We start from the raw sequence: 55548 nt of genomic DNA, 5'->3' as shown, positions 1-55548 counted from the left end.
TGAAATGGCCGGCGCCCCGGCGCTGCAGTTCTTCCCCTGGCCGGACGTGGATGGCTGGGGCGAATCGAAACTGGCCCAGGCCGATAAAGGCAGCAATCTCGGAATGCTGCGCGCCCGCTATGACTATTACTGCGACAAGGTGGTGAAGGGGTTCTACCGCGACCACTTTCTGCGTTTCGATCGTCAGATTGTGCTGGTTGATTGCCTGCAACCGCTCAACAGCGGTCCCCAGGCCTTTAACGATATGCGTCTGGCGCTGACGCAACTGATGCAGAGTTTCCACTACGGCCAGCGTACCCTGTTCCGGCGTATGTTCTCGCCGGTTATCGATAAGCTGCTGTTTGCCGCCACCAAGGCGGACCATGTGACGCTCGATCAGCATCCGCATATGGTGTCGCTGCTTCAGCAACTGGTGCAGGACGCCTGGCAGAATGCTGCCTTTGAAGGGATTGAGATGGACTGCCTGGGGCTGGCCTCGGTACAGGCTACCCAGAGTGGCTTAGTGGAGTTGGATGGCGAGAAGATCCCGGCGCTGCGCGGTCATCGCCTGAGCGATGGAGAGCCGCTGACGGTCTACCCCGGCGAGGTACCGGAGCGTCTGCCCGGCGCCGCATTCTGGGAACAGCAGGGCTTTCGTTTTGAACAGTTTCGCCCTCAGGTGATGGATGTGGACAGCCCGCTGCCCCATATTCGCCTTGATGCGGCGCTGGAATTTTTAATAGGAGACAAGCTGCGATGAATGATTCTCTGAAACCGCGCCGGGATTTCGCACAACCGCTGGCGGAAGAGACCCCGGAAGCGCTACGGGAAAATCGCACCTTCAGCGAGCCGGAAGCGGAAAAATTTATGCCTGCCCTGAATGAGCAGGAGGAGGCAGCGGAAGAGGGTCAGCCCGAGGTGGCGGTGGAAGCCGCGCTGCGTCCGCGCCGCAGCCTGTGGCGCCGCATGGTTGGGCTGGGTATTGGCCTGTTTGTCGTAAGCACGGTCGCTCAGGGCGTGCAGTGGGCATGGCAAGCCTGGCAGAGCCAGGACTGGGTGGCGCTGGGCGGTTGTGCCGCCGGGGGGCTGATTATCGCTGCCGGTATCGGTTCGGTGGCGGGGGAATGGCGGCGTCTGTGGCGTTTGCGCCAAAGGGCCGAGGCGCGCGACGAGGCCAGGGAGTTGCTGGCCAGCCACGCTTCCGGCAAGGGTCGCGCTTTCTGCGAGAATCTGGCGCAACAGGCCGGTCTGGATCAGAGCCATCCGGCGCTGCAACGCTGGCATGCCGCCATTCACGAAACCCAGAACGATCGCGAAGTAGTAGCGCTCTATGCCCGTATCGTACAGCCGGTGCTTGACGCCCAGGCGCGGCGCGCTATCAGCCGCTCTGCCGCCGAATCGACCCTGATGATCGCCGTCAGCCCGCTGGCGCTGGTGGATATGGCGTTTATCGCCTGGCGTAACCTGCGACTGATCAATCGCATAGCCGCGCTGTACGGTATTGAGCTGGGCTACTACAGTCGCATTCGTCTGTTCCGCCTGGTGTTGCTGAACATTGCCTTTGCCGGGGCCAGTGAACTGGTGCGTGAAGTGGGCATGGACTGGATGTCCCAGGATCTGGCGGCTCGCCTGTCTGCCCGTGCCGCCCAGGGAATTGGCGCCGGTCTGCTGACCGCAAGGTTGGGCATTAAGGCTATGGAGCTGTGCCGTCCGCTGCCGTGGATGGATGACGATAAGCCACGGTTGGGTGACTTCCGTCGTGAACTGCTGGGGCAGCTTAAAGAGACCATGCAGAAAGGAAAGGGTAAAAGCGCCGATAACCGCTGACTTTACACCAGAACGCCCGGCTTTGCGTCGGGCTGTCAATTTTTGTTGACAGATCCCTTCTGGGGAGGCCCCTTCTGGGGTATGATTCCGATATCCAATCATTGCTTTCGTGTGAGCGTCATTCCCATGCGTCTGGAAGTTATCTGTCAGGACCGTCTTGGCCTGACCCGCGAACTGCTCGATCTGCTGGTGCTACGCAGTATCGATCTGCGCGGTATCGAAATCGATCCTGTCGGCAAGATCTACCTCAATTTCGCCTCCCTGGATTTCACCTCCTTCAGTAGCCTGATGGCGGAGATTCGCCGTATTGCTGGCGTGACGGACGTGCGTACCGTTCCCTGGATGCCCAGCGAGCGTGAACATCGCGCCCTGAGCGCGGTGCTGGAGTCGCTGCCGGAGCCGGTACTGTCGCTGGATCTCAAAGGACGCATTGAACAGGCGAATCCGGCCAGCTGCGCGCTGTTTGGACAGGGCGTGGATAAACTGATTAATCACAGCGCCTCTACGCTGTTTGACGGTTTTAACTTCCCGCGCTGGCTGGAAGGAGAGCCCCACGAGTCCCATAACCGCCATGTGGCGATCAATGGCCAGAACTTCCTGATGGAGCTGACACCGGTCTATCTCGATGGCGAAGAGGGCGATAACCTGCTGGTGGGGGCGGTCGTGATGTTGCGCTCCACGGCGCGGATGGGGCGCCAGCTACAGGCGCTGGACGATGTGGATCTCGAAGCATTCAGCCAGATAGTGGCGGTGAGCCCCAGGATGCGCGGCGTAGTGGAGCAGGCGCGTAAAATGGCGACCCTGAGCGCGCCGTTGTTGATTACCGGCGATACCGGTACCGGTAAGGATCTGCTGGCGCACGCCTGCCATCTGGCAAGCCCCAGAGCACGCAAGCCGTGGCTGGCGCTGAGCTGCGCCTCTATTCCGGAAGATGCGGTGGAAAGCGAGCTTTATGGCGACGGCGCCACCGGCAAAAAGGGCTTTTTCGAGCAGGCCAACGGCGGCTCGGTACTGCTGGACGAAATCGGCGAAATGTCGCCGCGCATGCAGGTTAAACTGCTGCGCTTCCTGAATGACGGCACCTTCCGGCGGGTGGGGGAAGATCATGAAGTGCACGTGGACGTGCGGGTGATCTGCGCGACTCAGAAAAACCTGGTGGAGCTGGTGCAGAAGGGATTGTTCCGTGAGGATCTCTACTATCGCCTTAACGTACTGACCCTGAACCTGCCCGCGTTGCGCGATCGTCCTCAGGATATTATGCCGCTGACTGAAATGTTCGTGGCGCGCCTGGCGGATGAACAGGGGCTGGCGCGGCCGCGGCTCTCTCCGGAACTGGCGGGCGTACTGACCCGCTATGGCTGGCCTGGTAACGTGCGTCAGTTGAAAAATGCCATCTATCGGGCGCTGACTCAGCTACAGGGCTATGAACTGCGCCCCCAGGATATCGCGCTGCCGGATTTCGATGCCGCCGCGTTACCCGTAGGGGACGAAGCGCTGGACGGCTCGCTGGACGACATCACCCGACGTTTCGAACGCTCGGTACTGGTGCAGCTTTATCGCTCCTATCCCAGTACTCGCAAGCTGGCAAAACGGCTGGGGGTTTCTCATACCGCCATCGCCAACAAGCTGCGCGACTACGGCCTGGGCCAGCGCCGCGGCGAAGAGTAAGTACAAAAAAACCGGCCCCTGGGGGGCCGGTCTGCTATTCAGACGCTTGTCTGTTACAGCGCTTTCAGCGCGCTGTCGTAATCCGGCTCTTCGGTGATTTCGTTCACCAGCTGGCTGTAAATCACTTCATCATTTTCGTTCAGAACCACGACCGCACGTGCGGTCAGTCCTTTCATCGGACCTTCGGCAATCGCCACGCCGTAGTTTTCCAGGAAGGCAGGATCGCGCAGGGTGGACAGCGTTACCACATTATCCAGACCTTCAGCACCGCAGAAGCGCGCCTGAGCGAAAGGCAGGTCGGCAGAGATGCACAGGACCACAGCATTATCCAACTGGCCCGCACGCTGGTTGAACTCACGGACCGAAGCGGCGCAAACGCCGGTATCGATGCTCGGGAAAATATTCAGCACTTTGCGCTTACCGGCAAACTGCGACAGAGAAACGTCGGAAAGATCTTTCGCTACCAGGGAGAAAGGCTGTGCCTTACTGCCGGTCTTTGGGAATTCCCCATTTACGGCAACCGGAGCGCCCTTGAAATGAACAGTTTGGGACATAATTATCTTCCTGTTTACATATGTTTAACTAGCACTCTAGTGTATGACAACATTACCTTAATGAACATAGAAATATGAGACGGGGGCACAAAAGTGCACGCCCGCTATACTCCGGATAGCCTAACAGACAGGAATAACCCTAATGAGATCCGTCAGGATGTACCGTGAAGTGTGGCCGCTGCGTACGCCACTGTTTACCGCCCGCGGCAGCCGCAACGAGGCTGAAGTGGTGGTGGTGGAAATGGAAGAAGACGGCTGGCGCGGTGTGGGGGAGTGCGCGCCCTGGCGGCGTTTTGGCGAAAGTGTGCCATCGGTGATGGCGCAAATTGCCAGTATTCTGCCCCATTTGGAACGTAGGATGACCCGGGAGCAGCTGCAGCAGACTCTGCCGCCAGGCGCTGCCCGTAACGCCGTGGACTGCGCCTTCTGGGATCTGGATGCCCGCCGCGCCGGACAGAGCCTGGCGGAATATGTGGGCGTGCAACTGGATTCAGCGGTGGAGAATGCCAGCACGCTGCAACCCGATGAACCACCCCATATGGCCGCTGCCGCCCGGGCGCGCTATAACCGGGGCGCCCGGCTGTTCCGGATTCGTCTGGACGACAGGCTAATCAGCGAACGGCTGGTGGCGATCCGAGAAGCGGTGCCGGAGGCCACGCTGATGGTCGATGCCAGCGAAACCTGGCACAGTGACGGCCTGGCGGCTCGCTGTCAGTTACTGGCGGATCTTGGCGTCGCGTTGCTGGAACAGCCGCTGTCGGCCCGCGATGATGCCGCTCTGGAGAATTTTATCCATCCATTGCCAATCTGCGCCGATGAAAGCTGCCATACCCGCAGCAGCCTGAAGGCGCTGGCGGGGCGTTACGAAGCAATTAATCTCAAACTCGACAAATGCGGTGGGTTGACCGAAGGGCTGGCCCTGGCTGCGGCCGCCAGGGAGCAGGGCTTCGAACTGGTGCTGGGCGGCGCCAGCTGTACTTCGCGAGCCGTGTCGGCGGCTCTGCCGCTGGCACCACAGGCGCGCTATGTGGATCTGGAAGGACCGGACTGGCTGGCGGTGGATGTAGAGCCGGGGCTGCGCTATGAAGGCGGGCGTATTTTGCTGGACTAGCGCGAGCCGTCTCGCAAATCATTAATAACAGTGGTGGATAAAATGGTGGCGCATCAGTCGGCTGAATAAAATAACGGCGGGTGCTTAAGGCTGTCTGCCTTAAGCATTGGTGGAAGGCAGGCAGAGAAAAGCCCCAGGTGACGTTTATTATCAACCTGAGGCTAGTCCGCATGCTCGACACATGCAGGTTAGCTTCTTACAGACCACCCGGTCAAGGAGTAGCCGACGATGAAACAGCAGAAGGCGATACTTGTCGCTCTGATCGTTATCTGCATCACAGCGTTTATGGTGGTGCTGGCGATGAGGAAAGATCTTTGTGGAGTCCGCATCCGAAGCGGTCACACGGAGATTTCTGTTTTCACTGCCTGCATAGCTCTTAAGTAAGGTAACCCGGCGGGGAGCGTTCCCCGCCGTATCATGCGTTCGCGCAGCGCTTTAAGCACCCGTCTTTTATTCTGCGTTTTCGGTCCAGCACAGCAGGCGCAGCAACGGCTCCAGGTAGCGCTCGCTGGCTTCGTCGGCAGAAATAGCTGGCAGCTCCGCCGTAATGCATGGCAGGCCGAGATCGCCGCACCAGCTGCCGAAGGAACCGGGCGTTTCGTATCCGACGCTGGCGACCAGCGGCAGCCCGAAGGCCTCAGCCATCCATTCGCTGAGCGTACCGGTATGGGGGTCCTCAATACAGCTTAGCGGATCGTGAAATGAGACGACCCAGGCGGGATGCAACTGGTGGATAAGTGCACACAGCGCCAGGGTTTCCGGTTCACTGGCGGGCGTTTCGCCGGTGGAAAGTACCACGTCGCGTCTGTCGGCCAGGCTGTTCCAGCGGTAATGAGTCTCACCCTGGCGCCAGTTGGCTGCCGGAAAATTGCGGTTGATATCAACGCCGCGGGCGTTGGCGCGCAGCCCCAGCTGGCAGCCGTCCGGATTCACAGCCAGTACCACATGATGGCGGCGCAGCGGCGGCGCCAGAGTGCGCAGCGCACAGGAAAGGCTGACCATAGCGGCGTTTTCATCGCCGTGGGTACCGGCGATAATCAGCCCGCTGTCGGCATCGGCGCGCGGGGCGGGGAACCACAGCAGCGGCGCGCCGAGTACCGACTCGCCGTAGCGTTCGATGCCCGGGGGCAGGGGGCCGCGCTGTGAACGGGGCAGACGTGTACTCATAGGGCTTTCCTTTTCCTGTTCCTGATTTCATTAAAGCAGCCGGTGATGAAAAAGCCACCGTTTACGTTCAGCGTAGAGCGGCGCTGCCCCTTCAGCGCGCAACAATTGACTGAGTTAATTGATTTTTTGCGTCTGGTCTGCTGTTATCGGCAACATCACGTTTGTCTTAAGGGCCGTTAATGAAAAACGTACTTCGCTATTCCTGTTGCGCGCTGCTGCTGGCCGGCGCATTTCCTTCCGCGTATGCGGCGGATGTACCTGCCGGGGTGACGCTCGATACCCGCCAGGAGCTGGTTCGTCATCTGAAGGATGAACCCGCTTCGCTGGATCCGGCTAAGGCCGTTGGGCTGCCGGAAATTCAGGTCATTCGCGATCTGTTTGAAGGGCTGGTCAATCAGGATGAGAAGGGGCAGCCGGTACCGGGTGTTGCCAGCAAATGGCAGAGCAACGATAACCGGGTCTGGACCTTTACGCTGCGTAACGACGCCCGCTGGTCCGATGGAACGCCGGTAACGGCACAGGATTTTGTGTACAGCTGGCGCCGACTGGTGGATCCGCAAACCACGTCGCCTTTCGCCTGGTTCGCCGGTCTGGCGGGTATTCTGAACGCCCGCGACATCGCCGACGGGAAAGTGGCACCCGATAAACTGGGAGTCAGCGCGGTGAATGCCCACCAGCTTCGGGTACAGCTCGATCGCCCGGTGCCGTATTTCCCTGCGCTTGCCGCCAGTTTTGCGTTATATCCCGTGAAGCAGGCCAATATTGAGCGCTTTGGCAAGGCCTGGACTCAGCCGGGAAATCTGGTCAGTAACGGCGCCTTTGTGCTACGCACGCGGGTAGTGAATGAAAAGCTGGAGCTGGGCCGCAATCGTCAGTACTGGGATAACACGAAAACGGTGCTCAATAAGGTGACCTTCCTGCCCATCAATCAGGAGTCCGCGGTGACCAAGCGTTATCTGGCGGGGGATATCGATATCACCGAATCCTTCCCCAAACAGCTCTACCGCAAGCTGATGAAGGAGATTCCGGGGCAGATTTACACGCCGCCCCAGCTTGGCACCTACTACTACGCGTTTAATACTGAAAAAGGGCCAACGGCCGATGTCCGGGTGCGTCAGGCGCTCAGTATGACTATCGATCGACGTATCATCGCTGACAAGGTGCTGGGAACCGGTGAAAAACCGGCGTGGCGCTTTACGCCGGATGTAACGGCAGGCTTTACGCCGGAGCCATCGCCGCTGGAGGGAACCCCTCAACCGGAGCTGAATGCGCAGGCGAAAACGCTGCTTCAGGCGGCAGGCTATGGTCCCGGACGGCCGCTGAATCTGACGCTTCTGTATAACACCTCGGAAAACCACCAGAAGATCGCCATTGCCGTGGCCTCAATGTGGAAGAAGAATCTGGGCGTTCAGGTAAAACTGCAAAATCAGGAGTGGAAAACCTATATCGACAGCCGCAACAGCGGTAATTTCGACGTAGTACGCGCGTCCTGGGTGGGGGACTATAACGAGCCTTCCAGCTTCCTGACGCTGCTGACTTCAGGCCATAGCGGCAATATCGCCCGTTTTCACGATCCCCGTTACGATAAGGTGCTGAACCAGGCAAGCCTCGAAGTGGACGGCGAACGACGCAATCGCGACTATAACGCGGCAGAGAAGATCCTACAGGCTCAGGCGCCCATCGCGCCGATCTATCAGTACACCAACGGACGATTGATTAAACCCTGGGTAAAGGGTTACCCGATTAATAACCCGGAAGATGTTGCCTACAGCCGCACTATCTATATTGAAAAACACTAACGCTTTAGCGCGCTGGCCTTTTACTGCTGGCGCGAATTTGCAGGGTGGATGGCAGCTCGATAATCTGCTGCTGTCCATTGCCCGCCAGCCGTTCCAGAAGGGTTTTACCGGCCAGGGTTCCCGCTTCTTTCCAGGGGAACTCGACGGAGGTTAACGCCGGTGAGCAGACGGCGGCGAGAGTACCGCCGCTAAGGCTTGCCAGTGCCAGCCCATCGGGCACTTTCAGACCTGCGTTATGGCAGGCCATAATGCAGCCGCAGGCAATCTCGTCCGAAGTACAAATCAGCGCATCCAGTTCCGGCCAGGTAATACGAATATCCCCCAGCAGGCTGAATCCCGTCGTGATCCCGGACGGAAGGTGAGGCGTGACCACGCGGTGCGGCGAGTGGCTAATCGACAGCATGGCACTGTTCCAGCCCCCCAGAATCTGGCGAAACATCACATTATTCGAGGCGGTGCAGAGCAGCCCCAGATTTTTATATCCCTCCTGTGCCAGTGAATTCACCAGCTTTTTGATGGCGGCGGCGTAGTCGACACCAATGCTGACGCAGGCGGCCTCGTGGTTAATGGCGCCAATCTCAACAACCGGAATCCCGGCGTTAGCCAGCATTTGTGAACAGCTATCGATGTTGTCGATATTAAACTGGACAATGGCGGCCGGATTGTAAGCCAGCATCTGCTGAAAAGCTTTTTCTTCGCTCTGTCCCCCCTGGCCGGACTCAATAAACATCATGGTATAGCCCTGACGCGACAGCACCTCTTGCAGGGTTTCGGAAGCGGCGATAAATCCCGGCACTGAGAAAGAGGGCACAACGCCCATAACAAGGCTGGAATCGGCGGAAGCCAGACTGCGCGCCTGCAGATTGGGGACATAGCCCAGTTCATTCACTGCTGTCTCAATACGTGTACGCAGTTCTGGATTCACTTTTTCGGGCATCCGTAGCGCACGGGATACGGTCATGGTACTGACGCCAACCAGCTTCGCGACCTCTGCCAGTGTGATCTTGCCGGTGTTCTTTCTGCGTTTTTCTTTTGAGCCGTCGTCCGTTGGTAACGTCTGCACGGATGCCCTCCTGTTAGTTATTTCTGGGGCTCTATTGTAAATGATGTTCTCTCGTTTGAGCATTGTAAAACCGCAAATCGTTGAACATGCTGATCAATGATGTTAGCGATAACAAAATTTTTAACATTATCTTATGTTAGCGCTAACTTTGCGATGCAGATCACGGTAAGCAGCGAATTTATTCCTCTATAGTAGGCCCACTTAAATACAGCGCGAGGCAGTTATGCTTACGACCTGGTTGCCCGAAGAAAATATTCAATTCGTTGATGCCGTCAATGACTGGAAGCAGGCAATAAATTTATCTGCGGCTCCCTTATTAAAAAGCAGAGCGATTACTGAACAATATCTGGAAGCCATTTTAAAAAGTCATCAGGAGCTGGGGCCGTATTATGTTCTGGCTCCGGGGTTGGCGATGCCGCATGCCCGGCCGGAACAGGGGGTAATAAAAAATGGATTGTCGCTGCTGCATATAAAAGAGGGTGTATCCTTTGATGCGCGCGAAAATGATCCAATTTATGTTGTTATTATGCTATGTGCACTGTCGGGTGATGAACACATTCGCATGATTAGCGCACTGGCAGAGGTTTTCAGCGATGAAATGCGTCTGGAAGGACTTCTGAAAGCAGAGACAATGCATGACATTCAATGTGTTATAACCAACCGGTGAGGTAAGGAATGAAAAAGATTCTGATTGTTTGCGGTAATGGTCTGGGCAGTAGTTTTATTGTGGAAATGAATGTTAAAAAAATTATCGGCGAGCTGAATAAACAGGCTGATGTTTCTCATACCGATCTGACTTCGGCAAAAAGTGAAACCGCAGATATTATCCTGAGTGCGCAAGATATTGCTGAGCAGTTATCTGGCCATTCAGCCCGGGTATTTGGCTTAAGCAATCTTCTGGATAATAACAAAATTAAAGAGATCCTTGCCGAAAACCTGTAATTAATAGTGTTTGGCCCCACGGAGTCATTCTATGCTGCAATTTATTATTCATGATGTGCTTGGCACACCAGCAATACTCGTCGGCTTATTTTCGCTAATTGGTCTGTTGCTGCAGAAAAAAGCATTTTCAGATGTAGTTTCCGGCACGCTGAAAACCATTATGGGGTTTGTTATTTTAACCTCTGGTGCGGCGATTATCGCCACCACCCTGGCAACATTTAGCCAGCTATTTGAGCATTCGTTCCATATTCAGGGGGTAGTGCCGAATACCGATGCGATGGCGGCGCTGGCCCAGAAGAACTACGGCACGGCTACGGCGATGATAATGGTGCTCGGGATGCTGTTTAATATTGTCCTGGCCCGTATTACTCCGTTGAAATATATCTTCCTGACCGGTCATCACACGCTGTATATGGCGGCGATGCTGGCGGTTATCCTCTCTGTCGGCGGTCTTTCACTGCCGTGGGTGGTGACCATAGGGGCTCTCATTCTTGGTGTGATGATGGTGGTTTCGCCAGCGATCCTGCAACCCTTCACCCGTAAAATTACCGGCACCGACGATCTGGCGCTTGGGCATTTTGGCTCTACCGGTTATCTGCTGTCGGCGCTGGTAGGTAAAGCCGTTGGTAAGGGAAGCCCGTCGATTGAAGAGTTGAAGGTGCCCAAGTCGCTGAATTTCTTGCGGGACTCTTCGGTGGCTATTTCGCTGACCATGATGATTTTGTTCCTGGTACTGGTCGTTGTGGCAGGCAAAGAATTCGTGGAAAGCAGCGTCAGCGAAGGTCAGAACTTCATCGTGTTCGCTATTATCCAGTCGCTAACCTTTGCTGCCGGAGTATGGATCATTCTTGCCGGGGTACGCATGGTCATCGCCGAAATTGTTCCTGCCTTTAAAGGTATTGCCGACAAGCTGGTAAAAGATGCCAAACCGGCGCTGGACTGTCCGACGGTATTTCCCTTCGCGCCGAACGCCGTCATTGTCGGCTTCCTGGCCAGTTTCGCGGCCGGTCTGGTCAGCATGTTCCTGTGCCCGCTGTTTGGTCTGAGTGTGATTGTTCCCGGCCTGGTGCCGCACTTTTTCTGCGGCGCGACGGCAGGGGTTTACGGCAACATTTGCGGCGGACGGCGCGGTGCGGTGACTGGCGCCTTCGCCCAGGGGCTATTGATCTCTTTCCTGCCAGCTATTCTGCTACCGCTGATGGGAGACCTGGGATTTGCATCCACAACCTTCGGCGATGCTGACTTTGGTGTGGTCGGTATCGTACTTGGACATATTGTGGCCTGGTTTAATTAATCGTTTTAGTGGAGGTGAGTATGGCGGCTAAATTTTCGCCCTCGTTAATGTGTATGGATTTAACGCAATTCCGGGAACAAATTACGGCAATGAACAGCCGGGCAGATTTTTATCATGTTGACATCATGGACGGCAATTACGTCAGAAACATTACACTGTCGCCGTTCTTTATTGAGAACCTGCGCAAAATAACCGAAGTCCCCATTGATGTTCACCTGATGGTCAATCATCCGGAGGATATTATTCCGCTGTGCCTCGACGCAGGGGCGGACATTATCAGCTTCCATCCGGAAACGGCGAATAACAAGATCTTCCGCCTGCTCAACCAGATTAAAGATGCGGGTCGTCGCTGCGGCGTGGTGCTGAATCCTGCCACGCCAGCTCAGGCGATTCGCGAGTATGCACATCTGCTGGATAAAGTCACGGTGATGTCGGTTGATCCGGGCTATGTCGGACAGAAATTTATTCCAGAATCACTTAGTAAAATCAGTCAGTTGATTGAAATGCGTGAAAAAAATGGCTGGCATTATTTGACGGAAATCGACGGCTCGTGTAATGAAAAAACCTTCAACGTTATTGCGCGGTCCGGCGTTGATGTCTTTATCGTTGGCACCTCCGGGTTGTTCTCACTGGCGGAAAACGTCAGCGAGGCCTGGGATAAAATGGTCGCAAATTATCAGCGTGAAACGGCGGCATAACTTTTAATGCGCTCACTGTGAATTAAGATATTTCTTGGCAATGTTACTGTTATTAGTGACTTTCCGAACAGAGCAAGTCCTGATACGGTTATCCTTCAGTACCGCCGTTGTATGTTTACTGCGCAAGTGGCGTAATAAAACTACATAGAAATCAATCTGGACCTTTTGTCGATTGGCGATATCCCGCACCTGTGCTAACTTTCTATTTGCGGGGTTTCAAATCTTAAGCTCCGCCAGAATGTAAATATGAAACGATAAGTGAGGAAACAGTGGGTATTCTTTCCTGGATTATTTTCGGTTTGATCGCAGGTATTCTGGCCAAGTGGATTATGCCAGGCAAGGACGGCGGTGGTTTCATTATGACCGTGGTGCTTGGTGTTATCGGTGCCGTCGTGGGCGGTTGGATCAGTACTCTGTTCGGCTTCGGTAAGGTTGATGGCTTTAATATCGGCAGCTTTGTGGTGGCGGTAATCGGTGCGCTGGTCGTGCTGTTTATCTACCGCAAAATGCGCAGCTAATCTGACTTAGCGGCCTGGAAAAACCCGCTACGGCGGGTTTTTCTTTGCCTGATGGCTGGCTAAAAAGTGTGCGGCTCGTGATATAATAGACCCTTGATTCTCGCGTATGGAGGATGTTATGGCTTCAGGTTGGGCCGCCGACGGTGCGGTACAGGATCAAATCGACAGCACGGTACAGGATGCGGTCGAAAGAGCGCGTAGCGAGCTTCCGGCAGGAGAAAGTCTGCATTTTTGTGAAGAGTGTGACGAACCCATTCCCGAGGCGCGACGCAAGGCGATTCCCGGCGTGCGCCTGTGTGTGCTTTGTCAGCAGAAGGCGGATAAGCAGCGCGCCGCCTGGTCCGGATACAACCGGTGTGGCTCAAAAGACAGCCAGCTCCGGTAGCTTCTGCCAGACAAGTCAATCGTCCGCCTGTGCGGGCGATTTTTTTGCCTGCGTCATCATGGGGTTGCTTAACAAGCTGGTCGGTCTAGACTGAAACCGTTCGATTATTTTTTGTGATGAGGATTGGATGTGGATGTCATAAAGGGAGAGCAGCTGGATGTCCCGGATGCGGTATTTGCACTGCGCCTGGACGGTAAGGGGGGCGTTAGCGACATCGCTAACGATACGGTTTTCGACAGCGAACATCCCTGCTGGCTGCACCTGGACTATACCCGTAGTGAAAGTCAGAACTGGCTTGCCACCACGGCACTGCTGCCGGACACCGTGCGCGACGCGCTGGCGGGCGACAGCACCCGGCCCCGGGTCTCCCGTCTGGGTGAGGGAACCTTTATTACGCTGCGCTGTATTAACGGCAGTACCGACGAACGCCCGGATCAGCTGGTAGCATTGCGGGTATATATCGATGAACGTCTGATCGTCTCTACCCGGCGACGTAAGGTTCTGGCGCTGGACGATGTGATTAGCGACCTGAATCAGGGAACCGGGCCGACCAACAGCGGCGGCTGGCTGGTTGAGGTCTGTGATGCGTTGACCGATCACGCCACGGAGTTTATCGACCATCTGCACGATAAAATCATGGACCTCGAGGATCAGTTGCTGGACCAGGAGGTGCCGCCGCGCGGAGTGTTGGCGCTGATCCGCAAGCAGCTTATTGTGATGCGGCGCTATATGGCGCCCCAGCGCAATGTCTATACCCGGCTTGTCAGCGAGCGTCTGAACTGGATGGATGACGATAACCGGCGCCGGATGCAGGATATCGCCGACCGCCTCGGGCGCGGTCTGGATGAGATAGACGCCTGTATCGCCCGAACCGCGGTGATGGCCGACGAAATAGCCCAACTGATGCAGGAATCACTGGCGCGCCGTACTTATACCATGTCGGTCATGGCGATGGTTTTCCTGCCCACCACCTTTCTGACCGGGCTGTTCGGCGTTAATCTGGGTGGCATTCCCGGCGGCTCGTGGCACTTTGGTTTTGGACTGTTTTGCGTGATGCTACTGGTGCTTATCGGGGGTGTTATCTGGTGGTTGCGACGAGGTAACTGGCTGTAAAAATAAGGAATTAATTTGCTGGCTAACCACAAAAGGGGAGTAAACCTGATCGAGGTCAATAAACCTGGTGCCGGATCGCGGCACTATCTCTCTCGCAGGTGAATGCAACGTCAAGCGATGGGCGTTGCGCTCCATATTGTCTTACTTCCTTTTTTGAATTACTGCATAGCACAATTGATTCGTACGACGCCGACTAAATTAGTCGGCTTTTTTTTTTGTCTGCGATAAGGTGCGGGAAGCCCCCCCGAAACCGGGGAGGCGAGGGCGGTTACTTAATTTCCACTACGTCCAGGCGCTGCAAAGGCTGCTCTGCTTCATCATCCGCCTGCCAGCCCACCGGCTGCTGAGGCAGTTCTTCGCGATCGAACGCCAGATCGCCACCGTCCACCACTTCACTACCGTGAGTGATACCGGCAAAGTCAAACAGCGCGCTGTCGCACAGGTGTGAAGGCACCACATTCTGCATGGCGCTGAACATGGTTTCGATACGTCCCGGATAGCGTTTATCCCAGTCGCGCAGCATCTCGGCGATAACCTGACGCTGCAGGTTAGGCTGAGAGCCACACAGGTTGCAGGGGATGATCGGGAAGCCTTTGGCTTGCGAGAAGCGCTCGATATCCTTTTCGCGGCAGTAGGCCAGCGGGCGGATAACGATATGTTTACCATCATCGCTCATCAGCTTGGGCGGCATTCCCTTCATCTTGCCGCCATAGAACATGTTCAGAAACAGGGTCTGCAGAATATCGTCGCGATGATGACCCAGCGCGATTTTGGTGGCTCCCAGTTCGCTGGCGGTACGGTACAGAATACCGCGGCGCAGACGTGAGCAGAGCGAACAGGTGGTTTTTCCTTCCGGAATCTTCTCTTTGACGATGCCGTAGGTATTCTCTTCCACGATCTTATACTCAACCCCGATACTTTCCAGATACTCCGGCAGGATATGTTCGGGGAAGCCCGGCTGTTTCTGATCGAGATTCACCGCGATCAGGCTGAAGTTGACCGGGGCGCTCTGCTGCAAATTGCGCAGGATCTCCAGCATGGTGTAGCTGTCCTTGCCGCCGGAGAGGCACACCATAATGCGGTCGCCTTCCTCAATCATATTAAAGTCGGCGATCGCCTCGCCCACGTTGCGGCGCAGGCGTTTCTGGAGCTTGTTGAGGTTGTATTGTTCTTTCTTGTTAACTTGCTGAATTTCTTGCATTTTTATCGTTCTCAAAAACCAAAAGGGGCATATAAGGGGCAAAAATTTTTTAGATGGCCAGCCTGGCGTTCAGCATATCCACCTGAGCGCCGTTCATTTCCTCTATCCACGTAGCATAGATCTCATACACCATCTGCGCGTTCTCATGCCCCATCTGGTTCGCTATGAATGATGGGTTAGCGCCAGCCGACAGCAGCCAGCAGGCGAACGTGTGGCGAGTATGGTACGGATTACGGCGACGAATTCCAGCACGTTTTACTGCGGCATTCCACCGACTGCCAATGCTCGATAATGAGTAGTACGGTTTTTGCTCGCCATTTTTCATCCTGGGCATAAAAACGAACCTGACTTTTTGTTGTTCTGTATTGCCATATTCGCGGTGATGAAAGGTGATTTGAGCCTTCGGTTTAATGCGGTGCAGGGGTGGGCCAACCTCCAGAAAATGCTGGGGGCCATTGGCCGCAGTAAGATGATGAACGGCGGCGATGGCTCGATGGCGACAGCGGTCGCGCTGGCGTTCTCAGTTATGGACGGTAAAGAGTTAGCGGAACTCCAGCGTATGGTTCTGGAAAGCACCGTTGTAAAAGCGGATGGCGCGATGCCGTTTAAGCTGCTGGACCAGGCCGAAACCCATTTCAATACCTGGCGGGCACACCTCCCGCAGTTGCTGGTGGAGGGGGCGCTGTATCAGTTTGAGGATTTTTTTACTGGTATCCGCGCCACGCTGGGAAGTTTGTTTCCGGGGATGGGGGCAGTGCTGGAATTTCTGAACAAGGCGCGGGAGGCGGTGGGGGAAGTCCCGTTATCCGGGATGGGGATGGAGACGGAACCGGCACAGACTGGCTCATCTGGACACCCGTCGTCCGACGATTCGCCACGTTCACCGAACTGAAAACCGTCTACACGCTGAGTGATTTACTGGCTCTGCATGACGCGGTCGACGAGATACTCCCGGTGAAACGCTGGCCGTGACGATCGGCCCTCGTGAAAAGGCCCGCTTCCAGGAAACCGATATCGACATACAGATTATCGAAGAGGGAGCCAGTGCGTGAACTATACCGATTTACTGATTAGTCAGTACGCCACGCGGCCGCGCGCCAGGGCAACGATACAGGCACTTGAAGATGACATGAAGCGCTCCAGAGATGGGACGCTTTCCGTTGCTGGGATGCTGAATATAGAGACTGCCACGGGTGTTAGTCTGGATGTGATCGGGAAAATCGTTGGGCAGAGCCGGGTGCTGACCGGTGCGGTGGCCAGGGAGTTGCATTCCTCGACAAAAGCCCCACTGATGGATTTCAGCGCAGCGGAACGGGAGGATCACCATGGTACCGGCACGGCGACGCGATAGCTTCTAACGCAACGCTAACCGACTCCGAATTCGGGGTTGTAATCAAAGCGCGCTGTATTAAAAACTTCTCACGCTGCACGCTGGATAGTGTTGAAAACGCATGTGAACAACTATTTGGTAGTGGTCTTTATATAAAAGCGCTCATTGATGTGGCGAATCTTGGTGATAGTGTAAATGTCATTGTTGGTGCGGCTCAGGGGTCAACGATATTTGGTGATCAGATGCTGACTGCCAGTGGCGGTGGCTCAGGCTCATCGTATGCTGCCAGCTCTCCCGCTGCGGGCGCATTTTCTGCCGGGACTTTTGGCGGTGGTGCGACTATGGGAGCGGGAGTGACCACCGGACTGGCCTCCGTGCTGGGTATGAATGGGGGTTACGCCTTTGCGGTCTCAGACCGGTGTCTTATTCCGGGGAACGGCGGTGATACGCCTTTTGGGCGAGGGGGGATGTTCAGAGGGAAGCTGGATGAAGCGGGTGTTGATGGAACGGGGTTTGGTAGCGGCGGCAGCGGCTCAGGAAAGACCCTGAATTCAGAAACCGGTTTTCCCGGCGGTAAGGGTGCGCCGGGGATGGTGATTATCTATGAATATTCGTGAGGCATGATATGCAATACGCAGTAGTGATTGATGGTGTGGTGGATAACCTGATTATGGCTCCGGAGGGATTCAGCATTGACGGCGCGGATCTGGTGGCGCTGGATGAAGATGCGCGCGTCCGGAGCGGGGATGTTTATCAGGATGGTGAATTCCGGGCTGTGGAGACAGAATAATCCGAAGAGGGGGGCGTGACAGTCGGAGCTGACGACAGGATGATGCCTGTGTTGGTCCATGGATTGCTCCATCAGTGCCTTTTTTAGTATATTCAGTAAGAAAGATGAACATAGTTTCCGCCAGCCTTCGGGCTGGCTTTTTTATGCCCGTCAGCCGGAACGAAGTGGCCCGCAGTATCGCAGGCCGTTTTGATGCTGGTCACCAGTAGAGCCCGGAACATTAGTATCTCGAACACCCTGAGCATCCATAAACAGCCTTCTAACAGCCAGGTTTTTCTGAGGATTACTTTGCTTCGTTTTGTGCTGCTTCTTGTCTGAACTCATCAATCGTGTCACGCATGTTGCTTAGACATTCTGCGGCTGGAGTTCCGGCCTTTTCCAGCGCCGGTTCTGCCTTCGCGAAATACTCCTCAATCTTCATCTGATTCGCATGTGTGATTATAGGTATACCGCATACCATTGATGTTCCGAAGCGCTGCTTTAAGGGATCTGCGCTCTTGTCTAGTGAGTTGGTTGCGTTAATTACAGATACTGGATCTTTAATCAACGCGATGCTAAGCGCTGTCGTCAGTTCTTCTGTATGCTCAGCGTCGAGGGTATCACCAATGATGTCAATTTTCCCCGGAAATGCCTGGAGCGCTTTATTATCAGCCCGTTCTATCAGTTGAATATAAACTTTCCATTCGCTTGAAGATGCCACGCAGGAGGATGAGATAATGCAGGCGGTCAGCAAAATAGTTCGCCAAATCATCTTACTACCTCAAGTGTCCTGTCTGTTGATTGGATGATTTTTGTGCGGATAGCTGGCCCGAGTATTATGCAACCTTCAGAGGCGAATCCAGGTGCTTTCGGCGGTTTCCTCTCTCCATGGATACGAAACAAAGAGCGCCCATAACTTTCGCCAGATGTCTGCGTTAAAATTATGGTGAATGGCCCCTTTGAACTGGTATGCCCGCCAATACGCCAGGTACCGCGAGGAATTGGCCCCATCCCCTTAACGTGCTGCCGGTCTGGATTGTTTTTGTTAGTCAGATTCCCCGAATAACCTTTACCGATTAACTTACCGTTGTGCCACAACTCGCCGGTACTCTGGTGGTATATCCATGCCATGTGTTGTTCTCCTATGCCGCGCTGCGCTCTTTCCAGGAATCAGAGTGAATGATATTGCCGTCCTTGTAGGTCCAGGTGATTTTTTCATACATCATTTCGAGCACCTCAAGATGATCATGACGTTCGTAGTCAGGGTCTTTAATATCATCCATAAATGGTACGACACATGTAATGCGGGCATTCTCAAGAAGTACGTTAAAGTATTCTTCTTCCTGTCCGGCGTAATTAATGCGATAGAATTTAAGTTCGGCAGACTTTAAGCGCTTTCCGGAACTAACGAATTGATAAAGGTACGGACTGGAAGAATCCAGCGCTTTGGTCAGGATAAAGGGCGCATGTTCGCGAGTGGCCGTTATCTTACCAGACAAGTTATCTGTTGGGAGAGATACGCAGTGAGCCAGTGCTGTTATCTCTATGCTTCCTTCGCGATCCTGTACATCAACAGAGCCTTTGATATCGGCGCCGCCGTCATCCTTAAGCCACATATAAATTGGTATTGCCATATCCAGATCCTTCTATTTCCATGTTATTTGTGTGATTTTAAAGTACACAAATTGATGACCGATTAGCAAGGGAAGTGAATGAGTGAGTATGGAATGGTGGTGATGCCGCGTATCGATATTAACGCTCACGCTCCGAGCAATTATTAGTCTGGTTGCCCCTGGTGTGTCGGGGGCAAAAATGGGGGCAAAAGGGGCATAAAAATAGGAAGTCAGCGTGGATTGGCGTAGCAGGTGAAGTGACGTATTTGATTGATTTTAAATAAAAATAAAAGGTTTTCAGTCAGTTAAAAAAATGACTGCTTTACATTGAGGTTGTATTGTTCTTTCTTGCTAATCTGTTGGTTATCTTGCATTTATCTGTATCTCAAAACATCGAAAAAGGGCGGCTCAGTAGGGTGAGTGTAGCGCCAGGACGGCTTCTGCGCCCCACACCCGGCGTCGCTGCTCTCTGGCCGCGATACGCGCCCGGCATCCTGCGGACGGCGTAAAAAAGGTTAGCCCCATGGGCAAATGCGTGATGCGTATGGTACGGATTACGGCGCTGAATGCCAGCGTTTTACGGACGCATTTGCCTGCCTGTGGGTTGGAAGGAGAAGGTCAGTCATAACATAGATCAAACCCTTCTATGATTTCCCTTCCACCAGGTGCTGTACCGTTTAACACTTGCCCTGGTTCAGATAATAACAATCAAAGGTGATGGGGATGGCACTGGCACGTTCGTTGCGGATGCGCGACTTAGTCATTATGGGATTACTGTTTATTGGTCCGGCGGCGCCGGTGGGGCTATTTGGCACGCTGGATGCCACCAGCGGCGGGGTGGTGCCGCTGGTGTATGTGGTGGCGACCGTGGTGATGGGCTTTACCGCATGGTCTTATGCGCTGATGTCGCGGGCGGTGCCCAACGCCGGGGCGGTTTATGCCTATACCCGGGAAGGGATTAACCCCCGGGTGGGTTTTATCGCTGGCTGGATTATTCTGCTGGATTATCTGTTTATTCCGGCGGTGGCTTATCTGTTTAGCGGTATTTCATTAAATGCGCTGGTGCCCTCGGTGCCGGTCTGGGCCTGGACGCTGCTGGCCGTGGTAGCGACCACGGCTCTGAACCTGACCGGGCTACATAAGACCAGAAAAGTGACCATGACGGTGCTGATTGCCGAAGTGATTGTGCTGGCGCTGATTCTGGCCGGTGGACTGTGGGTGCTGTGGCAGCAGGGATTTAACCGACCGCTGCTGGCGCCTTTTATCGGGATCGATGGGGTAAACAGCAGTGCCGTTTTGACCGGGGTATCCGTGGCGGTGCTCTCTTATCTGGGGTTCGATGCTATTTCAACTTTTGCCGAAGAAAACCAGGGTTCCCGCAATCAGCCCGGGCGGGCGACTATGTGGTGTCTGATCCTGGCAGGGGTGCTGTTTGTGGCCCAGACCTGGCTGGGGGCGCTGCTTAGCCCCTGGGACAGTCAGACGCTCCAGCAGCAGCCCGAGCTTCAGGGCAAGGCATATTATGTGATTGTCGGCGACGCTATTTCCCCATGGCTGGGCGATGCACTGGCCTTTGTGAAGGCGCTGGGCGCTGCTTTCTCTGCAATGGTGGGGCAGGCGGCAGCGGGGCGGTTGTTGTTCAGCATGGGGCGCGCGGGTGCCCTGCCTGGCTCCCTGAGTCAAATTGGCAAGCGTAGCGGGTTACCGGTGACCGCGCTGCTGGCCGCTGCTGCGGTCAACAGCGTACTGGCGGTGATCGCCGCCAGCGTCGATAATGGGCTGTCTCATCTGGTCTCTTTTGTGGATGTGGGGGCGATTTGCGGCTTTATTCTGCTGCACTGCTCGGTGATCGGCCTGTTTCTGGTGAAACAGCGCCAGCGTAGTCTGCGCTCGCTGCTGGCTTGCGGGCTGATGCCGCTCTTTGGGATCGCGGTGCTGGTGCCGGTTCTGTTCCATATTCACGCCCCGGCGCTGGTGGCCGGGGCGCTCTGGTTAGTAGTGGGGCTGGTGGTACTGTGGCGCCGCCAGGGGCACGCTACAGCCGCTTTTTAAGGTAATAAACCGACTGGCCGTCGCCGGGAAAGTCTTCCAGGGTCATCTGCAACTCATAGCCCAGCTTCTCGTAGAAGGGGCGGGCCTGAAAGCTGAAGGTATCCACCAGCGCAAACCGGCAGCCCTGTTCCCGTGCGCTCTGTTCGGCGGCCTGCATTAGCTGGCTGCCTGCGCCGCTACCGCGCAGAGCCTCATTAACCCACAAAAAATGGATGGAAAGCCAGTTACCCTTACGTGAAGCGATAAGCCCTGCCTGCGCCCGACCGGCATCGTCATGCATAAATACGCTTAAATCGCCCCAGTTGCTGCGGTCGATAAATTGCGAATTGTAGCTGCTCAGCCCTTCGTAAAGCGCTTCCCTGTCTCGTTCATTAATGGCATTGCTTACCGTTATCTTCATGCTGTGCTCCGTTGGTGGCTGTGCTAAAGCATTTGTAACACAGCCCGGAGGGATAAAACTATCCCCCCGGCACAGGCGTCATTTAGCGTAGCGGTTCGCGGGTGTTAACGCCGTTCACCAGCCGGGTGATACCCAACGGATTTGCGTCTTTCAGGGCATCCGGCAGCAGCGCCTGGGGATAGTCCTGATAGCAGATCGGGCGCAGGAAGCGGTCGATAGCGAGGGTTCCGACAGAAGTACCACGCGCGTCCGAGGTGGCAGGCCAGGGGCCACCGTGCACCATGGCATCACACACCTCCACACCGGTAGGATAGCCGTTAAGCAACAGGCGACCGGCTTTCTCTTCCAGCAGGCTCACCAGCGCCTGACAGTCGCGCAAATCGTCCGGCTCGGCAATTAGCGTTGCGGTGAGCTGGCCATGCATTCCCTGTAGCGCCTGATGTAACCCCTGGGCGCTACTGGCCTCCACCGCCACGGTAGCCGGGCCGAACACCTCTTCCTGTAACAGCTCATCGCCGTTAGCCAGCAGTGCGGCATCAGCCTTAAACAGCCATGGGGATGCCTGATTATCATCGCGCGCTTCACCGGCAAGCGTTTCAATCTGTGGATGCTGGCTCAGTCGGTTCAACCCCTGGCGATAGTGTTGCAGGATCCCGGCATTCAGCATCACCTGCGCCGGGCGGCTGGCTATTTCATCGCGCAGCGCCGCCAGGAATTCGGTGTATTCCGGGCCTGCCACGCCGACAATCAGTCCCGGATTGGTACAGAACTGGCCGCAGCCCAGCACCACGGAATCCGCCAGCTCCCGGGCTATCTGCGGGCCGCGGCGGCGCAGGGCTTCTGGCAGCAGGACGATAGGGTTGATGCTGCTCATTTCGGCAAAAACCGGGATCGGCTGTGGTCGGCTGGCCGCCATATCGAAAATGGCCCGACCGCCGCGCAGCGAACCGGTAAAGCCCACCGCCTGAATTGCCGGATGCCTGACCAGCACTTCGCCGATGGTGGTGCCGTATATCATGCTGAATACGCCTTCAGGCATACCGGTCTGGCGGGCGGCGCGGACGATGGCGTCGGCAACGTATTCCGCTGTTGCCATATGACCGGTGTGGGCCTTAAACACCACCGGACAGCCCGCCGCCAGCGCGGCGGCGGTATCGCCCCCGGCGGTAGAGAACGCCAGCGGGAAGTTGCTGGCGCCAAAGACGGCTACCGGCCCCACGCCGAGCCGCGCCTGGCGCAGATCGGAGCGCGGTAACGGCTGTCGGTCCGGCAATGCCGTATCGATACGCGCGCCAAGATAGTCGCCGCGCCGCAGTACGGTGGCAAACAGCCGCATCTGGCCGCTGGTGCGGCCCCGTTCGCCGCGCAGCCGGGCTACGGGAAGGGCGGTCTCCCGACTGGCAAGCGTCAGAAACTCATCGTCCAGGGCATCCAGCTCGTCGGCGATGGCTTCCAGAAAACGGGCCCGCTGTTCCGGCGCCAGACGACTGTAGGCGGTAAACGCGTTGCGGGCCGCTTCACAGGCCGTGGCGGCTTCCTGTTCGGTGGCCTGATAAAAACGCCACGGCAGCGCTTCGCCGCTGGTCGCGTCCAGGCTTTCCAGCACCGTATCGCCCTGGGCGCTGCGTTCTGAGCCAATAAAGTTGTAACCGGTAATCTTCATGACGGAATACTCATCTTTTAGTGTGAATGTCGGGGTAAGTTGTCGTCATTAACGACCCGCAGATAAAGGGTGGCAGGTTCCAGGCAGCCACCGGTGGAAAGCTGGCCGACCATGCTGCGGTAAATTTCCTGCCACGGCGTCTGGGACGGCGGAAGCGAAGGCTTCCAGGCCGCCCGGCGGCGTTCCATTTCGGCATCGTCAATCAATAGGTCGACCCGGCGCTGGTTAAGGTCCACCCGCAGACGGTCGTTGGTCTCCAACAGCGCCAGCCCGCCACCGACGGCGGCTTCCGGCGACATATTGAGGATCGACGGGCTGGCGGAGGTGCCGCTCTGGCGCCCGTCCCCCAGGCAGGGCAGCGAGGTTACGCCCTGTTTCAGCAGGTTGGTCGGCGGGGCCATATTGACCACCTCGGCGCTGCCGGGGTAGCCGACAGTACCAGCGCCGCGAATCACCAGAATCGATCGGGCGTCGATAGCCAGTTCGGGATCGTTAATCCGGGCGTGATAATCCTCCGGTCCGTCGAACACAATGGCCCGGGCTTCGAAGCAGTTTTCCTCTCCGGGTTCGCTGAGCCACGTCTTACGGAATTCGTCACCCACCACCGACATCTTCATGATGGCGCTGTCGAAGAAGTTACCGCTCAGGACGATAAATCCGGCCCGGTGTTTGAGCGGATTTTCCCAGTCGTGAATCACGTCCGGGTTGTGGTTGCCGGACTCCCGGGCTATCTCGCCAATGGCCTGACCGCTCACGGTCAGGCAGGATTCGTTAATGCGTCCGACTTTCTGCAATTCGTGCAGAACCGCCGGAACCCCTCCGGCCCGGTGAAAGCCTTCTCCCAGGTAACGCCCGGCGGGCATACAGTCCACCAGCAGCGGCACCGCTTCGCCCACCCGCTGCCAGTCATCCAGGCTCAGTTCAATGCCGGCATGGCGGGCGATGGCGATCAGGTGCGGCGGACAGTTGCTGGACGCTCCCAGCGCCGATGCCACGGTAATGGCGTTTTCGAACGCCGCTTTGGTCAGAATCTTCGAAGGACGCAGATCGTCCAACACCATCTGGCAGATGCGTTTACCGGTGCGATAAGCCATTTGCCCGCGTTCGCGATAGGGGGCCGGAATACTGGCACAGCCCGGCAGCGACATACCCAGCGCTTCGGCCAGCGCGTTCATCGAAAGCGCAGTGCCCATGGTGTTGCAGTGGCCGATGGAAGGCGAAGAGGCGGTGGTCAGCTCCATAAAGCCTTCGTAGTCAATCTCACCGGTAGCCAGCAGGTTACGGGCGTGCCAGATAACGGTGCCGGAGCCAATCAGCTCCCCCTTATAGTGGCCGTCGAGCATCGGTCCGCCGGAAAGCACAATAGCGGGTAGATCGGTGGTGGCGGCGGCCATCAGGCAGGCGGGAGTGGTCTTATCGCAGCCGGTGGTCAGCACCACGCCATCCAGCGGATAGCCGTGCAGGATCTCCACCAGCCCAAGATAGGCCAGGTTGCGATCCAGCGCCGCCGTAGGGCGACGGCTCTGTTCGGCGATAGGGTGAACCGGGAATTCCATTGGGATGCCACCGGCATCGCGAATACCGGCCTTTACCCGCTCCGCCAGCGCCTGATGGTGGCGGTTACAGGGGGTCAGATCGCTGCCGGTCTGGGCGATGCCAATAATCGGGCGCCCGGACTGTAGCTCTTCGCGGGTCAGTCCATAATTCATATAGCGTTCGACGTAGAGCGCCGTCATATCGGCATGGTCAGGGTCGTCGAACCAGCGCTGGCTGCGCAGTGTGGGTACCGGTTTATCCTTCATGTTTATTCTCTCTTATTAGTATGGCGCCTGGGGCGCGATGGCGGGGCGGCTGGCCGACGGCATCCTGAAGCAGCGTCAGATCGCGGCCACGGGTTTCTACGGAAAGCCAGCTACCGGCAAGCGTAATGCCCCCCAGAACAATAGTGTATGCGGCCAGCACCCAGGGGGCGCCGTCGGCCAGTCCTGTGAGCCAGATCCCGAGTAGCGGCGCGAGTCCCCCAGAAAGCAGGGCGCCGACTTCGCGGGAAAGGGCCACGCCGGAGTAGCGATAGCGGTTGCCGAACAGCTCGGTGAAGTGGGCACACTGGGCGCCGAGCATACTGTTAGCGCCGATAGCGAAACCACCGACAATCGCCAGGGTGATAAGCCAGGGATTGCCGCTGGCGATCATCATCCAGGCCGGGAAGGCCCAGAGCATGCAGAACAGCGCACCGGCGCGATAGACCCGCAATCGGCCCACTCTGTCCGAAAGCGCGCCGAACAGCGGGGTGGTGATCACGCTCGCTACGCTTGCCAGCAGCACGGCATTGGTGCCGATCTGCGCAAAGGCGGCACTTTGTTGGGCCTGGGTGGCGGCGTAGCCGGTCAGAAAGGCGATAGAGACCGTGGCATAGAGGGTGGAGCTGCCGGTTTCCGCCATGCGCATCAGGATGGTCGCGGCCAGCGGGCGTCGCGCATCGCGCAGCACGGCCCGCATGGGTGCTTTAACCACCTGCTGCTGAGTTTCCAGGGTCTTAAACACCGGGCTCTCTTTCAACCTTAAGCGCACCCAGATGGCGACGGCAATCAGCACCACGCTCAGCAGGAACGGAATACGCCAGCCCCAGTTCAGGATCTGCTGTTCGGTCAGCAGCAACTGCATCACCCGAAAGGTGATAGTCGCCAGCGCCAGCCCGGAAAAGACCCCGATAAACGGCAGCGCCGCATACCAGCCGCGGCGTTTTGGGGGGGCCAGCTCTGCCATCAGGGTGGCAGCGCCAGACTGTTCGGCACCGGCGCCAAAGCCCTGAAGCAGCCGCAGGGCAACCAGCAGCACGGCGCCCAGTGGCCCGGCGGGCAGCAGGCCAATAAGCGTAGTGGCAACGCCCATCAGCCCGATGGTGATCAGCAATACCAGCTTACGACCCTTGCGATCCCCGAGCGATCCGAAAAACAGTCCGCCGAAGGGCCGCGCCAGAAACCCGGCGCCGTAGGTGGCGAAACTGGCCAGCAGGGCCCCGGTGACCCCCAGTGAGGGGAAGAAAATATGGCCGAAGACCAGCGCCGAAGCCAGTCCATAAATCGCGAAATCGTAATACTCCAGCGCACTGCCGACGGCGCCGGTAAAGATCGCCCGCCGCAACTGACGCGGATCGGGCGAAGTGGAATGATTCTGTACACGCATAGCATGCTCCTCCATTGGGATTGCCGTTACAGCGTGAATTCAGGATGGCGGGCATTACAGCAGGCGGCGCCGGCTCAGGTTGTCAAACAGCGCGCGCAGACCGAAGGTCCAGGGCGGTGCTTGATCGCTGGTGGTGACCCGATTGCGCAGGGCGCCCAGCATCGGGGTGCTAATGGTGACGGTATCACCAGGGCGGTGGGTAAAACCGGCGCCGGGGCGATCCCGGTCCTGGGTGGGGGCGAACAGCGTCCCCAGGAACAGTGCGAAGCCGTCGGGATACTGGTGACTGGCGTTCAGGGTCTGGCTGACCAGATCTTCAGGATCGCGGCTGATGGCGCTCATGGCGCTCAGGCCGTGCATCCGAAAGCCTTCATCACCCTCAACCCTGAGTTCTACCTCGCAGTTGCGTAGATTCTCCAGGGTAAAGCTTGCGTCGAACAGGCGAATAAAGGGGCCGATAGCGCAGGAGGCGTTATTGTCCTTGGCTTTGCTCAGCAGCAGGGCGCTGCGACCTTCGAAATCGCGCAGGTTGACGTCGTTGCCAAGGGTCGCGCCCTGAATCTGGCCGCGGCTGTTAACCAGCAGTACCACTTCCGGCTCCGGGTTATTCCAACTGGAGTGGGGATGAATGCCGATGGAGGCGCCACTGCCGACGCTGGCCAGTACCGGCGCCTTGGTAAAGATCTCGGCGTCCGGGCCAATACCGACTTCCAGATACTGGGACCACAGGCCGCGTTCGATCAGTAGCTGCTTCAGGGCGGCGGCCCGTTCGGAGCCGGGTTTTACCGCCCGCAAGTCCGGGCCGGTCAGATCGTAGATGCGGGCCCGCAGGCCGCTGGCCAGTTCGCCATCACCGGCGGCCTGCTCTTCGATCACCCGCTCCAGCATGCTGTCGACGAAGGTGACGCCGGCGGCCTTAATCACCTGGAGATCGACAGGGGAAAGCAGATAAGGGCGTTCGGGGTCCGGCGTGTCGCCGCTATTGTCCAGTAGCTCACAAAGTGAGCTGATACGGCGTCCCTTTGTCTGGCGTATCACATCCCCGGGGCTTTCCAGTTCCAGAAGTCCGGCGACGGTGGCAGCCTGTTGCGAAATATCGAAGACGTCGTCGCCGCGAATCACCACCGGTGAAGGACCGGGGCAGGCGCCGGGAACCCAGGCGCGGCCAATCAGGCAGCCGCGGGTTCCGTCTTCGGGCAGGGTGTTTGCAGGGTTCAGAGCGATGGTCATGGGAGTTTCTCCTCATTGTTGTTATCGCCACGTTATGCGGCGCGGGGAATAAACTCCAATGGCATTCATTCAGTTATCGATAACCAGTCGTTATCGGTCTTTAAAGGGCGCACTATGTCTGAAATCTCGTTTACCAGCTTTTGTCACTGGCTGAAGTTCCGCCATCTGTTGCTGATCGATACTCTTGGGCGCACCGGGAATATGCATCTGGCGGCAGAGCAGATGAGCCTGAGCCAGCCCGCGCTCAGTAAAATGCTCAGGGAGATCGAAAACCAGTTCGGCTTTCCTCTGTTCGAACGCCTGCCACGTAGCATGCCCCCCACGGCGCTGGGCAGTGAGGTGGTGCGTTACGCGCAGATTGCGCTTAACGATGCCCGGGGATTTGTGGCGCGTATCGACAGCCTGCGGGCTGGCGGCCACGGCCATCTGCGGGTGGGGGGAATCTTTGCCGCCACGGCGGTGGCGCTGCCCCAGGCTATCGTCAGAATTAAAAAACGCTGGCCGCTGCTGTCGCTGGAGGTGGTGGAACAGACCAGCGACCATCTGATGGAAATGTTAAAGGCCCGAACTCTGGATCTGGCTATCGGTCGCTTTACCGAACCCCAGCAACTACAGCTGTTCGACTTCCGTCCGATGGGGCCGGAACCGTTCTGCCTGGTGGTGAATTGCCGCCATCCGCTGGCCGGGCAGACTCAGCGCTACAGCCTGGGGGAACTGCTGGCCTGGCCGTGGATCCTCTACCCCCAGGGAACGCCAATTCGTCGTCAGATGGAAGAGGCCTTTGCCGCAGCCGGGGTCGCCACGCCGCACAACACCGTTGAAACTATCTCAATGCAGACCTTCCTGCAGGTGCTGCAGGGCGGGCCGATGATCGGCATGCTGCCGGAAGCCATGGCCGCCGCCCACCTGAACGGCGGGCTGCTGAGCGTGCTGAATACCGATCTGCGGCTGGCGCCTCAGGAATATGGCGTACTGACAAGGCGCGGTGAACCGCTCACGGAGATCGCCCGGGAGTTTATGGGGCTGCTGCTGGAGCCAGAGAAAGAGGCGGAAGGCGTGCTGGCGGAAAAGTAAAACCCCGCGGAAAGCGGGGTTGGAAGGAGTTACTCGCTGGTTTTACTCGTCTGCTTACCGGCCAGCATCGCCAGGAAGTCGTAGTGGCGTTGCAGGTCGCTGGCGGCTTCCTGCCAGAGCTGTTCCGCCACTTCCGGCTGGCTGACGTTCAGGCGCCGGAAGCGCTGCTCGTTAAGCAGGGTTTCGGCCAGCGCGTCTGACGGCGGGCGGGAATCCAGCGAGAGCGGCAGTTTTCCCTGGTCGGCGCGGCGTGGATCAAAGCGATAGAGCGGCCAGAAGCCGGTGGCGGTCAACTGGCGCATCTGATCGTGGCTCAGGGCCAGATCGTAGCCGTGCTCCACGCAGGGGCTGTAGGCGATGACCAGCGACGGGCCATCGTAGGCTTCGGCCTCCTGTAGCGCTTTCACGGCCTGGTTAAGCTGGGCGCCCAGCGCTATCTGCGCAACGTAGACGTGACCGTACATCATCACATTCACCCCCAGATCCTTACGCGCCTTCCGCTTGCCCTGTTCGGCAAACTTCATTACCGCACCCAACGGGGTCGCCTTAGAAGCCTGACCGCCGGTGTTGGCGTAGCACTGGGTATCCAGTACCAGCACGTTGACGTTTTCGCTCAGACTCAGCACGTGATCCAGGCCGCCGTAGCCAATATCATAGGCCCAGCCGTCGCCGCCGATAAGCCAGATGGATTTTGCCACCAGGGCATCGGCATCGGTCGCCAGTTGGCGCGCCAGCGGGGAGTCGATGTCCGCCAGCGCCTGGCGCAGGGCGGCTATCTGCTCGCGGCGCTCGGGAATTTCAGCCTCAGCGTTCAGCTGTTCCACCAGTTGCGCGGGAAGCCGATCCGCCAGTTGGGTCAACAGGCGCCGGACCCGATCCGCATGTTGATTGGCGGTCAGGCGGAAGCCCAGCCCGAACTCGGCGTTATCTTCGAACAGCGAGTTAGCCCAGGCCGGGCCACGGCCGTGTTCATCGGTGGTCCAGGGGGTAGAGGGCAGGTTGCCGCCGTAAATTGACGAACAGCCGGTCGCGTTAGCCACCATCATCCGATCGCCGTAAAGCTGGGTCAGCAGCTTGATGTAGGGCGTCTCACCACAGCCAGAGCAGGCGCCGGAGTATTCAAACAGCGGGGTGATTAACTGGGAGGTGCGGATATCAATACGTTCCAGCTTGCTACGGTCGATTTCCGGCAGACTGAGGAAGAAGTCGTAGTTGGCCTTTTCTTCCTCGACGTGATCCAGACGCGACATCATATTGATGGCTTTGATTTCCGGGTTCTGGCGGTCTTTGGCCGGGCACACTTCCACACACAGGTTACAGCCGGTGCAGTCTTCCGGCGCCACCTGCAGCACATATTTCTGACCGCGCATATCCCGGGACTTCACATCCAGAGACTGGAGCGAGTCGGGTGCGCTTTCCATTTCTCCGGGCGCTACCACTTTGGCGCGGATAGCGGCATGGGGGCAGGCGGCCACGCAGTGATTACACTGGGTGCAGATATCCGGCTTCCAGATGGGGATCTCGTCGGCAATATTGCGTTTTTCCCAGCGGGTAGTGCCCACCGGCCAGGTGCCGTCCGGCGGTAGAGCGGAAACCGGCAGCGCATCTCCCAGGCCCGCCAGCATGGCGGCGGTAACGGTTTTGACAAAGTCCGGCGCGGCATCGGCCACTACCGGCGGCATATGGTGGCTGTTATCCAGCACTTCACCCAGGGTTACCTGACTCAGGGATTCCCGTGCCAGCGCCAGCGCCTGCCAGTTGCGCTCTACCAGCTCCTGACCTTTGCTGCTGTAGCTCTTCGCGATAGCGCCCTGGAGCTCCTGCAGGGCGCTATCGCCCGGCAGAATGCCGGTCAGGTGGAAGAAGGCCATCTGCATGACGGTATTAATGCGCGCGCCAAGCTGGCATTCGCGGGCGATACGGGTGGCGTTAATGACCCACAGGCGGGCATTCTTCGCGCGCAGTTGCGACTGGACTTCCTGGGGCAGGCGCTCCCACACCTCTTCGGGCTCATAGGGGGTGTTCAGCAGGAACAGACCGCCCGGTTTGAGGTGTTCCACCATGGCATATTTATCGACGAACTGTAGCTGGTGGCAGCCGATAAAGTCGGCCTGGTCCACCAGGTAAGCCGAACGAATGGGATGTTCGCTCACCCGCAGGTGGGAAACCGTCAGGCCACCGGCCTTTTTGGAATCGTAGACAAAGTAGCCCTGGGCGTACCACGGGGTGGCGTTGCCGATAATCTTGATGTTGTTCTTGGTGGCGGAGACGGTGCCGTCGCTGCCCAGACCGTAGAACAGCGCCGACAGGCGGGCGTCCGACGGCAGGTTACTGGCCGTCAGCGGCAGGGAAAGGTGGGTGACATCGTCATAGATGCCCACGGTAAAGCGCGATTTTGGTCGATCGGCTTGCAGTTCGCGGAACACCGCCAACGCACAGTCGGGGCCGAACTCTTTAGAGGAAAGGCCGTAACGCCCGCCAGTGACCTTCGGCAGGGTTTCGCGCTCGCCGCTACTGTACGCTTCCGCCAGCGCGGTCATGATGTCAAGGTGCAGCGGCTCGGCCAGCGCCCCCGGCTCTTTGGTGCGATCCAGCACCGCCAGACTGCGCACGCTCTGGGGCAGGGCCTCCAGCAGGCGTTGGGCAGAGAAGGGACGATACAGGCGCACTTTCAGCACGCCGACCTTTTCGCCGCGCTTAAGCAGTTCGTCCACCACCTCTTCGCAGGTGCCAATGGCCGATCCCATCAGGGCGATAACCCGTTCTGCTTCGGGGTGCCCGTAGTATTCAAACGGGCGATACTGACGCCCGGTAGCGGCGGCAAAGTCATCCATTGCCCGTTCCACATGTTCGCAGACCGCGTTGTACCAGGGGTTGGTGGCTTCCCGGGACTGGAAGTAAGTATCCGGATTGGCTGAGGTGCCGCGAATTACCGGATGTTCCGGGTTAAGGGCCCGGGCCCGATGTTCGTCAATGGCTGACTGGGGCATCAACTGGCGCAGGGTATCGTCCGAAAGCGGAGCGATTTTATTGATTTCGTGTGACGTGCGGAAACCATCGAAGAAGTGAATAAAAGGAATACGGCTGTTGAGCGTCGCCATCTGGGAGATCAGCGCAAAGTCCTGGGCTTCCTGCACGTTGGCGGCGCACAGCATGGCGCAGCCGGTCTGGCGTACTGCCATGACGTCGGAGTGATCGCCAAAAATCGACAGCGCGTGAGTCGCGACGGTACGCGCCGCTACGTGCAGCACAAAGGGTGTCAGCTGACCGGCGAGCTTATACAGCGTCGGGATCATCAGCAGCAGCCCCTGGGATGAGGTAAAGGTGGTGGACAGAGCGCCGGTTTGCAGCGCGCCATGCACCGTGGCGATAGCCCCGGCTTCGGACTGCATCTCGACCACCTGCGGACGATCTCCCCAGACGTTGTTCACGCCGTCCACTGACCAGGCTCCCGCGTGTTCGGCCATGGTGGAACTGGGGGTAATCGGGTAAATCGCGATCACTTCGCTGGTTCGATAGGCCACGGAAGCAACGGCACCATTCCCGTCAGTTGTAATCATAAGCTACCTTCACATTGCGCAAAAAAGGCGATACGGCCTTGCGGCGTATCCGTAACAGGAAATAACAGTTTTCTGTGTATGGGTATGCTTTTTATCTTAGCAGAGGGCAGAAACGACCATTTTCATTTTTGTGTCCCCGGGTCCCGCCTGTACTGCGGGCTGGCCATATTGTGACAATGTCACGTGATAAAAAATGAACGGGATCATAAAAACAGTCAAAAATCTGTTTCAGAACGTGAAATATCAGGGGTTGCCGCTCGACGGCTGCCGCCTGGCTGGCCTATGATTTAACGGTTTTTGTGTCGAAAATTCTTAATTCAGGGGAGATCGCAGATGCGCGCAGGATTTTGGTTGGCAGCCAGCGTTTTATTTTTGACCGCATGCAGTAGCGAGCCGCAGCAGCAGGGGACTGCCGCACACGTTACGCCAGGCATGAAAGCGGCGATGTCCGCGCAGGGTGAAGCGCATTGCGCCATGATTGGCGGTTCGCTTTCCGTCGCACGCCAGCTTGATGGCTCTGCGAAGGGAATGTGTGCGTTGCCGAACGGTAAGCGCTGCAGTGAAGGGGCGTTGGCGTCCGGCAACTGCGGAAGTTACTAAGTTCAGTTAACCCACTCGGCGCGTTTATAGACCAGAGTATGCTGTGGGTTCTTCAGCGTCAGCTTGTCGTTCGCCACGCTGACGTGAGCGCCTGCGGCCAGCATCTGGCCGAACAGATTATCGAGCGCGTTAAGCTGCGGATCGGCGCACATCATCCGGGTTGACGCCAGTTGGGCGGTCAGCACGCCGTTGTTCAGTTCGCCCTGACCGGTGAAGCGGTTGCACATGGCGCCGGAAATATGCATTTTCTCGCCGAAGTCGATCTCCGGCTGGCGTCCGCTTTTGTCTGATAGCGTCAGCGGTTTCCCGTCTACGCTTTCCAGCACGAAACGGTGGTGCTGAAGCTGTTCTGCGCTGGCACCCGCCGAGTTGTTATCGCCCTGTGCGCATCCAACCAGCGCGCTACATGCCACCAGAAGCGTGGCTAATGACTTCTTCATCTCTTCTCCCTGATTGTCGTTAACGCTGCCGGAAGTGTGGCAGCGAGGTATGGCGCCGTCTTTGCGGCATAGTCTGAAAAGCGCGCGACCGTGACCGCGCACGGAACATTAGCCATTACAGCTCGTTGGCGCAGGCTTCCCCTTTGGTTAGCTGATCCAGGTTTTTCAGGGTGGTCTCTGAAATACCGATCAGCGCTTCCGCGGTCAGGAAAGCCTGATGACCGGTGAACAGCACGTTATGGCAGGCGGAAAGGCGACGAAACACATCATCCTGGATAACGTCGTTGGACTTATCCTCAAAGAACAAATCGCGTTCGTTTTCATAGACGTCCATCCCCAGCGAGCCGATTTTCTGGGTTTTCAGCGCTTCGATGGCCGCCTGGGAATCGATGAGTCCGCCGCGGCTGGTATTGATAATCATCACACCGTCTTTCATCTGTGCGAAGGCGTCGGCATTCAGCAGATGGTAGTTTTCCGGGGTCATGGGACAATGCAGGCTGATAACGTCGGACTGGGCCAGCAGGGTGGGCAGATCCACATACTCGGCTCCCAGATCCAGCGCATCCGGATTCGGGTAAGGATCGAACGCCAGCAGGCGCATGCCAAAACCTTTCAGAATACGCAGGGTAGCGGTGCCTATCTTACCGGTGCCGATAATGCCCGCAGTTTTGCCGTGCATGGTAAAACCGGTGAGCCCTTCCAGCGAGAAGTTGGCGTCGCGGGTACGCAGCCAGGCGCGGTGGATGCGGCGGTTCAGGCACATCATCATCCCCACGGCGTGTTCCGCGACCGCTTCCGGCGAGTAAGCGGGAACCCGTACCACCCGTAGCCCCAGCGCTTTGGCGGCGTCGAGATCGACGTTATTGAACCCGGCGCAGCGCAGGGCAATATATTTCACTCCCTGACTTTTTAACTCTTCCAGCACCGGGCGGCTACCGTCATCGTTAACAAACAGACAGACGGCTTCACAGCCGTGGGCCGTTTTGGCCGTTTTCTCAGTCAGGAGAAAGTCAAAAAATTCGAGATCAAAACCATATTCCTGGTTAACATGCTGCAAATATTTTTTGTCATACTGTTTTGTACTGTATACCGCCAGTTTCATAATACTTTCTCCATCAGGTATGGTGCCAGATTATCACCGTTAATATTGTCTGACAATTTTAAAAGAATGCACTACATATCCTGTACATACTCATTAGTTTAGGTCATTGACGCCCCCGGAAGGTACCCAACTTCACCTGGTCGGCTAAACGTGTCAGAATAACGTACTGTTTCGGCCTGAAATCTTGCTTAATCAGGACATTAACGGCCCATGAAGGGTAAATACAAAGCACTCATCGCGCTACTGTTGTTATTGATTTTGCTGCCGCTGACGCTGATGTTAACGGTGGCGCACTGGTTGCCGACTCTGGCGGGCATCTGGCTGCCGCAGGGTACGCGCATTGCCATGACTTCGGGGCCACGCATTAAGCAGGGGGCGCTGATCCTGCCGGATTTGCGCTATCTGGCTGGCGAATGTGAACTGGCGAATCTTAAGTCGGCGGCGCTGCGTCACCCCGGTCGCTGGAGCCTGAAGATTGGCGAGCTGACGCTGAATCCAGACTGTTTTAGCAAAATCCCCACTGACGATACGCCCTCTGAGACGACGCGTACCCTGGCCGAGTGGCAGCAGATGTTGCCCAACTCCAGCGTGGAGATCGCGCGCCTGACGTTGACCTCCGTACCGCAGTATAGCGGTGAGCTAAAGCTGGTGATGACGCCCCGCAGCCAGCAGGTCAGCTTCAGTGGCGATCTGCTTACCCTGAAAGCCGTGCTTAATGGTCGCGACCTTACCGTTAAGCAGTTTGAAGTGCGACCTTTTTCCGGCATGGAGCCCGCCAGGCTGGTGGGCGAGGTGAAACTGGCCCTGATGCCGGACGGCCTGCCGACTCATGGCCACGTGAAGGCGAGCATGACGCTGCCGCAGGAACCGCGCCATGCCACCGCCGAACTGAACTGGGAAAGCAACCGAGGTCAGTTGCTTATCGGCAGCGAAGCGCTGGCGGAACCGCTATTGGATCTACCGTGGGAACTGAGCCGCGAACGCCTGAAAATCAGCGACGGACGCTGGCTCTGGCCCTGGGCCGGTTTTCCGCTCAGCGGCCGCCTGGCGTTACAGGTGGACGACTGGCGGAAGGGACTGGAACAGGCGCAAATCACCGCCCGGGTTAGCGTGCTGACCGAAGGGGATGCCGGTAAGGGCAATGCGGTACTGATCCTGGGGCCGGGGCGGTTAAGCATGACCGAAAGCGATATGCCGCTGCGCCTGACCGGCGAAGCCAAACAGGATCAAATGATCTTCTACGCTATGCTGCCCGGCAAACTGAGCGGCCCGCTGTTAGATCCCGCCCTCCATTTTCAGCCCGGCGCGCTGCTGCGCTCGCGAGGCCGGATAATCGATTCGCTGAATATTGATGAAGTGCGCTGGCCGCTGGCCGGTGTACGGCTGACCCGCAACGGCGTGGATGGGCGGCTCCAGGCCATTCTGCGCGCTCACGAAAATGAAATGGGCAACTTCACCCTACACCTGGACGGCCAGGCCAGCGATTTTCTGCCGGACAAAGGGCTGTGGGTGTGGCGCTACTGGGGCGACGGCCAGTTCACCCCGATGAACGCCCGCTGGGACGTGAAAGGGGAAGGCCAGTGGCGCGACAGTGAGATTCGCCTGGCGGCGTTGTCTACCGGATTCGACCAGTTGCAGTACGGCAGTATGACGGTGCATCAGCCGCGCATGACTCTGGTGAAGCCGGTGGTCTGGCAGCGCAATCCGCAGCATCCTGATTTCAGCGGCGCGCTGGCCCTGCATGCGGGTAGCACGCAGTTCAGCAGCGGCAGCGTGCTGCCGCCGGCGGTACTCAACTTTGAAGTCAAAGGCAAAGAGCCCACCACGTTCCTGTATCGCGGCGATTTAACGGCGGAAGACATTGGTCCGGTTCGGGTGCACGGCCGCTGGGACGGCGAGCGCCTGCGCGGCGAAGCCTGGTGGCCGCGTCAGCCGCTGTCGGTCTTTCAGCCGCTGCTTCCTCCGGACTGGAAACTGGCCCTTAAGTCCGGTGAACTATACGCCCAGGTGGCTTTTTCTGCCGCGGCGGGACAGGGTTTTGAAGCGGGCGGTCACGGCGTGCTGAAGGGCGGTAGCGCCTGGCTGCCGGACAGCAAAATTAACGGCGTCGATTTTGTGCTGCCATTCCGCTACAGCGACGCCACCTGGCATCTGGGTACCCGCGGTCCGGTGCGGCTGCGCATTGAAGAGATAGAAAGCCAGGCGGTGGCCCGCAAGCTGAGCGCCGATCTCCAGGGCTGGTATCCCTGGAGCGAAACCCATCCTTTGTTGCTGAGCGACGTCAGCGTGGAGCTGCTGGGCGGTAGTCTGTTGATGAAACAGCTACGCATGCCGCAGCGCGACCCGGCACTGCTGCGGCTGCACAATATCTCTTCCAGCGAACTGGTCAGCGCCGTGAATCCCAAGCAGTTCGCGCTTTCCGGCCGAATTGAAGGGGCGCTGCCCATCTGGTTTAACCATCCGCAATGGATTGTGAAAGACGGCTGGGTAACGGCCAGCGGTCCGCTGACGCTGCGGCTTGATAAAGATATGGCCGATGCCCTTGCGAACGATAACGTGACGGCGGGCTCAGCCATTAACTGGCTGCGCTATATGGAAATTTCCCGCTCCTGGACCAAAATCAATCTCGATAATCTTGGCGTGCTGACCATGGCTTCGGAGCTGGAGGGCACTGGCCGGGTAAACGGCAAAAGCGGCACTGTGAAGCTGAACTATACCCATCAGGAAAACCTTTTTACGCTGTGGCGCAGCCTGCGCTTTGGCGACAACCTGCAATCCTGGCTGGAGCAGAATATGTCCCTGCCTGATGCGCGCTGCGCCGGGCAAAACTGTAAGGAGCAACAATGAACACATGGGGAGTCGCCCTGCTGGCGCTGACGGTCGTCGGGCTCAGCGGCTGCACGCCGCGTATTGAGGTGGCGGCGCCATCTGAGCCCATCACCATCAATATGAACGTGAAGATCGAACATGAAATTCACGTTAAGGTGGATAAAGACGTGGAAACGCTGCTGAAGAGCCGCAGCGATCTCTTTTAACGGAGCCGACGAAGATGAAACGACTTATCAGCGGACTGGTTCTGTTGTTGGCGAGTGTGAGCGTCAGCGCCCTGACGCTGGATGAAGCGCGCAGCCAGGGGCGAGTGGGCGAAACCCTGGGGGGCTATCTGGCGACCATCAGTGCGGATCCGGAAAGCCAGGTCCTGGTGGACCGTATCAATAAAGAGCGCCAGCAGAGCTACCGCGCGCTGGCAAAAAGCCATAACGTCCCGATTGAAGAAGTGGCGCGGCTGGCCGGGCAGAAGCTGGTCACTCGCGCAGCAGTCGGTGAGTACGTGCGCGGCATTAACGGGCGCTGGATGAAGAAGTAGTCAGCGATGGCGGCGCCGGTATTCGCCGGGGGTTACGCCAAAGCGCTGACGAAATGCCGTGGAAAAGTGGCTGTGATCGGTAAAACCCCAGCGCCAGGCCAGGCTTGCCAGCTTCTCTTCGGCATCTGCATCGCGCAGGGCCTGGGCGCATTTATCCAGGCGCTGGTTGCGGATATAGCGCGATACCACCATTCCCCGCCCGGCAAATAGCCGGTAAAGGCTGCGCACCGACATTCCCGCTTCAGCGGCCAGCCATTCGGGAGAGAGTTCCCCCGAAGCCAGATGCTCCTCAATCAGTCCGGTTACCTGCTGAAAGCGCTGTTCGTGACGCGACGGCAGCGCCTGGTTTTTTCCGAGAACCGGGCGCAGCAGACAGGCCAGCGCACCGAGGGCGGCCTGACTTTCAACGGGCGTCAGGGCGCTATTGCGCAGACTCTCCTGCAACAACTGGTGACCAAGTTTCACTACCGGCAGGTTGTGCGCCAGGCGTCGGGCACAGCACTCCGGCGCCAGCGGCCCGGAAAGCTCCATCATCTGGTGCGGCAGGAGTAATGAGATCTGACGCGAATGGTTGCGCCAGCGGATCAGGCTGGGGCGGGCGGCGTCAATCAGGGTGATATCCCCGGGTCGCAGCAGTGCCCGGCCGTCCGCCTGTTCCATTTCGGCTTCGCCCTCTAACTGAAACACCGCATAAAAGCAGTCATCGCGACTACGGGCCAGTTCCTGGCGACGGCGGCCAATGGCGGCACCGCTGGCGCTGACGGTGCTCAGTTTCATTGTTCCAGGACTGAATTCTTCCAGAGTGCCGTGAAAGGCTTCATTCAGCAATTGTCCGTAAAACGCGCCGCAGGCGCTGTTGATATGCGCCAGCCAGCCTTCGAATCCGTCGTGGTTTTCCACCCGTTGTCTCCCGTTATCTGTGCTGTGGTTCATAGTGCAAGAGCGTCGGCTGTCGCGACAGCCCGGGGTTTCTACTATAGGGAAAAAGTATGGCGTGATGTCCGCTCCGGCGCAGACGGGAAGGCGTAAATGCGTGCTTTGTCACATCCACCAAAGTGATTGTCACGGGCGCACAACCCGGTTTTCGTCGCTGTATGTAGACTGAACAGATCCGACATCTTCTGATAAGGAGAAACTATGTCTGCAACACAGGTTGAGATTCTGGAAAGCGTAAGCCGCTTTCTGCAACGTAGCCACGGTCTCTATATTGACGGCCGCTGGCAGGAATCAACGGCAGCGGGGCGAATGGCGGTATGGAATCCCGCCGACGGCAGGCAGATCGCAAGCGTCGCCGACGCCAGCGCCGACGATGTGAACAGGGCCGTAAACTCTGCCCGTCACGCCTTTGAAAGCCGGATATGGGCCGATATGCTGCCCGCTATACGTGAGCGGGTGTTGTTACGCTTTGCCGACCTGGTGGAACAGCACGCCGAAGAACTGGCCCAACTGGAAACCCTGGAACAGGGCAAATCCATCGCTATTTCCCGGGCCTTTGAACTGGGCTGCACTCTGAACTGGATGCGCTATACCGCCGGTCTGACCACCAAAATCAGCGGTCGTACTCTGGAACTTTCTATTCCGATGCCTGAAGGGGCGCGTTATCAGGCCTGGACCCGCAAAGAGCCGACAGGCGTGGTGGCGGGCATCGTCCCCTGGAATTTCCCGCTGATGATCGGGATGTGGAAGGTGATGCCGGCGCTGGCGGCGGGCTGCGTGATTGTCATTAAGCCTTCGGAAACCACGCCGCTGACCCTGCTGCGGGTGGCGGAGCTGGCGAGCGAGGCCGGAGTGCCGGACGGTGTGTTCAATGTGGTGACCGGCCAGGGAAGCACCTGCGGCGCGGCGCTGGTTAATCATCCAGCCGTGGCGAAGGTGAGCTTTACCGGCTCCACGCAAACCGGTAAGCAGATTGCGCGTAGCGCCGCCGATCGCCTGACCCGCGTGACCCTGGAACTGGGGGGCAAAAATCCGGCGCTGGTGCTGAAAGATGCCGATCCGGTTCTGGTCGTGGAAGGGCTGATGACCGGCAGCTTTCTGAATCAGGGGCAGGTGTGTGCCGCCAGTTCGCGTATCTACATTGAAGCTCCGCTGTTCGATCGCCTGACGGCCGATTTTGAGCAGGCGGTAAAGTCCCTGAAGGTGGGGCCAGGGCTTGATGCCAGTGCGCATATCAACCCGGTGGTGTCGCTGGCGCATCAGCACAAGATAGGTGCTTTTATCGACGAAGCGCGAGCCAGCGGTGCCACGCTATTAAGTGGTGATGCGGGGCCGGGGAATGGCGGTTTCTATGTTGCGCCCACGCTGGTGGTTAATCCCGATGCCGGGCTGCGGCTGGTGCGGGAAGAGGTGTTTGGCCCGGTGATCAACCTGGTTCGGGTGGCGGATGCCGCCGAAGGGCTAAGGCTCGCTAATGACACCGAATATGGGTTGACCGCCAGCGTCTGGACCCAAAACCTGGGGCAGGCGCTGGACTACAGCGCCCGGTTACAGGCCGGTACGGTATGGATCAACAGCCACACCCTGATTGACGCCAATCTGCCGTTTGGCGGTATGAAACAGTCCGGCACCGGTCGCGACTTTGGCCCCGACTGGCTGGATGGCTACTGCGAAGAGAAATCAGTCTGCGTGCGTTATTGAGCGTGACGACGGGCGCATTGCGCCCGCTATTGCTTATTCATCAGGCATTGCAGTTGTGGCCCGGCATTCTCAAGGGCCTTCAGTCCACCTTTGAGCCATATTCCCTTGCCGCTATATTTCAGCCTTGCCGCATGGTCGAACTGATCGTAGTCCACCGGGTAGACCAGTGCGGGAATATTCAGGGTCAGGCAATGCCACATAATACCTGCGCCGCCGTGGTGAATGACCGCGTCGTAGCGCGCCAGCCAGCGGTCATAATCAACCCAGGCCACCCGGTACATATTGCTCTGCCGCTGGTCTGTCGTACCCTGTGGATTGCCATCGGTAAAGTGAAATACCCAGTCTGGTTGCGAATGCGCAAGGCGGGAAACGGCGCGTGCTACGGCCTCTTTATGCCAGTCCAGATGCGTTCCTAAGGTAATGAGTATGTGCCGTTTCCCCTCTTCAAAAGGGGGAGCGTTCTCTTTGACTGGCGGAGTATACAGGGCGGGACCAATGAATGAGACGGCGGCGGGCCAGGTTCGGGGAAATTCGAACGTTTGTTCACTCAGTGCCAGAATCCGGGTGGCGGAGTAGGCGGTTTCACTCCCGTCCTGACGATAAAGACGCTCGATGCCGGTCTGGCGAATGGTGCCGCGGAACAACCAGAACAACGCGTGTTTGAACCAGCGAACTTTTTTGCGATGAATAAGATGCCAGAGTCGCTGCCCCGGGTGACGGGCGGGCGTCAGGCCGCCGCAATAGGCGGGGGCGCCATCGGGGGTTTCCAGTACGCAGGGCGAAGGCAGACTGCTCCACCAGATAACATCAAGCCTCTGGCAGGGGACGCTCACAACAGGCAGGGTGAAGTCGGCGATAGCCAGTTCGGGTTTGCCATGATGTAACCAGAGCTGCTCCAGTTGGTCGGCAAACTGCTTCAGCAGTCCGACAACGTGACGAAACTGTCGGTACAGGCGTACCGGGTGGGATTTCACCGCATATTTCGGATTCGCCACCGCGAGAAGTGGCTCGTCATAGTCTCCGGGAAGCGCTACCCCGGTTAATCCGGCCGCTTCAATGCGTTCGAGTGCGCCCCGGGTGCTGATGATGCGAACCTGATAACGCGAAGCCAGCGCTCTGCCCATCGCCAGAACAGGATGCAGATGACCGGAAAACGGCGGCGCCAGTAAATCAATGCGCGTAATGTTTGGGGGGATAAGAGAGAATAAGCGCTGCACTCAGACCGTCCGGATAAAATTCTGACAGATTTCAGGTAATTCAGGGTGTTCCAGGTAGTTCATGTGACCGCTAGAGATCTGAATATCCGGATCGCGGAACCAGTAGCGGGAAATCAGATCCTGGCGCCCCTGAACCAGTAGATGTCGGCAATTGGGGCGCTTTCGGGCAACGGGTCCGTAGGCCAGAAGCGATACCCGGGACAGAACCGCAGCAGGGAGCTGAAGATTATTAAATAACTCCAGCCCGCAGCTACCGGCAAGGAACAGCGTATGATCCGCCGCTTCCACGATTTTCATGGCTGACTCCTGATAGCGATGGGTGAATTGCGCGCGGCGCGAGCAGAGATAGTCCCAGGAATTATTCAGACTGGCCCACAGTATCCCCGTTGCGGCAAAAGGGGTGACCTCTGCGGCCCAGGGGAAGTTTACCGTTAGCAAACGGCGATCCGGTGCCGTCAGTCGCTCCAGGAAAATGCGCTGGTCGGGGCTCAATGCACAATGACCAGGACGACTTCTTCCGGTGATGAAGGCTATCTGTAAACAGGTTCGGTTCATATTGAGGTAAAGCGATCGTTGCTATGAATGCGATAGCGGCGTGAACGCCAGTAAATAGTCCGATTCACCAGAGCATGCGCCAGGTGTAGTGGCTGTAGCAACGCTGAAATCAGGGAAAGCAGCGGGCGCCCGGGAATGTGTGGTGATATGGCATGCTGAACCCGCCGCAAAGCCAGATAGTGGATGAGTAATACCGCAATCAGCATGGTGAGCTGAGCAGTGCCACCACTGATACCCAGCCACAATATGGCCCACAGCAGCAGCGTCGGCACGCCCTGTAGCAGAGTGATTGCAGCGTTGATAGCGGGTGTTTTTTCACGCATCAGCAGGGTGGCGAACAGAAACCAGCGGTGCATCTGGCGCAGATAACGTTGGCTATCAGGGATACTGGTCTGAACGCAAACCGGGGCTGTGGATTGTTTGAGTCTGGCACCCTGACGGGTTAGCAGAGTCGCCAGTGCGAGATCGTCCGTCAGATAGCGCAGAATAGGGGTAAAGCCCCCCACGCGTTCCAGCAGTGCGGCGTCCAGCAGGTAGCACATTCCATTTATCGACAGCGGTTGAGCAAAGGGCAGCAGCGGCAAATAGGTTAATGCGGCATTGTCGTTGACGAACTGTGCCAGCAGGCGCGAAGGAAAATTCAACTGCGGTTGATACCACGGCAGGGCGGTGACCAGAGTATTTTCACGCAGCGCGCCTGTCATTGTTCTGAGTGAAGCGGCGGGCAGGATAGCATCATCATCCAGTACCAGAAACGTGGCTTTATCGGTCAGTTTTCGGCCCTGTTCCAGTTTAAACAGTTTCGGATTGACCCCTTCGGGCGGCTGGGGAAAGCGATGAATAGCGATATCCATATGCGGGTAGCGCTGTTTCAGATGCCCGGTGACAGACTGCGCCTGCTCATCGTTTTCATCAATCAACCAGAGAAAACTTGCCCCTTCCAGGCCGTAAAGATTCGCCTCCAGAACCGATTCAAGGGCAGGATCGCCGCTCAGTATCGGTTGAAGCACGGCCACCTGCCGGAAATCGCCACCTTCCAGAGAGGGGGGATTGGTGCGCAGGACATACAGCGCCATAACGACTTTAAATATCAGAATAGTCAGCCAGATAAGAACGATCGGCATCATAAATTATTTACCCGATAGTATTGTATAAAGCGCGCCAGCAGGGGATGAAAACCGACCGCCGGAGGGCCAAAATCATTGAGCATATGGCTTACGTCCAGGGTTGCACTGTAGCCGAAGACGGCAACGCCAAAACGGGTGATTGGGGGCTCGCCTTTAAGCGGCAGCCAGCGCCAGAGTAGCTCCATCAGGCTGGCGGCTCTCAGGGCGAGATTAAGTCGCACTTTTTTTTCTGGCTGAGGAAGACCGAGCTGATGCAGCAGGTCGCACAGGAACTTTTGGGTTTCCACCGGGCAATTTGCTGAAATGTTATAGCAGGGCCGGAGCCGGGGATGAGTTGCCGCGCTCAGCAAATAGTCACACAGCGTATCCACATGCATAAGATCGGCCCGGGAGGCCACCGCGCCAGAATCCAGACCTGGCAGCTTCCTGAGTCGGGCTGCTTTGACCAGTGGCGGCAGTAACAGACGATCGCCAGGGCCAAATACTGCGCAGGGGCGAAAAATGGTTTTTTCCCCCGGATAGTCTGCCACCTGTTGCTCTGCCTGGTATTTACTGCGCCCGTATTCACTGGTAAACGCCGGACCGATGGGGGCGTTTTCCGATATATCCTGCTGGTGGGCAAAGCGGTAATAGACTGCGGCGGTAGAGAGAAAGATCAGTCTGGGAAACCCACGGCGGTGACAAAAGTCGATGACCTGGCGCGTGGTGGCGACGTTATCCTGCTGATACTCTTGCGGCGATCCCCAGGGAGAACATCTGCCCGCCGCATGAATCACCACATCTGGTTGAAAATCGAGACTGTCAAGCTGGTCTAAGGTCACTGGGACGTAACGAACGGAGGGCGGAAAGTCGTGGACTGGGCGTCTGCCTGCGCCACACAGCAACAGATTTTCGCGCCCGGCAAAGCGTTTCAGGAAAGTCGCGCCGATAAAGCCTGAAGCGCCGGTCACCAGTATCTTCGTCTGTTTCATTCCGCGCCCCACTGACGAATAATGCGTCGCCGTTTGGCGTCAAAACGGCTTTCGGGCGCTTGCGATTTCAGGGTCCAGTTCAGGCACTGACTATCAATCCCCTGGCGGGTGAACAGAGCGTTTAGCGCGCTGCGGCAGTTTTCGAGGATGTGATACTCACAGTCTGCCATCAGATGAAGATGGCTAACCCCGGTTTGTACCAGACGATAATCTGCGGTTAACGGGAGCGTCATGGCCAGGGTACGGCTGCAGGCGTCGGCGAAGATCTCCCGGGGTTGTTTTTCGAAGCCGGGTAACAGCAGCCTGTCGTCCTGGCGTCCTTCGATACGTTCAATGGCACGAGCCGCGCTGCCGCACGGGCAGGGAGTTTTCTGCGCCACCAGAATGTCATCCAGGCGATAGCGCACAATGGGTTGGGTACTGCGAGTGAAGTCGGTAATCACCGGAATAAAGCGCTGTGTATCCAGCCACTGTGGTTCAACGTGGATAAACTCTTCGTTCAGATGCAGGGTGCCGTGGTGACAGGTTGCCGCCAGAAATCCTTCCGTGGCCTGATAAATTTCGGCCACGTTACCAAAAACCTGATTCAGCAGAACGCTGTCCTGGGGCTCCAGCACCTCAGCTACCGAGATGACCTGCTTCACGTTAAGGCGTAGCTCTCCCGCCAGTACCGATAGCGCCAGTGCCCGTAACACCTGGGCCGGGGCCACAATCAGGGTTGGGGCGTGCTGTTCCAGTCGCTGTATTTGTTGGGCAAAAGGGGCGAGCAGATCGTAAAAGTCCAGACTCAGCCAGCGGTTGTTAACGCTGTGATAGAGATTATTATCAGCCCGCAGGAAAAGGGCGACGCGCTCTCCGGCCAGCAGACCATCTGGCAGGGCTTTGGCAAGAATTCCGCCCGCCCAGATTTGTTGCTCCTGAGGGCTGACCACAAACAGCCCGCGGTGCCCTGAGGTTCCGGACGAAAGTCCCACGCTGAACTTACCGACTTTGGGGTTAAAGTCCCGGCTCTGTTCACTTTTCAGCGCGCAGGCGAGCAATGTATCGCGACACAATCCGGCGGTGTTCATTTCGTCGAAGTGTTGCATCATCAGCGCTTTGTTCATCAACGGCCACTGTTCGAATGGCAGTGAGAGATAGCGGCGAAACCAGGGACTTTGGCTCAACACCCGCTGGCGGAAGCGCCGCAACTTTCGGGCCTGCCAGGCTTCCAGATCTTCACGGCGTGAGAAATGCAACCTGCGGGTGCGGGCGTAGTGCCAGAGCGTCATGAGGGGGATCACAAATCCCCCTCATGGCACAGGCGAATCGTCACCTGGCCCTTTTGCCATAGCTGGTGTAGCTGTTCAAGCGTACGGTAATAGAGCACCGGATCCGCCATCACCAGATTCGCCAGGCGTGACGGGCCTCTTAGCTCACGGTAACTGACAGGGGACCAGGCCGCATCGGATGCCAGCAGGATCCAGCCATCGTCTGTGAGCACAAATGCGCCAATATGCCCGGCGGCATGACCGGGGAGCGGAACCAGAATAATCTCCCCATTGCTTTCTGGCAGAGCATAACCCTGGTGAAAGGGGGCAAGCGCCTCCGGCAGCGCCACGGTTTCGAACCCTTCAATAAAACGCAGTGAGGATTCAAAATCTGCGGGGATCAGATCCGGGATAAACGCCTGGCGCAGGGCGGCAAACCCGCGCAGGGTCCGGGTCTGCTGCCAGCCTTCTCCGGAACAGATACAGGGGACGCCGGGAAAATCGCGCAAACCGGCAATATGATCGGCGTGAAAATGCGACAAAATAATGGCGCTAATATCGGTATCGGCCAGTCCCTGAGCATAGAGCTGTTGCGCCAGCGCTTCTTTGGGATCGAACCAGACTGGCGTGAACTTTCGATAGAGCTGAAAAAGGCCGGATTGGGTGTAGCGCTCAAACCAGGAAGCGTAACCGGTATCCCACAGCCATTTGCGCTCTCCTGCTTCCAGCAGCCAGACGCGGGAGGGAAATTTGCAGACCCTGAATCCGGCTCCTTTAAGAGCCATACAGCCAATATGGGTGCAGTAACCCACGGTAAATTCATGAATCTTTGCCATGGGCTCTTAACCACTCTCCGGTCAGTAAAATGCCTTCTTCCATTGATATCCGGGGCCGATACCCCAGCTCGTTAATGGCCTTTTCCGGGCATAAAGTCATATCAAAGCAGACGGTTCCCGCGCTGTAACGGGTAAACGGCGGCTCACTGTGAGTATATTTTCCTGCCAGCTCCATCCCTCTGGCCGCCAGAGACAGAAGCCCCCAGGGTATGTTTTTGATTCGATAGTTCAGGTTGAGCTGTTGACCCAGTAGCCCCTCCAGCATATCGGCCAGCCGCATCGGTTGATGGTTGGTAATATTATAGAGACTGCCGGAAGGTAGCGTTGGGTGACGGGTGGCCAGCATCATGGCATGGACCACATTTTGTACGTAGGTCAGATCCAGCAATGCTGCGCCACCGCGAGGCAGATGCAGCGCGCCGCCGTCTCTGCGTAACTGGCGCAATAATCGGGGGACGATGGTGTTGTCATGGGGGCCGAACAATCCCCGGGGACGCAGCATGACAAAGGTGGTGCGGGTAAAACGCCGGGCAGCGGTGCTAATAACCTGTTCGGCCTGATGCTTGGTGCTGGCATAGTGACTGGAAAACCGACGGGCAAGGTAGCTTTCCTTAAGGTGATAGTGGTGCTGAAAGTCAAAGTAGACGGCCGGGGTGGAGATATGAATAAAACGCGCAATCCCGGCATTTCCTGCCGCCTCTGCCAGGGTATGGGTGGCTGTGACATTGGCCTGATAAAACGAGGCCTTATCTCCCCAGGGGGATGACTTTGCCGCGCAGTGCCAGACTGCATCGCAGTCGCTCATTATACTGGCGCACGTCTGCACGCTGGCCTGAGTCAGATCCAGGGGAATAAAACGGGCTCCTGCTTTTGCCAGCCGCTGGCCTTCGTTCGTATTACGCCCTGTTGCGATGACCTGAACGCCTGTTTCCAGCAGATGCTGAACGGCATTGCGCCCCAGTCCGCTGGTGGCGCCGGTGACCAGAATCTTCATGGTATTAGCACCATCCCTGCCAGCGTCAGGCCCGCAGCCGTGCCGATAAGCATGGCGGGTTTTCCGGGAGTCAGACGATTGCCGGTTATCGCTTCATGAAGTGCGGTAGGAATGGAAGCCGCGACCTGATTACCGTAGTAGCGATAGATATCGATCAAGACCGATTCCGGTACTTGTAGCCGCTTGCGCATATGTTTCAGGGAGAGATGGCTGGCCTGATGAGGAATAACCGTACCGATATCCGCAAGCGTAACACCGCTTTTGTATAGCAGACGGGCGAAATAGTCTTCTATCAGCGATGACGCATAGCGAAACAGGGGTTTGGCCTGCATATGGAATAAAAAGTCGCTATCGCACATTCCCGAACGGGGGTTGCAGCGTGTGCCTCCGGCTCTGATTTCACAGAGTTCGCTGCCCTCGGGCCAGGTTTCAATCAGGCTTGCCAGAATTCTGCTTTGGCCGTCGCCGCGTTCAACAATGGCGCAGGCTGCGCCATCGCCAAAAATCAGTGAAGACTCTTCATGATTCCAGTCGATACCCCGTGAGGCGAGATCGGCAGAAACAATGGCGATACGGCGATAGGCCCGGCTGTTTAATAATCCGGCGGCCACTTCCATTGCTGAAATAAAGCTGACGCAGCTACTGTTAATATCAAAACCGGCCACGCCTGGAGGCATGGCTGCTGCCCTGAGGATATGCACCGCACTACAGGGCAGAGCCTGTATCGCAACGGCGCAAGCGCAAATCACAAGATCGATAGAATAGGGGGATAAGTCAGCCGCTGTCAGTGCGTTGTGTAACGCGCTGGCTGCCAGTTCGGCCTGACTTGCCTGGGGCGTGGCATGATATCGCCATGTGATTCCCGAGCGTTTTTCCACATATCCTTTAGGTTTTCCCAACTGAATATCCAGTTGGTCAGACGTTACGCGAGTTTCAGGTAAGGCAATACCGGTAGCAATAATCTTAATTGCAACACTGTGTTGTTCCATTAGCTAACAAGGTCCCTGAATGGCTTTTGGGCTACTTTACCTGCCCGCCCCCGATTTCGCTATTGTAGCGTGAGAAGGAACGGAGCAGTAGACCGCATGTCGGTCAGGCGATGGGTATCGAGAGAGCGGTTAGCAGGCGCTATTCACCTGGGGTGGTTTGAATAAAGAGTTTGAATCAGGTCACTGCTTATTTGGTAGTGTCTTTTGTTTTTATTTATCTTGTGATTACTTGAAAGGTGGGGTTAAAGATCACATGGAGAGTTGAATATGGCGATACCCATTTATTTATGGCTGTACGATAGTTCGGGGCATATGATTAAAGGTTCTGTGGATGTCTTCGGACGGGAAGGTAGTATTGAGGTCCAGGAATTTATGAGTGGCGTAGAGATACCCTGTGATGGGTTATCGGGTCAGGTAACAGGAACGCGTATTCATACGGGCATTGCTTTTGAAAAAGAGACCGATGCTGCCAGCACCTGGCTGTACCGGGCATTAACGATGGGGGAAATCATTCCCCGGGCGGTATTTTTATTTTTTCACATTAATGACTCAGGACAGGAGGAAGAATATTTTAGAGTCAGCCTGGAAAACGTCAGGATTGATGAGATCGACGCCTTTTTTACCGGGCCAGGCAGCACACCACGTATTAAACGCAACCACCAGGAGTACATTGGCCTGGTTTATGAGAAGATCACATGGCACTACCTGGACGGTAACCTGATGCATAGCGACTCATGGAACAAGAGGGAAACGGCATGACATGGACCTATAAAGTCACGGAAGCAGAATTCCACCATAATGGCTCCTTCCAGTTTAAGGCGAGGTATGCAGGGGCAAGAGGGTACTACAACGACTCAGCAAAGGAGTGTGTGAAAAACAAGGGGCCGCTACCGCGTGGTAAATACCGGATTGAAGCGCCACGCCAGTCCAGGGCAGGAAACTATGCATTGCCTTTGACGCCTGACTCATCGAATAATATGTGTGGCCGTAACGCCTTTATGATTCACGGTGATAAAAATAGCGATTTGGGCGGGGCTTCCGAAGGATGTATCATTTTGGATCTCTTGTATCGCAAAAAAATCTGGGAAAGCAAAGACAGGGAGTTAATCGTGGAATGAAAAAACGACTTATAGTCTGTTTGCTGTGTACGGCATGTCCGGTGATGGCCGCAGCTGCTTCACATCCCTGCCTGAACATAGGTCGCTCACCAGATATTGCCATCCGCCAGGTGATGAAAGATCAATTAAAAATTGATGTGGGTAGAATAGTTGAAGATAAAACAAAAATGGAACTGCTGGCGGCAAAACCGGTAACGCGGCTGCTTGCAGAAGAGATTTATCAAAGGGAAACCGGTCTTCATTCCGGTGATAAAGATGAAACAATTGGGCTTCTTATGGGCGAGGATGCAAAAAACTTAATTATAAAGTACACCTACAAAAACAAAGATGGCAGGGAGAATATTTTTATTGGCTCTTATATTGTGAATGATGATGAATGCTCGGTGCTATTTAATGGTTATATCACCGTTTCCCGCGAATTCTGACCACCTACAAACAGGTAGAGCGCCCCCAGGCGCTCTACCTCCTACCTCCCACTTACTTCTTCACCTTTCCCAGCGATGGCGTCTCATCAAAATAATTCCACGGCTTAAGCAGGGCGTGAACCCACTCGGTGGGCATCATCGGCCACTCCTCTGCCCGGGCCACGTGGGTGGTCCCGGTAGTGAGCCAGACCACCAGATCCTGATTATCGATGGACTGATTATCGGCGCTGTACTGCCCCAGACCGGTGTCGTGGGTCGAACGGTTAGGGTATTTCCCCTCCGGCCAGCGTTCATCGGGGTTGTAGCGCGTCACCCAGATCTGCTTATCCATAAAGTTCAGCCGGTGGTAGATCCACTCGTCGGGTGCGAAGTTAGCACCGCTGGCGACCGGGTGGGTTCCCCCTGCGTAGGGGATAATCTGGTAAGAAACCGGGTTACCCATGCGATTCTCTTTTTGCGCATTGCTCAGCAGACGAATGGTGGCCGGATCGAACTTCTGAATGGCCTGCTGCTCGGTGGTGTAGCGATGGTGGTCAAGCTGCATGGTGCTGGTACGCGGGCCGCCCGCCTGGTTGGGCTTCACGACCGGGTCCATACCCGTTAGCACGTTGTTCTCGCCATCCACATCCAGGTCCAGGCGGAAATTATAGATATGCTGGTGGGTGGTACCGACGATATTGTGGTCGATCAGGGTGCCGTAGCGGGTATCCTGTTCGGCACTGGGATCGTGCATGGTGCGGCTCTTCACGCCTTTAACCGCCTCGATGCCGGTCGCGCCAACATCAATGCCGATGGTGCCGTTCTGGTGGAAGATCCAGTCAAAGATATAATCATAATTGCCGACGGTGCTTATCCAGCGCACCACCAGTTCGCGGCGTTCGCTACTGACGTTAGGCTTGCCCAGTTCCTGATGCTTATACTCCGGCCCGGCATAGCGTTCAAAGATGGCAATGGCGCGCGGCACTTCGGTGGGTTTGCCGGTGTAGTCGGCCAGGGTTTCATTAAGCAGTACGGCATTGCCAGGAGCATCCTTTCCGCGCTCGATGGGCGAGGTCAGGGTGCCCATACCGTAATCTCCGGAATCCAGATAGGCTTTAAAATACCAGCCGACGTCCGGATCGCCATAGGGGACGATCATGCCGCCCAGCGATCCCTCGTACATCACTTTGCGCGGCTCGCCGTTATCGTTCCAGGTCACCGTCGAGAATACCGGGCCGACCCGGGAATCCAGCCGCAGATGGAAGCGCCAGTTCAGCCAGGAGACGGTTTCACCGGTGATGGTGTAGTTTTTGCCTTCCGGCTCTGTGATATTGAGCGGCTTCAGGGGGGATACTTCACGATCGCGTCCATCATAGGGGCGCGGTACGGTGGGGATCGGAACTGCCGGACCCTGTTCTACTTTCAGCACCTTTTTCTGCTGTAGATCCACCACCGCCACCAGATTTTCGATGGGATGGGCCCAGTAGTTACCGTCGCCCACATCCAGATAGCTCACCACCTTCAGCAGGCGCTTATCACGGGTCAGACCATCTTTGCCGTCGAAGTATCCGACGGTGAGCGGGGTGGTGACCACTTTGCTGACATCATCGACGCCGTGCTTTTTCAGGGCGGCAGCATATTCCGGGCTGCTTTCAACCACCTTCTGAACGGTGGCGAAGTCATCTAACAGCACCATACCATGGGCATCTTTGACCGGCCGCCAGCGGGTAACGCTGCCGTCAGCCAGGTTCACTTCGCTCTCAATAACCTGCGCGCCATCCAGCAGAGTGACGCTGGCCTGACGCGGTGCGCTAACCGGTTTGCCGTTAAGAGCGAAATCCCAGACCTGGGCTTTGGGTGGTTCACTCAGGGTGACCGCGCTAAAGCGCATTCCCGGCTGGTACGCTTTCCACCCTTTGATGGCCGCCACCGCCTGGGTAATTTCTTTATCATTCAGGCCGTTGAGCGGGTGCGGCTGTTTTTCTACCTGAAAAGTCTGGTCCAGGCCGGACTGAAACACCTCGTTGATAAAACCGTCCGCCATATAGGCGGTATCGCCTTTAAAGGTCACCGGTATCTGCAATTTAAGCGGCTTACCGTTGACCATGGCGCTGTCGGCGTTGGGTTTGACCCGCACCACGGCGCCGTCTTTACTCAGGGTGAATACCCGGGCGTAGTCATCCCACTGCACGTCGGCGCCAAAGTCGTGCAGCGTTTTTTCAAGCGGAACCATATGTGCCGCGCCGCCGTGAGCCTGAACGCCGTTGTGCCAGGCGCAAACCAGGGCGATAACGCTGGCAAGCGCTGTGCGATGAAAAGCTCTCTTCCTTCCCATGTAAACCTCTGCTTATTGTTGTGTGGTTGTGAAGTCAAAGCGGGGATGGATCCACCATAACAATCCGTTGCGCGACGCCGGTTGCATCACGCTGCCAGATTATTTGCTGGTTGTGCCAGGTTGGGGAAAAGGGCGGGCAAATCTATGCCCGCCTCATCAATCATGCAGGAAAATCGCCGTTGCGGCGTGCCACCAGGGTGAGGATACTCCACAGCGCCACCGGTTGCTGATGCTGGTTGACGACTTCGACGGCCCATTCCACCACGCCGACCGGACGATCTTCCGGGGTTTTCTGGGCTTTGGCGGTCTTCTGTTTGCAGGTCAGCCGCGTCTGAATGGTATCGCCAATCTTCACTGGTTCGATAAAGCGCAGATTATTCAGGCCATAGTTGGCGATAACCGGCCCGACGCCAGGGTCGACAAACAGCCCGGCACCGGCGGAAACCACAAAGTAGCCGTGGGCTACCCGCTCGCCAAACAGTGATTCGGCGGCGCCGATCTTATCCATATGGGCGTAGAAGTGGTCACCGCTCAGACAGGCGAAGTTGACGATATCGGCTTCGGTTACGGTGCGGCGGGCGGTGAGCAGGCTGTCGCCAGGGTGCAGATCTTCGAATTCTTTACGGAACGGATGCACCGGCGACTCATTGACCCGGGCGCCCGCCACCCACTGGCGACCGATGGCGGCCAGCATCGAGGGGCTTCCCTGAATGGCGGTACGCTGCAGGTAGTGCTTCACGGCGCGCAGGCCGCCCAGCTCTTCGCCGCCGCCGGCCCGTCCGGGGCCGCCATGCACCAGCTGCGGCAGCGGCGAGCCGTGGCCGGTGGAGCCGGGGGCCGATTCGCCATTCAGAATCTGCAGTCGACCATGGGCGCGCGCCGCCCCCAGCACAAACCGGCGGGCCAGGGCTTCATCATTGGTGACCAGAGTTCCTGCCAGGCTGCCGCATCCGGCCCGGGCCAGCGCCATGGCGTGGTCATCGTCCCGGTAGGGCATCAGGGTGGCGACCGGTCCGAAGGCTTCGCGCTGGTGCACCGCCGTGATTTCATCCGGCTGCGGGCAAACCAGCAGGGTCGGTGGGAAGAAGGCGCCAGGGCTACGGGTATCGGGCGTGCCCCCCAGCGCCAGCTGGCAGCCTGCTTCTACCAGCGCGTTGACCTGCGCTGCCACATCGTCACGCTGTTCGCTACTGACCAGCGCGCCCATTTTGACTCCTTCCTCAGCGGGATCGCCCCAGCGAACTTTGCTAAGTCGGACGATAAGCGCTTCACGTACCGCCTCAAGCTGCGTTTCCGGCACCATAATGCGGCGAATCGCGGTACATTTCTGTCCGGCTTTGGCGGTCATTTCGCGTACTACTTCGCGAATAAACAGCGCAAATTCCGGCTGTTGTGCAGTGACGTCACTGCCCAGTACGCAGCAGTTCAGGGAATCCGCCTCCATGGTGAAGGGGATCGATCGCGCCACCAGATTGGGGTGGCAGCGCAGCTTCTGACCGGTGGCCGCAGAGCCGGTGAAGGTCACCACATCCTGCTCTTCCAGATGGTCCAGCAGATCCCCCGCGCCGCCGCAGATCAGGCTGATGGCGCCGTCCGGTACCAGATCGCTGTCGACAATGGCGCGGACCATCGCCTGGGTGAGCTGGGCGCTGGCGGTGCCGGGCTTCACGATGGCGGGCATACCGGCAAGCCAGGTGGGAGCCAGTTTTTCCAGCATTCCCCAGCATGGGAAGTTAAAGGCGTTAATGTGCACCGCCACGCCGTCGCGGCGGGTCAGCACGTGACGGGCCGCGAACTCCCCCTGTTTTGACAGCGGGATAAGTTCATCTTCGGGCCACAGCTGGTCGTCCGGCAGTTCGCGGCTGCCCATACCGGCATAAGCAAACAGCGTGCCGATACCCCCTTCAATATCCACCCAGCCGTCGGCGCGGGTGGCGCCGGTCTGGGCTGAAATCTCGTAGAAACTCTCTTTATGGGCCAGCAGGTGTTTGGCCAGTGCTTTCAGCATGGCGGCGCGCTGAACAAAGGTCATCGTCCCCAGGGCACTACCGCCGCGTTCAATGGCGTAGCGCCTGGCAGCGGCCATATCCAGCCCATCGCTGGAAACCTGCCACAGCGCTTCGCCGCTAATCGCATGGCGGATGGTACGCCCCTCACTGTTACCGCACTGCCAGACGCCCGAAAGATAACTGGCTAACTGCTGCATAGTTTGCTCTCCATTAAATGTTACGTAAAAACACAACAATAGTTGTTTTGTGAATCATAAAAATCAAGCTGCCATTTAATGTTTTATTAACAATGTGATTTACCGCCGCTTCGCTCACCTAAGCAACTTAATGATAAATAGGATTTTTATGATATTTATCGTGATTGCGCTCACAGAATGCCAATACATTCTTTGCTCATACGATTAACTTATTTGTAACTTTTCCATTGTGAAGTGATTCATTTTGAATTTATTTTTATTAAAACTGGAATCATAAAGGGGTGGTGCCGTGACGAACCAACAACAACGCCGTTTTGAGGCCGATATCGCCGGGGAACGCGCCATTGAACCTCAGGACTGGATGCCGGATGACTACCGTAAAACGCTTATTCGCCAGATCGGTCAGCATGCCCATTCCGAAGTGGTGGGCATGCTGCCAGAGGGTAACTGGCTGACCCGGGCGCCCAGCCTGCGCCGTAAGGCTATCCTGCTGGCGAAGGTGCAGGATGAAGCCGGTCACGGTCTTTACCTTTACAGCGCGGCAGAAACCCTGGGCTGCGCCCGGGAAGATCTCTATCGCAAGATGCTGGAAGGGCGGATGAAGTATTCGTCCATCTTCAATTACCCGACCCTGAACTGGGCCGATATTCCGGTTATCGGCTGGCTGGTGGATGGCGCGGCCATTGTTAACCAGGTGGCGCTGTGTCGAACCTCCTACGGTCCTTACGCCAGGGCGATGGTGAAAATCTGTAAGGAAGAGAGCTTTCACCAGCGTCAGGGGTTTGAGGCCTGCGTGGCGCTGGCTAACGGCAGCGATGAACAGCGCCAGATGTTGCAGGACGCCATTAATCGCTTCTGGTGGCCGTCGCTGATGATGTTCGGCCCTGACGATGCCAGGTCGCCCAACAGCGCCCGCAGTCTGGCCTGGAAAATTAAACGCCATACCAACGATGAACTGCGTCAGCGCTTTGTGGATAACACCGTTCCGCAGGTTGAAGCGCTGGGAATGACGGTGCCGGACCCGGACCTTGCCTGGGACGCGGCCAGCGGCCACTACCGCTTTGGTGAAATCAACTGGACGGAACTGAATGAGGTCATTGCCGGACGCGGTATCTGTAATCACGAACGGCTGGCGGCGAAGCGCCGGGCCTGGGACAAGGGAGCCTGGGTGCGCGAAGCGGCGCTGGCCTGGGCCGAAAAACAG

54 protein-coding genes and 2 pseudogenes (2 of these 56 only partly in view) are annotated in these 55548 nt (G+C 57.3%); 29 read left to right on the top strand and 27 right to left on the bottom strand.

What is annotated here, in order from left to right:
• From SCU88_RS13295 to tyrR, 3 genes are all read left to right on the top strand, one after another.
• On the top strand, positions 1-739 hold the 3' portion of the coding sequence (locus SCU88_RS13295; RefSeq protein ID WP_138097709.1) for a YcjX family protein. It extends 659 nt beyond the left edge of the window; only the last 739 of its 1398 coding nucleotides appear in the window; the start codon falls outside the window, past its left edge; the stop codon is at positions 737-739.
• The gene (locus tag SCU88_RS13290; protein ID WP_175340595.1) at positions 736-1806 is read left to right on the top strand and encodes a TIGR01620 family protein; all 1071 of its coding nucleotides are present in this window, start codon (positions 736-738) and stop codon (positions 1804-1806) included. Before SCU88_RS13295 ends, SCU88_RS13290 begins: the two co-directional genes overlap by 4 nt.
• Positions 1807-1932: 126 nt before the next feature.
• Complete coding sequence (gene tyrR / locus SCU88_RS13285; protein WP_138097707.1) at positions 1933-3474, top strand: transcriptional regulator TyrR; 1542 nt, start codon at positions 1933-1935, stop codon at positions 3472-3474.
• Positions 3475-3527: 53 nt separating this feature from the next.
• Here tyrR and tpx read toward each other — a convergent pair whose 3' ends face one another.
• Positions 3528-4028 (bottom strand): thiol peroxidase, encoded by a 501-nt coding sequence (gene tpx / locus SCU88_RS13280; RefSeq protein WP_175340594.1) that lies wholly within the window; start codon positions 4026-4028, stop codon positions 3528-3530.
• Positions 4029-4170: 142 nt separating this feature from the next.
• On the opposite strand from tpx, the gene ycjG reads away from it, so the two are divergent.
• A complete protein-coding gene (gene ycjG, locus SCU88_RS13275; protein WP_138097705.1) occupies positions 4171-5139 on the top strand; it encodes an L-Ala-D/L-Glu epimerase in 969 nt (322 codons plus the stop codon).
• Between the two features lie 228 nt (positions 5140-5367).
• The gene (locus tag SCU88_RS13270; protein WP_175340593.1) at positions 5368-5523 is read left to right on the top strand and encodes a Hok/Gef family protein; all 156 of its coding nucleotides are present in this window, start codon (positions 5368-5370) and stop codon (positions 5521-5523) included.
• A gap of 66 nt (positions 5524-5589) precedes the next feature.
• Here the strand turns inward: SCU88_RS13270 and mpaA are convergent, their stop codons facing one another.
• Positions 5590-6306, bottom strand: a complete 717-nt coding sequence (mpaA, locus tag SCU88_RS13265) for a murein tripeptide amidase MpaA (RefSeq protein ID WP_138097703.1) — start codon at positions 6304-6306, stop codon at positions 5590-5592.
• Between the two features lie 179 nt (positions 6307-6485).
• On the opposite strand from mpaA, the gene SCU88_RS13260 reads away from it, so the two are divergent.
• The gene (locus SCU88_RS13260; RefSeq protein ID WP_175340592.1) at positions 6486-8105 is read left to right on the top strand and encodes an ABC transporter substrate-binding protein; all 1620 of its coding nucleotides are present in this window, start codon (positions 6486-6488) and stop codon (positions 8103-8105) included.
• 4 nt (positions 8106-8109) lie between these two features.
• On the opposite strand, the gene SCU88_RS13255 is transcribed toward SCU88_RS13260, so the two are convergent.
• A complete protein-coding gene (locus SCU88_RS13255) occupies positions 8110-9168 on the bottom strand; it encodes a LacI family DNA-binding transcriptional regulator (protein ID WP_138097701.1) in 1059 nt (352 codons plus the stop codon).
• A 223-nt stretch (positions 9169-9391) separates the two neighbouring features.
• Here SCU88_RS13255 and SCU88_RS13250 point away from each other — a divergent pair, with 223 nt between their 5' ends.
• The 7 genes from SCU88_RS13250 to zntB all read left to right on the top strand — a co-directional run bounded on the left by SCU88_RS13250 (position 9392) and on the right by zntB (position 14118).
• On the top strand, positions 9392-9835 hold the full coding sequence (locus tag SCU88_RS13250) for a PTS sugar transporter subunit IIA (RefSeq protein WP_138097700.1): 444 nt from the start codon (positions 9392-9394) through the stop codon (positions 9833-9835).
• A gap of 8 nt (positions 9836-9843) precedes the next feature.
• The gene (locus tag SCU88_RS13245; RefSeq protein ID WP_138097699.1) at positions 9844-10110 is read left to right on the top strand and encodes a PTS sugar transporter subunit IIB; all 267 of its coding nucleotides are present in this window, start codon (positions 9844-9846) and stop codon (positions 10108-10110) included.
• A 31-nt stretch (positions 10111-10141) separates the two neighbouring features.
• Positions 10142-11404, top strand: a complete 1263-nt coding sequence (locus tag SCU88_RS13240) for a PTS ascorbate transporter subunit IIC (protein ID WP_175340591.1) — start codon at positions 10142-10144, stop codon at positions 11402-11404.
• Between the two features lie 20 nt (positions 11405-11424).
• Positions 11425-12102, top strand: a complete 678-nt coding sequence (gene alsE, locus SCU88_RS13235) for a D-allulose 6-phosphate 3-epimerase (RefSeq protein WP_175340590.1) — start codon at positions 11425-11427, stop codon at positions 12100-12102.
• A 269-nt stretch (positions 12103-12371) separates the two neighbouring features.
• Positions 12372-12620 (top strand): GlsB/YeaQ/YmgE family stress response membrane protein, encoded by a 249-nt coding sequence (locus SCU88_RS13230; RefSeq protein ID WP_175340589.1) that lies wholly within the window; start codon positions 12372-12374, stop codon positions 12618-12620.
• A gap of 118 nt (positions 12621-12738) precedes the next feature.
• Entirely contained in the window at positions 12739-13005 is a 267-nt protein-coding gene (locus SCU88_RS13225; protein ID WP_175340588.1) for a DksA/TraR family C4-type zinc finger protein, read from the top strand.
• 129 nt (positions 13006-13134) lie between these two features.
• Positions 13135-14118 carry a zinc transporter ZntB gene (gene zntB / locus SCU88_RS13220; RefSeq protein WP_175340587.1) on the top strand — a complete coding sequence of 328 codons (984 nt, stop codon included), beginning with the start codon at positions 13135-13137 and terminating at the stop codon, positions 14116-14118.
• A 268-nt stretch (positions 14119-14386) separates the two neighbouring features.
• Here zntB and ttcA read toward each other — a convergent pair whose 3' ends face one another.
• Together ttcA and SCU88_RS13210 are read right to left on the bottom strand one after the other, a co-directional pair.
• The gene (gene ttcA / locus SCU88_RS13215) at positions 14387-15319 is read right to left on the bottom strand and encodes a tRNA 2-thiocytidine(32) synthetase TtcA (RefSeq protein ID WP_138097692.1); all 933 of its coding nucleotides are present in this window, start codon (positions 15317-15319) and stop codon (positions 14387-14389) included.
• A 49-nt stretch (positions 15320-15368) separates the two neighbouring features.
• Positions 15369-15722: pseudogene (locus SCU88_RS13210) on the bottom strand (tyrosine-type recombinase/integrase); the annotation flags it as partial.
• Between SCU88_RS13210 and SCU88_RS13205 the strand changes: the two are divergent.
• The 5 genes and pseudogenes from SCU88_RS13205 to SCU88_RS13185 all read left to right on the top strand — a co-directional run bounded on the left by SCU88_RS13205 (position 15702) and on the right by SCU88_RS13185 (position 17439).
• Positions 15702-16211, top strand: coding sequence for a phage tail assembly chaperone (locus SCU88_RS13205; RefSeq protein ID WP_431810010.1), 510 nt, complete (start codon positions 15702-15704; stop codon positions 16209-16211). The pseudogene SCU88_RS13210 and the gene SCU88_RS13205 overlap by 21 nt on opposite strands.
• Positions 16212-16367: 156 nt before the next feature.
• Positions 16368-16670 (top strand): DUF2612 domain-containing protein, encoded by a 303-nt coding sequence (locus SCU88_RS13200; protein ID WP_175340585.1) that lies wholly within the window; start codon positions 16368-16370, stop codon positions 16668-16670.
• Positions 16667-16744: pseudogene (locus tag SCU88_RS13195) on the top strand (hypothetical protein); the annotation flags it as partial. The gene SCU88_RS13200 and the pseudogene SCU88_RS13195, both read left to right, overlap by 4 nt.
• Before the next feature lie 147 nt (positions 16745-16891).
• A complete protein-coding gene (locus SCU88_RS13190; protein WP_241666521.1) occupies positions 16892-17266 on the top strand; it encodes a hypothetical protein in 375 nt (124 codons plus the stop codon).
• Between the two features lie 8 nt (positions 17267-17274).
• Entirely contained in the window at positions 17275-17439 is a 165-nt protein-coding gene (locus tag SCU88_RS13185) for a hypothetical protein (RefSeq protein WP_168198826.1), read from the top strand.
• A gap of 283 nt (positions 17440-17722) precedes the next feature.
• Here SCU88_RS13185 and SCU88_RS13180 read toward each other — a convergent pair whose 3' ends face one another.
• From SCU88_RS13180 to SCU88_RS13170, 3 genes are read right to left on the bottom strand one after another with little or no spacing between them, the layout of a single operon-like run.
• Entirely contained in the window at positions 17723-18190 is a 468-nt protein-coding gene (locus tag SCU88_RS13180) for a hypothetical protein (protein ID WP_138097689.1), read from the bottom strand.
• Entirely contained in the window at positions 18187-18549 is a 363-nt protein-coding gene (locus SCU88_RS13175; protein ID WP_138097688.1) for a tlde1 domain-containing protein, read from the bottom strand. Before SCU88_RS13175 ends, SCU88_RS13180 begins: the two co-directional genes overlap by 4 nt.
• A gap of 11 nt (positions 18550-18560) precedes the next feature.
• Positions 18561-19052 (bottom strand): type VI secretion system tube protein TssD, encoded by a 492-nt coding sequence (locus SCU88_RS13170; RefSeq protein ID WP_175340584.1) that lies wholly within the window; start codon positions 19050-19052, stop codon positions 18561-18563.
• A gap of 702 nt (positions 19053-19754) precedes the next feature.
• Between SCU88_RS13170 and SCU88_RS13165 the strand changes: the two genes are divergently transcribed.
• A complete protein-coding gene (locus SCU88_RS13165) occupies positions 19755-21083 on the top strand; it encodes an APC family permease (protein ID WP_431810009.1) in 1329 nt (442 codons plus the stop codon).
• Here the strand turns inward: SCU88_RS13165 and SCU88_RS13160 are convergent.
• From SCU88_RS13160 to SCU88_RS13140, 5 genes are all read right to left on the bottom strand, one after another.
• The gene (locus SCU88_RS13160; protein WP_175340582.1) at positions 21067-21483 is read right to left on the bottom strand and encodes a GNAT family N-acetyltransferase; all 417 of its coding nucleotides are present in this window, start codon (positions 21481-21483) and stop codon (positions 21067-21069) included. The genes SCU88_RS13165 and SCU88_RS13160 overlap by 17 nt on opposite strands.
• An 82-nt stretch (positions 21484-21565) precedes the next feature.
• Entirely contained in the window at positions 21566-23146 is a 1581-nt protein-coding gene (locus SCU88_RS13155) for an aldehyde dehydrogenase family protein (RefSeq protein ID WP_175340581.1), read from the bottom strand.
• Between the two features lie 17 nt (positions 23147-23163).
• Positions 23164-24948 (bottom strand): IlvD/Edd family dehydratase, encoded by a 1785-nt coding sequence (locus tag SCU88_RS13150; protein WP_206665534.1) that lies wholly within the window; start codon positions 24946-24948, stop codon positions 23164-23166.
• Positions 24938-26332, bottom strand: a complete 1395-nt coding sequence (locus SCU88_RS13145; protein WP_175340580.1) for an MFS transporter — start codon at positions 26330-26332, stop codon at positions 24938-24940. The genes SCU88_RS13150 and SCU88_RS13145 overlap by 11 nt, the downstream gene beginning before the upstream one ends.
• 54 nt (positions 26333-26386) lie before the next feature.
• On the bottom strand, positions 26387-27562 hold the full coding sequence (locus SCU88_RS13140) for a fumarylacetoacetate hydrolase family protein (protein WP_175340579.1): 1176 nt from the start codon (positions 27560-27562) through the stop codon (positions 26387-26389).
• Positions 27563-27676: 114 nt separating this feature from the next.
• Here SCU88_RS13140 and SCU88_RS13135 point away from each other — a divergent pair, with 114 nt between their 5' ends.
• Positions 27677-28636 carry a LysR substrate-binding domain-containing protein gene (locus tag SCU88_RS13135; protein WP_175340578.1) on the top strand — a complete coding sequence of 320 codons (960 nt, stop codon included), beginning with the start codon at positions 27677-27679 and terminating at the stop codon, positions 28634-28636.
• 29 nt (positions 28637-28665) lie between these two features.
• On the opposite strand, the gene nifJ is transcribed toward SCU88_RS13135, so the two are convergent.
• On the bottom strand, positions 28666-32196 hold the full coding sequence (nifJ, locus tag SCU88_RS13130; RefSeq protein WP_175340577.1) for a pyruvate:ferredoxin (flavodoxin) oxidoreductase: 3531 nt from the start codon (positions 32194-32196) through the stop codon (positions 28666-28668).
• A gap of 333 nt (positions 32197-32529) precedes the next feature.
• On the opposite strand from nifJ, the gene SCU88_RS13125 reads away from it, so the two are divergent.
• A complete protein-coding gene (locus SCU88_RS13125; RefSeq protein WP_138097679.1) occupies positions 32530-32796 on the top strand; it encodes a putative hemolysin in 267 nt (88 codons plus the stop codon).
• Between the two features lie 2 nt (positions 32797-32798).
• On the opposite strand, the gene hslJ is transcribed toward SCU88_RS13125, so the two are convergent.
• On the bottom strand, positions 32799-33236 hold the full coding sequence (gene hslJ, locus SCU88_RS13120) for a heat shock protein HslJ (protein ID WP_175340576.1): 438 nt from the start codon (positions 33234-33236) through the stop codon (positions 32799-32801).
• 115 nt (positions 33237-33351) lie between these two features.
• Positions 33352-34338: a 2-hydroxyacid dehydrogenase gene (locus SCU88_RS13115; RefSeq protein WP_175340575.1), complete on the bottom strand. Its 987-nt coding sequence runs from the start codon at positions 34336-34338 to the stop codon at positions 33352-33354.
• Positions 34339-34548: 210 nt separating this feature from the next.
• Here SCU88_RS13115 and SCU88_RS13110 point away from each other — a divergent pair, with 210 nt between their 5' ends.
• Genes SCU88_RS13110 through SCU88_RS13100 form a run of 3 tightly spaced genes read left to right on the top strand, consistent with a single transcriptional unit; the run spans position 34549 to position 37705 of the window.
• Positions 34549-37185: a YdbH family protein gene (locus SCU88_RS13110; RefSeq protein WP_175340574.1), complete on the top strand. Its 2637-nt coding sequence runs from the start codon at positions 34549-34551 to the stop codon at positions 37183-37185.
• The gene (locus SCU88_RS13105) at positions 37182-37373 is read left to right on the top strand and encodes a YnbE family lipoprotein (protein WP_138097675.1); all 192 of its coding nucleotides are present in this window, start codon (positions 37182-37184) and stop codon (positions 37371-37373) included. Before SCU88_RS13110 ends, SCU88_RS13105 begins: the two co-directional genes overlap by 4 nt.
• A gap of 14 nt (positions 37374-37387) precedes the next feature.
• Complete coding sequence (locus SCU88_RS13100) at positions 37388-37705, top strand: YdbL family protein (protein ID WP_138097674.1); 318 nt, start codon at positions 37388-37390, stop codon at positions 37703-37705.
• Here the strand turns inward: SCU88_RS13100 and feaR are convergent, their stop codons facing one another.
• Complete coding sequence (feaR, locus tag SCU88_RS13095) at positions 37706-38638, bottom strand: transcriptional regulator FeaR (RefSeq protein WP_175340573.1); 933 nt, start codon at positions 38636-38638, stop codon at positions 37706-37708.
• A 204-nt stretch (positions 38639-38842) separates the two neighbouring features.
• On the opposite strand from feaR, the gene SCU88_RS13090 reads away from it, so the two are divergent.
• Positions 38843-40342 carry an aldehyde dehydrogenase family protein gene (locus tag SCU88_RS13090; RefSeq protein ID WP_175340572.1) on the top strand — a complete coding sequence of 500 codons (1500 nt, stop codon included), beginning with the start codon at positions 38843-38845 and terminating at the stop codon, positions 40340-40342.
• 26 nt (positions 40343-40368) lie between these two features.
• Here SCU88_RS13090 and SCU88_RS13085 read toward each other — a convergent pair whose 3' ends face one another.
• The 8 genes from SCU88_RS13085 to SCU88_RS13050 are packed head-to-tail and all read right to left on the bottom strand — an operon-like array spanning position 40369 to position 48281.
• Positions 40369-41559 (bottom strand): nucleotide disphospho-sugar-binding domain-containing protein, encoded by a 1191-nt coding sequence (locus SCU88_RS13085; RefSeq protein WP_175340571.1) that lies wholly within the window; start codon positions 41557-41559, stop codon positions 40369-40371.
• A complete protein-coding gene (locus SCU88_RS13080) occupies positions 41560-42051 on the bottom strand; it encodes a hypothetical protein (protein WP_431810008.1) in 492 nt (163 codons plus the stop codon).
• Positions 42052-42110: 59 nt separating this feature from the next.
• Positions 42111-43241 carry a glycosyltransferase gene (locus tag SCU88_RS13075; protein WP_175340569.1) on the bottom strand — a complete coding sequence of 377 codons (1131 nt, stop codon included), beginning with the start codon at positions 43239-43241 and terminating at the stop codon, positions 42111-42113.
• Positions 43238-44212 (bottom strand): NAD-dependent epimerase/dehydratase family protein, encoded by a 975-nt coding sequence (locus tag SCU88_RS13070; RefSeq protein WP_175340568.1) that lies wholly within the window; start codon positions 44210-44212, stop codon positions 43238-43240. Before SCU88_RS13070 ends, SCU88_RS13075 begins: the two co-directional genes overlap by 4 nt.
• Positions 44209-45495, bottom strand: a complete 1287-nt coding sequence (locus tag SCU88_RS13065) for a F390 synthetase-related protein (protein ID WP_175340567.1) — start codon at positions 45493-45495, stop codon at positions 44209-44211. Before SCU88_RS13065 ends, SCU88_RS13070 begins: the two co-directional genes overlap by 4 nt.
• Positions 45492-46298, bottom strand: a complete 807-nt coding sequence (locus SCU88_RS13060) for an MBL fold metallo-hydrolase (protein ID WP_175340566.1) — start codon at positions 46296-46298, stop codon at positions 45492-45494. The genes SCU88_RS13065 and SCU88_RS13060 overlap by 4 nt, the downstream gene beginning before the upstream one ends.
• The gene (locus tag SCU88_RS13055; protein WP_175340565.1) at positions 46282-47292 is read right to left on the bottom strand and encodes an SDR family NAD(P)-dependent oxidoreductase; all 1011 of its coding nucleotides are present in this window, start codon (positions 47290-47292) and stop codon (positions 46282-46284) included. Before SCU88_RS13055 ends, SCU88_RS13060 begins: the two co-directional genes overlap by 17 nt.
• Entirely contained in the window at positions 47289-48281 is a 993-nt protein-coding gene (locus SCU88_RS13050) for a 3-oxoacyl-[acyl-carrier-protein] synthase III C-terminal domain-containing protein (RefSeq protein ID WP_175340564.1), read from the bottom strand. Before SCU88_RS13050 ends, SCU88_RS13055 begins: the two co-directional genes overlap by 4 nt.
• A 267-nt stretch (positions 48282-48548) precedes the next feature.
• On the opposite strand from SCU88_RS13050, the gene SCU88_RS13045 reads away from it, so the two are divergent.
• The 3 genes from SCU88_RS13045 to SCU88_RS13035 are packed head-to-tail and all read left to right on the top strand — an operon-like array spanning position 48549 to position 49824.
• On the top strand, positions 48549-49040 hold the full coding sequence (locus tag SCU88_RS13045) for a type VI secretion system tube protein TssD (protein ID WP_175340563.1): 492 nt from the start codon (positions 48549-48551) through the stop codon (positions 49038-49040).
• On the top strand, positions 49037-49399 hold the full coding sequence (locus SCU88_RS13040) for a tlde1 domain-containing protein (protein ID WP_175340562.1): 363 nt from the start codon (positions 49037-49039) through the stop codon (positions 49397-49399). The genes SCU88_RS13045 and SCU88_RS13040 overlap by 4 nt, the downstream gene beginning before the upstream one ends.
• The gene (locus SCU88_RS13035) at positions 49396-49824 is read left to right on the top strand and encodes a Shiga toxin A subunit (protein WP_175340561.1); all 429 of its coding nucleotides are present in this window, start codon (positions 49396-49398) and stop codon (positions 49822-49824) included. Before SCU88_RS13040 ends, SCU88_RS13035 begins: the two co-directional genes overlap by 4 nt.
• Before the next feature lie 52 nt (positions 49825-49876).
• Here the strand turns inward: SCU88_RS13035 and tynA are convergent, their stop codons facing one another.
• Together tynA and paaZ are read right to left on the bottom strand one after the other, a co-directional pair.
• Positions 49877-52138 carry a primary-amine oxidase gene (tynA, locus tag SCU88_RS13030; RefSeq protein WP_175340560.1) on the bottom strand — a complete coding sequence of 754 codons (2262 nt, stop codon included), beginning with the start codon at positions 52136-52138 and terminating at the stop codon, positions 49877-49879.
• A 160-nt stretch (positions 52139-52298) separates the two neighbouring features.
• Entirely contained in the window at positions 52299-54344 is a 2046-nt protein-coding gene (paaZ, locus tag SCU88_RS13025) for a phenylacetic acid degradation bifunctional protein PaaZ (RefSeq protein ID WP_175340559.1), read from the bottom strand.
• A 289-nt stretch (positions 54345-54633) separates the two neighbouring features.
• Here paaZ and paaA point away from each other — a divergent pair, with 289 nt between their 5' ends.
• Positions 54634-55548: the 5' portion of a 1,2-phenylacetyl-CoA epoxidase subunit PaaA gene (paaA, locus tag SCU88_RS13020; protein WP_175340558.1), read on the top strand. The gene runs 21 nt beyond the window's last position; the window shows 915 of its 936 coding nt (coding positions 1-915); it begins with the start codon at positions 54634-54636; the stop codon falls past the right edge of the window.

This window comes from Jejuibacter sp. L23, assembly GCF_050815825.1.
Lineage (GTDB): Bacteria > Pseudomonadota > Gammaproteobacteria > Enterobacterales > Enterobacteriaceae > Jejubacter > Jejubacter calystegiae.
The sequence above is the reverse complement of the archived record's forward strand: the minus strand, read 5'-3'. Positions and strand labels throughout refer to the sequence as shown.

What these genes read in the sequence shown, in the direction of transcription:
- SCU88_RS13145 (WP_175340580.1), bottom strand. Translation starts at nt 26,332, where the DNA reads ATGCGTGTACAGAATCATTCCACTTCGCCCGATCCGCGTCAGTTGCGG.
- SCU88_RS13115 (WP_175340575.1), bottom strand. Translation starts at nt 34,338, where the DNA reads ATGAAACTGGCGGTATACAGTACAAAACAGTATGACAAAAAATATTTG.
- SCU88_RS13070 (WP_175340568.1), bottom strand. Translation starts at nt 44,212, where the DNA reads ATGAAACAGACGAAGATACTGGTGACCGGCGCTTCAGGCTTTATCGGC.
- SCU88_RS13245 (WP_138097699.1), top strand. Translation starts at nt 9,844, where the DNA reads ATGAAAAAGATTCTGATTGTTTGCGGTAATGGTCTGGGCAGTAGTTTT.
- SCU88_RS13160 (WP_175340582.1), bottom strand. Translation starts at nt 21,483, where the DNA reads ATGAAGATAACGGTAAGCAATGCCATTAATGAACGAGACAGGGAAGCG.
- SCU88_RS13060 (WP_175340566.1), bottom strand. Translation starts at nt 46,298, where the DNA reads ATGGCAAAGATTCATGAATTTACCGTGGGTTACTGCACCCATATTGGC.
- hslJ (WP_175340576.1), bottom strand. Translation starts at nt 33,236, where the DNA reads ATGAAGAAGTCATTAGCCACGCTTCTGGTGGCATGTAGCGCGCTGGTT.
- ttcA (WP_138097692.1), bottom strand. Translation starts at nt 15,319, where the DNA reads ATGCAAGAAATTCAGCAAGTTAACAAGAAAGAACAATACAACCTCAAC.
- feaR (WP_175340573.1), bottom strand. Translation starts at nt 38,638, where the DNA reads ATGAACCACAGCACAGATAACGGGAGACAACGGGTGGAAAACCACGAC.
- SCU88_RS13185 (WP_168198826.1), top strand. Translation starts at nt 17,275, where the DNA reads ATGCAATACGCAGTAGTGATTGATGGTGTGGTGGATAACCTGATTATG.
- SCU88_RS13260 (WP_175340592.1), top strand. Translation starts at nt 6,486, where the DNA reads ATGAAAAACGTACTTCGCTATTCCTGTTGCGCGCTGCTGCTGGCCGGC.
- SCU88_RS13250 (WP_138097700.1), top strand. Translation starts at nt 9,392, where the DNA reads ATGCTTACGACCTGGTTGCCCGAAGAAAATATTCAATTCGTTGATGCC.
- SCU88_RS13240 (WP_175340591.1), top strand. Translation starts at nt 10,142, where the DNA reads ATGCTGCAATTTATTATTCATGATGTGCTTGGCACACCAGCAATACTC.
- SCU88_RS13205 (WP_431810010.1), top strand. Translation starts at nt 15,702, where the DNA reads ATGAAAGGTGATTTGAGCCTTCGGTTTAATGCGGTGCAGGGGTGGGCC.
- SCU88_RS13110 (WP_175340574.1), top strand. Translation starts at nt 34,549, where the DNA reads ATGAAGGGTAAATACAAAGCACTCATCGCGCTACTGTTGTTATTGATT.
- SCU88_RS13125 (WP_138097679.1), top strand. Translation starts at nt 32,530, where the DNA reads ATGCGCGCAGGATTTTGGTTGGCAGCCAGCGTTTTATTTTTGACCGCA.
- SCU88_RS13090 (WP_175340572.1), top strand. Translation starts at nt 38,843, where the DNA reads ATGTCTGCAACACAGGTTGAGATTCTGGAAAGCGTAAGCCGCTTTCTG.
- mpaA (WP_138097703.1), bottom strand. Translation starts at nt 6,306, where the DNA reads ATGAGTACACGTCTGCCCCGTTCACAGCGCGGCCCCCTGCCCCCGGGC.
- tyrR (WP_138097707.1), top strand. Translation starts at nt 1,933, where the DNA reads ATGCGTCTGGAAGTTATCTGTCAGGACCGTCTTGGCCTGACCCGCGAA.
- SCU88_RS13040 (WP_175340562.1), top strand. Translation starts at nt 49,037, where the DNA reads ATGACATGGACCTATAAAGTCACGGAAGCAGAATTCCACCATAATGGC.
- SCU88_RS13100 (WP_138097674.1), top strand. Translation starts at nt 37,388, where the DNA reads ATGAAACGACTTATCAGCGGACTGGTTCTGTTGTTGGCGAGTGTGAGC.
- SCU88_RS13190 (WP_241666521.1), top strand. Translation starts at nt 16,892, where the DNA reads ATGCTGACTGCCAGTGGCGGTGGCTCAGGCTCATCGTATGCTGCCAGC.
- nifJ (WP_175340577.1), bottom strand. Translation starts at nt 32,196, where the DNA reads ATGATTACAACTGACGGGAATGGTGCCGTTGCTTCCGTGGCCTATCGA.
- alsE (WP_175340590.1), top strand. Translation starts at nt 11,425, where the DNA reads ATGGCGGCTAAATTTTCGCCCTCGTTAATGTGTATGGATTTAACGCAA.
- SCU88_RS13140 (WP_175340579.1), bottom strand. Translation starts at nt 27,562, where the DNA reads ATGACCATCGCTCTGAACCCTGCAAACACCCTGCCCGAAGACGGAACC.
- SCU88_RS13155 (WP_175340581.1), bottom strand. Translation starts at nt 23,146, where the DNA reads ATGAAGATTACCGGTTACAACTTTATTGGCTCAGAACGCAGCGCCCAG.
- SCU88_RS13290 (WP_175340595.1), top strand. Translation starts at nt 736, where the DNA reads ATGAATGATTCTCTGAAACCGCGCCGGGATTTCGCACAACCGCTGGCG.
- SCU88_RS13050 (WP_175340564.1), bottom strand. Translation starts at nt 48,281, where the DNA reads ATGGAACAACACAGTGTTGCAATTAAGATTATTGCTACCGGTATTGCC.
- SCU88_RS13035 (WP_175340561.1), top strand. Translation starts at nt 49,396, where the DNA reads ATGAAAAAACGACTTATAGTCTGTTTGCTGTGTACGGCATGTCCGGTG.
- SCU88_RS13135 (WP_175340578.1), top strand. Translation starts at nt 27,677, where the DNA reads ATGTCTGAAATCTCGTTTACCAGCTTTTGTCACTGGCTGAAGTTCCGC.
- SCU88_RS13175 (WP_138097688.1), bottom strand. Translation starts at nt 18,549, where the DNA reads ATGGCATGGATATACCACCAGAGTACCGGCGAGTTGTGGCACAACGGT.
- SCU88_RS13180 (WP_138097689.1), bottom strand. Translation starts at nt 18,190, where the DNA reads ATGATTTGGCGAACTATTTTGCTGACCGCCTGCATTATCTCATCCTCC.
- SCU88_RS13045 (WP_175340563.1), top strand. Translation starts at nt 48,549, where the DNA reads ATGGCGATACCCATTTATTTATGGCTGTACGATAGTTCGGGGCATATG.
- SCU88_RS13075 (WP_175340569.1), bottom strand. Translation starts at nt 43,241, where the DNA reads ATGATGCCGATCGTTCTTATCTGGCTGACTATTCTGATATTTAAAGTC.
- SCU88_RS13165 (WP_431810009.1), top strand. Translation starts at nt 19,755, where the DNA reads ATGGCACTGGCACGTTCGTTGCGGATGCGCGACTTAGTCATTATGGGA.
- tpx (WP_175340594.1), bottom strand. Translation starts at nt 4,028, where the DNA reads ATGTCCCAAACTGTTCATTTCAAGGGCGCTCCGGTTGCCGTAAATGGG.
- SCU88_RS13225 (WP_175340588.1), top strand. Translation starts at nt 12,739, where the DNA reads ATGGCTTCAGGTTGGGCCGCCGACGGTGCGGTACAGGATCAAATCGAC.
- ycjG (WP_138097705.1), top strand. Translation starts at nt 4,171, where the DNA reads ATGAGATCCGTCAGGATGTACCGTGAAGTGTGGCCGCTGCGTACGCCA.
- SCU88_RS13270 (WP_175340593.1), top strand. Translation starts at nt 5,368, where the DNA reads ATGAAACAGCAGAAGGCGATACTTGTCGCTCTGATCGTTATCTGCATC.
- SCU88_RS13055 (WP_175340565.1), bottom strand. Translation starts at nt 47,292, where the DNA reads ATGAAGATTCTGGTCACCGGCGCCACCAGCGGACTGGGGCGCAATGCC.
- paaZ (WP_175340559.1), bottom strand. Translation starts at nt 54,344, where the DNA reads ATGCAGCAGTTAGCCAGTTATCTTTCGGGCGTCTGGCAGTGCGGTAAC.
- SCU88_RS13170 (WP_175340584.1), bottom strand. Translation starts at nt 19,052, where the DNA reads ATGGCAATACCAATTTATATGTGGCTTAAGGATGACGGCGGCGCCGAT.
- tynA (WP_175340560.1), bottom strand. Translation starts at nt 52,138, where the DNA reads ATGGGAAGGAAGAGAGCTTTTCATCGCACAGCGCTTGCCAGCGTTATC.
- SCU88_RS13150 (WP_206665534.1), bottom strand. Translation starts at nt 24,948, where the DNA reads ATGAAGGATAAACCGGTACCCACACTGCGCAGCCAGCGCTGGTTCGAC.
- SCU88_RS13105 (WP_138097675.1), top strand. Translation starts at nt 37,182, where the DNA reads ATGAACACATGGGGAGTCGCCCTGCTGGCGCTGACGGTCGTCGGGCTC.